The sequence below is a fragment of the Streptomyces sparsogenes subsp. cuspidosporus genome (assembly GCF_039532705.1).
In the GTDB taxonomy this organism is placed as follows: domain Bacteria; phylum Actinomycetota; class Actinomycetes; order Streptomycetales; family Streptomycetaceae; genus Streptomyces; species Streptomyces sparsogenes.
Map to the genome: position 1 here is coordinate 1 of NZ_BAAASD010000015.1, position 55259 is coordinate 55259.

The window sequence follows — 55259 nt, forward strand, 5'->3', positions numbered from 1 at the left end:
GTCGCGGACCCAGTCGGCCCCGCTCTCCCAGCCGACCTTGTCCAGGCCCTCCGCGGTCTTGTTCCCCAGCCACTCGACACCGTCCCCGACGGCCTCCGTGCCCGACTCGACCGCGTCGTCGAGCCAGTCGGGCGTCAGATCCCACCCCATCAGCGTCTGTCTCCCTGCCCCGGGGCCTTGCCCAGACTTACGAACAACATGCGTGCTATGCGATCTTGTGCACCGTACAACACGGTGTACCGCCGCTAACGACGCGGAATGGGCTGGTCCGGGTTCCCTTGGTCACACGCTGATTCGCCAGGCCTCAGCCGTCGGCCGGTGCCGTGCGCTCCGCCCGGATGTCGTGGCCGTCCGCGGTCAGACAGCGGCCGGTGGACAGGTCGTAGCGCCAGCCGTGCAGGGTACAGGTGAGCTGGTCGCCCTCGATCTGCCCGAACCGGCCGAGGTCCGCGCGCAGGTGGGGGCAGCGCCGCTGGATGCGCCAGCCGTCCAGCTCGATCTGCTGGCCGTCGTCGTGGCACGAGTCGTAGTAGTTCTCCACGTACTCGATGCGTTCACTCGACAGGCACTTGAAGAACACGTACAGGAATTCGTTGTACGGCCCGATCCGGCTGGCGGTGAACCGCAGGGACAGCAGCAGGCTGTTGGACCAGTCGACCTCGCGCCGGGCGATGTTGGTGGCCACCAGGTCGCCCGTGGTGGAGATCGTGTAGCGGCAGCGCTCACCGTCCCACCGGCGGACCTGGCGCGCCGGGAAGTCGATCACGATCGGGGTGTCGTCGACATCCAGCCGGGCAGGGCCGCCGACCCCGTCGCAGATCCGGTCGGCGCGCGCCAGCAGCGGTTCCCACCACTGCTTCAGCTCGGCCAGCAGGCGCTCGGGCGGCAGCGCCGGGGCCCGCGAGGCGCGCTCGGCGGCGAGCGCGGGCTGCTGTCTGCGGGCGAACTCGCGCAGGTACTCACGCTTGTTCTCGAAGATGTGGTCGATCTCCTTGGCGGTGTAGCGGTGGGTGAGCTTGCACCCGGCACCCTGCGGTTCGGCGACGGTGCCCGGCAGCAGCAGATGCGCGGAGGTCTCCGGCCGCGCCTCGGCGAGCTCCGCCAGGAACTCCCGCTGGTCGACGAAGATGCTCTCGCCGTCCCGGCCGGTGCCGTTGAACTCGAACAGGTCCTCGTCGAGGAAGCAGGGCGGGCCGGCGTTGGGGAACACGTGCTTGGCATCGACGGCGTCGATGTAGCGCATCGCCCGCTCGGACTGCCCCTCGCGCTTGCGCGCGGCGAACTCCCGCTTCGCGCTGTCCGGCAGCCGGTAGACCATGGGCCACCAGATCGCCCCGGAGAACTGCAGGAAGTGTGCGTCCACCTCGCCGAACGCCCGGATCGAGGGGATGTCCAGGGGGTGGGCGTCGTTCTGGTTGAGCAGCACCGTCGCCCCGTCGTCCAGCGACAGCGCGGAGTCGCCGATGGGGCCGTCGCCGGGGCCGGTGAGGGCGGTGATCATGATGCGCAGCCCGTCCCGCTCGACCGGGACACCGCTGCGGGTGTGCAGGAAGCGGGTGAAGCCGAGCGCGCGCAGCTCGCACTCCAACTCGTCGGTGGCGAAGGCGGGAAGCAGCACGGTGAGGTTCTTGCGCACATTGCGGCGCAGGTTCTCGGCGTCGAAGTGGTCGCGGTGCAGATGCGATACGTACAGGTAGTCCGCCGCTTGTCCGTAGTGGGCCCAGTCCAGGTCCGTGTTGTCGGGGAACGGGAACCACGACCCGAAGAAGGCAGGGTTGACCCAGGGGTCGCACAGCACCGATCCGGCAGCGGTCTCGATGAACAGTCCAGCATGCCCAAGTCCGGTCACACGCATAGCACAGCACCTCAGCCCGGCTCCGTAGGTCACCCGCCCCACCGTCGTGGAGGGGCCGGCGCGTCATGTTTTTCACTGTGTGCGGGTTTCCGGGCGTGTGCACCCGCAGCGCCGGTGCCCCCGGACACCGGGAAACGCGGAGGGCCAGGCCAGGGCGGGTGGCCGGGGCGTGGTTTCGCCTGGTCGCTCGTCGCCCGGTTGCCGTAGCGACGGTGTCCGCGCCCCCGCCACACCGCGTACTCCACGGGGAGTAGCCGCGGCCACCGCCTCCGGCGGACGCCGCCGCGCCGGGGGGCGGGCTAGGGTCTGTCGTCAAAGGGGGCGTCCGGCCGCGAGCGGCGTCTGGCGCGGTCCATCGCAAGGCGGAGCGTCGCCCTCGTACTGGGCGTACTCGGGCGATGCGACAACGCGGCGAGGTGCCGCCCGCCGCGGCAGCGGCTGATGTCACTGCGGCGTCGGGAGCAGGGCGCCCCCTTTGACGACAGGCCCTAGCGTGGCGGGTATGCGTGAATTCCCCCGGGGACGGCACCCCTGGACCGGGCAGGCCGCCGCCTTGCCCTGGCGCTCCTCCCTGGCCCTCGCGGTGGTGCAGCTGGTCGGGACCCAGGCCGCCGCGCACAGCCAGCCCGAGCGGGTCGGCCTCGGCCTCCTCGGCCGAGCCCTGCTGGTGGCCGGGCCCGCGCTGCTGCTGGCGCGCCACCGCCACCCGCGGCTCGCGGTCCTCGGCACGGCGGCGGTCACCGCGCTCTACCTCGGCGCCGGATATCCCTACGGCCCCGTCTTCCTCAGCCTCGTCGTCGCCTGCTTCGCCGCCGTCGCCGCCGGGCGGCGGGTGGCCGCCTGGAGCGCGCTCGCGGGGCTGTGGGCCGTCCATCTGCTCATCGCCCACTGGCTCCACCGATGGCTGCCGCCGGCCGGGGACGGCCCCGCCGCCTGGGGGCCGGAGGCGGCCGTCGCGGCCTGGGCGGTGGCGATCGTCGCCGCGTCCGAGCTGGTGCGCGTACGGCGGGAGCAGTGGGCCCGCGAGCGCGCCGAGCGGGAGGCGGCCGAGCGGCGCCGGGCCGACGAGGAGCGCCTGCGCATCGCCCGCGAGCTGCACGACGTGCTCGCCCACAGCATCTCGGTCATCAACGTCCAGGCGGGTGTCGGCTTCGCCCTCCTCGACCAGGACCCCGAGCAGGCCCGCACCGCCCTGACCACCATCAAGGCGGCAAGCAAGGAGGCGCTGGGCGAGGTCCGCCAGGTGCTGGACACCCTCCGGGCCCCCGGCGCCGCGCCCCGCTCGCCCGCCCCGGGCCTGGACCGGCTGGCCGAGCTGACCGGGCAGGCCCGTGACGCGGGCCTCGCGGTGACCGTCGAGACGGAGGGCGTACGGACCGCCCTGCCACCCGGCGCCGACCTCGCCGCCTTCCGCATCGTCCAGGAGGCCCTGACCAACGTCGTGCGCCACTCCGGCTCCCGCACCGCCCGCGTCCTGCTGCGCTACGCCCCCGGCGCGCTGGAGCTGCGGGTCGACGACGACGGCCCGGCAACCGCCGACGGCATGACCCGGGGCATGACCGGCGGCAACGGCCTGGCCGGCATGCGGGAGCGGGCCGCGGCGCTCGGTGGCACGGTGGCGGCCGGGCCGCGCCCGGACGGCGGCTTCCGGGTTCACGCCCGGCTTCCGCTCGCCGCGGCTACGGTGACGGGAACACCGCCGGGGACGCCCCACCAGCCGCCTCCCGGCGAAGTGACCAGGGAGGCCCCTTGATCCGCGTACTGCTCGCCGACGACCAGGTGCTGGTCCGGGCCGGCTTCCGCGCCCTGCTCGACGCCCAGCCGGACATCGAGGTGGTCGGCGAGGCGGCCGACGGCGAGCAGGCCTCGCGCCAGGTGCGCGAACTGCGCCCCGACGTCGTCCTCATGGACATCCGCATGCCACTGCTCGACGGACTCGCCGCCACCCGCCTGATCACCGAGGACCCCGGGCTCGGCGAGGTGAAGGTGGTCATCCTGACCACCTTCGAGCTCGACGAGTACGTCTTCGAGGCGATCCGCTCCGGCGCCTCCGGCTTCCTGGTCAAGGACACCGAGCCCGAGGAACTGCTGCGCGCCGTACGGGCGGTCGTCGCGGGCGACGCACTGCTGTCGCCCGGCGTCACCCGGCGGCTCATCGCCGAGTTCGCCGCCCGCTCGAAGGAGCCCGCCCCCGCCGCCGCACTCGCGGAGCTGACCGAGCGGGAGCGGGAGGTGATGGCGCTGGTGGGGCTCGGGCTGTCGAACGAGGAGATCGCCCGGAGGCTGGTCGTCAGCCCGCTCACCGCCAAGACCCACGTCAGCCGCACCATGGTCAAACTGGGCGCCCGCGACCGAGCCCAACTCGTCGTCCTCGCCTATGAGTCGGGCCTCGTCCGCCCGGGCTGGCTCGGCCCCGCCGGGTGAGCGCCCGCCGCCCACGGCCGTGCGTGAATCGTCAACAAGCCTGCGCGGACCGACAAGGACGGCCGCTGTCGCACTCAGCATCCTGAATGACGAACACCGAACAGCTCTCACAAGCTGTTTCCGAGTCCGTTCACGAAGGAGCTGAGGAAACATGGACGCGAAGATGCACTACGAGGCCCCCGCGCTGTTCGAGATCGGCGGATTCTCCGAGAAGACCCGTTGGGTGAGCAAGGGATGGCTCCCGGACCTCGTCACCACGTTCGGCGGCTGATGCCCTGACCGCGGTCCGGTCGTCGGCTGCCCTGTTCCGGCCGCCGACGACCGGGCCGCGGCCCTGAACACCGCGCACCGACGCACACCGCGGAACCCCCGGAGGACTGAAAAGGAGCTGAGGGAACATGGACGCGACTCCCTACGAGGCGCCCGCACTGTTCGTGATCGGCGGATTCGCCGACAAGACGCGTTGGGTCCACATCGGATGGCTTCCGGACCTCGTGACCGCCGGATACGCGGGGTGATCCCCTGACCGCTGCCCGGTCGTGATGGCCCTGCCGTGGCCGCCGGCGACCGGGCCGCGGCACCGACCGCCCGGCATCCGACACGGACGCCCCGACCCCGTTGGGAGCCATTCATGAAGTTCGTCGTTCTGCCAGATCACCCCGCCGCGGACGAGGTGAGCGCCCGGCTCCCCGAGGAGTACCGGAAGAACACGCTCTACCACCACTCCGGCCGCCCCTGGCTGATGGGGAGCTGGACCCCGGGCGCCGCCCTCTGCGTTGAGGCCGGTCCGTCGAAGATCGTGCTCTTCGGCGCCGCGCACAGCACGGAACCCGAACTCCTGGTCCAGCTCGAAAAGGTCCGCACGGTCCGGGAGCTGGGAAGGATCGTGGAACGCACCGCGGGCTCCTTTCATCTGGTCGCTTCCATCGACGGATTCGTCAGGGCACAAGGCAGCCTTTCCGGCGCCCGGGAGCTCTTCTCCACGTCGATCGCCGGTATCACGATCGCGGCGAACCGGATATCCGCGCTGGGCGAGCTGCGACGGCTGACCCTGGTCGAGGAGCAGCTCGCGATGCATCTGCTCGCGTTCGCACCGCCGTGGCCTTTGAGCGAGCGCAGCGTGTGGCGGGAGGTCGACTCCCTGCCCTTCGCGCATTACCTGTGCCTTGGGCCCGACGGAACAGCCGAGCAGATCCGGTGGTGGACTCCTCCGGAGCCGGAGCTCCCGGTCGACGTGGCTGCTCCCGAGTTCCGAAGGGCGCTGGTCGCGGCGGTCGCGGCACGGGCGGGCACATCGGCGGCCATCGGTGCCGATCTCTCCGGCGGGATGGACTCGACGAGCCTTTGTTTTCTCGCCGCCGGGCAGGGCGGTCGGCTGGTGACCGTACGACGCCAGATGATGGACCCGGCGAACTGCGACGACCCCGTCGCCGGCCGGGCCGCGGCGGATCTGCCCGGCGCCGAGCACATCGTGCTCGACACCGACACGGCATCGCCGTACTACGACTCGCCGGACCGCGATGATCTCGCGATGGACGAACCACCGCCCTTCATCGCCATGGCGAGCCACATGGAAGACATCGCCCGGATCATGGCTTCGCGCGGTGTCACCATGCACCTTCAGGGCCACGGCAGCGATGAGCTGGCAGCGACCGGAACGACCTATGCCAACGCCATGGCCCAGCGGAGTCCGATCGCAGCCCTGGGCATGGTCCGTGCGATGCGCGCCAGGCGACGCTGGTCCCTCGGCACGACCCTGCGCGTCGTCCGGCCCTTTCCGCCGTACGCCGAGTGGCTGCGCCGATCGGCCGGCGAACTGCTCTCTCCTCCGGACATCGAGTCGGAAGTGGGCTGGGAGCCCGCCCCGCAGCTTCCTCCCTGGGCTTCCCGGGAGGCCGCGGCACTGGTCCAGGACGCGCTGCGCCGTTCGGTGGCGGCGGACCCCCAACCGATGTCGTCGATTGCCACGCAACACGAGATACTGCGTTGTATCCGCGTGAACGGTTGGATCGTTCGCTTCGCGAACACGCTCGGGGCGCGGTTCGGCGTGAGTTTCGAAGCTCCGTTTCTCGATGATGGCGTCGTGGAGACGGCGCTGTCCGTCCGGCTGGCGGACCGGTATGTGGCCGGCCGCCACAAACCCGTCCTGGCGGCCGCCCTGCGGGGGACGGTGCCGGATTACGTCCTCGACCGGACCACCAAGAGCCATTTCACGATGGACACCTATGCCGGCCGGAAGCGCAGCCTCCCGAAGATGCGGGAGATGTGTGAGGAGTCGCGCCTCGCCGATCTGGGGCTGATCGGCCGCGAGGACTTCCGCCGTGTGCTCTCGGGCATCATGCCGGACCCCATGCACATGGGTCCGCTCGAAAAGACATTGGCCTGCGAGGCATGGCTCCGCTCCCTTTCGGCGAAGACCGTCCCGCAGTCGCGCTGACGCGCCGAAGCAGTCGCACTGACGCGCCGAAGCAGTCGCGCTGACGCGACGAACAAACCAGGAGGCACTGGATGGCAGACATAGCCCTTTCCCCCTTCGTCACGATGATCGAGTCCGAGGACGGAATGGTGTTCCTCAACCAGCGGACCGGACGGTACTGGCAGCTGAACGGCACGGGGTCGGAGGTCGTCCGGCTGCTGCTGAGCGGCGAGACCGTGGAATCGGCAGCGAGCCGGCTCCAGGAGAAGTACCCCGACGCGTCCGGTCAGGCCGTGTCGGACGTCCGCACGCTGGTGCGCCAGCTCCAGGCCGCGAAGCTGCTTGCCCGATGAGCACGTCGATGGTCAACGAGCGGGCGGTGTCACCGCCGCCCCTGTGGATCCGCCCGCTCGCGAGATCGGCGGTCCTGCTGGCCCGAGGCGTCGCGAAACTGTCGCCGGAGCGTCAGTTCGCACTGCTCCGGGCCTTGCGCCGCGGCGCACGCGCGAGTAGCGCGGACGAAGCCCACCGGGCCCGCAACGCCGTCCTCTTCGTCAGTGTGATGTGTACGGGCCCGTGGTGTCTGCAGCGGTCCATAGCCACCGCGCTGTTGTGCCGCATCTGCGGCACCTGGCCCGAATGGTGTGTGGGAGTGCGTACGGAGCCCTTCACCGCTCATGCCTGGGTACAGGTGGACGGCATGCCCATAGACGAGGACACGGAGCAGCTCGAGCGCTTCCACAAGATGGTCGTCATCCGGCCGCGATCGTGACAGGAGCCGTCGACATGACGAGAGCACACGGGTTCGACCTGCTCACCGCCGAAAGCGACTCGGTCATCGAAAGGGCGTGGGGGGAACGGACGAGTTCGCTGTCCGTCGCACCGTCCTTTCTCGCCTCCCTCGACCGCATCACGATCGACCGACTGCTGGAGGAGAGGTCGCTCCGGCCGCCGGACATCACCTTCGCCCAGAAGGGACGACAGCTTCCGGACCGTGAGGTGACCGTGGGAAGGACGAGGGCGGCGAACACGGACGCCGGGCTCCTGGACCGGACGAAGGCCCGGTGCCTGCTGGCCGACGGGGCCACTGCGATGGTCTACCACGCCCACCATCTGGTCGGCCCGCTCGGCGAGGTCGCCGCGCACATTTCGTCGGCGCTGCGCGCCTCCTGCGACACGACCGTCTTTCACACTCCGGCCCACAACGCCGGACTCGGCTGGCACCGGGACGGCCAGCACGTGGTCGCCGTGCAGATCACCGGCTCGAAGGAATGGCGGGTGGAGAAGAGGCCCCCGTCGCACTGGTGGACCTCCGGCGCCCTCGTCACCGACGGGCCCGACACCGATGTCCTCCATGTCACCCTCCGCCGCGGAGAGGCGCTCTACATGCCGCCGGGGGTCGCCCACACCGCACGCGCCACGGACGAGTCGAGTACCCATGTGTCGTTCGTCGTCCAGGAGCCGGAGACGAAGGACCTCGCACTCGCCATGTTCGAACGCGCTTCCCGGGGTGTCACAGCCCGGCTCGAGCATGGGCCGGTCACGGAGCGCGCGGCGCGGGCGGCCGCCGTAGCGCGTGAGCTCTCCTCGGCCATCCGCGGACTCGACGTCGACGAGTTGCTCGCAATGGTGGAGGAAGACGCCATGGAGGCCGGGCAGCCGCCTTCCCGCGGGTGACGACATGGAGCATGACGATCACGAAAGCGGCCGAAGTCATTCTGGTCCACATATGCGCTCCATGTCAGGGTTGAGCCATCAGCGGTAAACCGGAAACGGGGGTGGCTGGGTCATGTTGGTGACGGATTTCAACACGGAGGTCGTGTCGGCGCCGGAGCGGTTCGCGTTGTGGGAGGAAACGACGAATCGGTCGCATATACGCAATCGGCAGCGCAGCAAAAACCACGAAGACTTCCGCGCCAGAATGCGCCTCCTGAACTTGGGAGAAGTCCATGTGTCGGCGCTGTCCTTGCCGCATCTGGAGCTCGTGCGGACAGCGAAACTGGTGCAGCAGTCCGACCCTGAGATGTACCAGATCAACTACTTTCTCGACGGGGGCGGGGCGGTCTGTCTGGACGGGAGTTCCACGGCGCTGCGCGCCGGTGACCTCATGGTGGTCGACAGCAGTCGTCCTTACCGCGGTGATGTCCGCGCTGTTCCGGACAGGTGGTCGCACATGACGGTGCAGTGCCCTCGTAGCCTGTTGCCGCTGCCGGAGAAGACGGTGCGGCGACTGCTCGCCGTCCCGATCAGTGGGCGCAGCGGCATGGGCGCGCTGTTCACCCGCTGGCTGACCGACCTCAACGCGCGCGCCGGCGAGTTCACCCCGGCCGACGTCCCCACGCTCGCCTCGGTCACCCTGGACCTCCTGGCGTCCGCACTCGCACGATGCGTGGAGGCTGAGGCGGCGCTGAGTCCGGACGCGCGCCGGCGCGCCCTGCGGGCCCAGATCAACGCGTTCGTCGAGCAGCACCTCGCCGACCCGGACATGACTCCCCGGACGATCGCGGACGCTCACCACATCTCCCTGCGCCATCTCCAGCAGTTGCTCGCCGAGGACGACACGTCGCCGGCGGCCTGGATACGCCACCGCCGTCTGGAACGCTGCCGCCTCGACCTGACCAACCCCCGTCTGCGCGCCCGACCTGTCCAGGCCATCGCCGAACGCTGGGGCTTCACCAACGCGACACACTTCAGCCGCCTGTTCCGGGCCACCTACGGGATACCGCCACGGGACTACCGAAACCTGCCGTACACGGCCCGCGCGGACCACCGACGAGCCTGCGGGTGACGAGAATTACCGGGGACGGCCCGCCGCGGCCGGCCGCCTGTCCGATCCCCGGTGAACCCGCCGGCCACCTCGCCTACGCGTCCGTCGGCGCCGGGATCGCCGAACTGCCGAACAGCGTCTGCGGCTCCACCGCCTCCCGCGCCGGCGCGGCCACCTCGGCCGTGGTGGCGGCGTCCGCGGGGGCCGCGGCCAGGGGCCAGCCCGCGAGGTGGCGGGTGTCCAGCAGGAGGGTGCGGCCGGCCGAGTCGGTCAGATAGACGTCCGGCCCGGCCGCCGCCTCCACGCGGCCCGCCACGGTGCGGCCGGGGCCGAGCCGGATCACCCCGTGCGCCGGGCGCAGGCGGTCCAGGTGGAAGACGGCATCGTGGTGGACGGGCGTACAGGGGCGCAGGGTCAGGGACTCCGGGAGGCCGCCCAGGGCGGCTGCCCGAGCGTGGACCGCGGCGAGCTGTGCCGCGCGCTCCCGCTGGGGCGGCGGGGCCTCGCGGGCGGCCCGCTTGGCGGCGTACGGGAACCGGTCCGGGACGCCGAGCGCGGCGCCCAGCACGGCCTCGGCCCGACGGGCGGCCATCAGAGGGCCGCGGCCGAGCAGGGTGTAGGACAGCGCGGCCTGTTCCAGCAGACGGGCGCCCCCGCGCTCGGCCGCGGTGATCCCGACCTTGATCAGCTCCGGGCCGAACCAGGCGAGATAGACGTCGTACGGGCGCGGGTCGTCGGTGCGGGTGTCGGCGGCGACGGAGTACGAGCGGTCGAGCCGGGCGCAGTCCGGGCACCGCGCGGAGACCGCGGACACGGGCACCTCGGCGCCGGCCGGACACGGCGTGTGCCGGGCGCCCCTGCGCACCCCGACGCAGCCGCGGCCGGTCGCCGCGGCTTCCCGCTCGCCTCTCCGTCCACGCGACGCCGTCGCGGGCACCGCGGCCGTCCGAGGCCCGGCGGCAGCGTCGGCGTCGCTCACCACGGTGAAGGCCAGTGGGTGGCCGGGCGGCAGCGGGGAGACCCGGTCTCCGTGCACGGGGTGGTGCCAGGCAAGCGCGGGGCCCGAGCGGTCCCAGCGCAGCCCCGCGCAGCGCCACCGCGTCATTTCCGGGCCCCTTCCCGATGGTCCTGTGCCGGGGGCGTCAGCCGCGCCGCTTGCGCGGCAGCCACCACAGCACCTGGAGGACCCGGGCCAGGAACCCGGCGCCGGCCACGGTGCCGGCGGCCGTCACCCAGGTCTTCTCCGCCGCCGGATCCAGGTCCCCGAACAGCGCCGGGCTCGCGAAGGCGAAGAACAGCAGCGCGGCCAGCAGCGCGCCGGTGACGACCGCGAACATGATCTCCACGGTGGCGGCGTCGCGCTCGGGCTGGGTGCGGGGACCGGTCATGGCGTGGGAGTCTCTCATTCCGTCAGCTTATGCCGACTCGTCGCGGCCCTCTCGAAGGTCAGGACGCTTGCAGGTCAGGACGCTTGCGGCGGACGTAGAGTTGCTTCCGTACGCGGGCCACCAGGGTGCCGTCCGCGGCCACGACGTCGTACTCGAACCACGGCAGTGCCTTGCCGCCGTCGGCCGTTGCCTCCCGGATCTCCTCCAGCCGGTCCTCGGTCAGCTTGAACTCGGCGAACACATCACCGCGGCCGGGCGAGACGAAGTCGATCTCCCCCGTCTTGTCCCAGACGATGTAGTCACCGCCGAGCCGGTTCATCGTCAGCAGCATCCAGAACGGATCGCCCATCGCGAAGAGCGAACCGCCGAAGTGCGTGCCCACGTAGTTGCTGTTGAAGCGGTGCAGCCGCAGCCGGACGCGCGCGCTCGTCCAGTCGTCGGCGATGTACAGCACCCGCACACCGGAGAACAGGTAGGGCGGCCACCAGTTCATGGCGCGGCGCAGCGCCCTGGGGGACATGGAGCGACGAGACATGAAGCGAAGCTAACATGGATTATTACTCACCGGTAACCCTCTTGGTGGCCGCCCGTCCGCCTCACAGGGCCGAGCGCTCCCGCCACAGCTCGGCCAGAGCGAGGTCGCCCGTGGCCCGCAGCCCCGCGAGCGGAAGACGGTTCCACAGGGTCAGATACAGCTCCTCCACCGACCCGGACAGCTCGCAGTCGGCGTCCCCGGCGTCGTCGGCCTCGGCGCGCGGCACGCCGTCGGACAGCCGCACCGTCCAGACGACCTCGGCGTCCGTGGCCCGCAGCCGCAGGGTGCGCGGCTCCTCGGTGCGCACCTGGCTCCGGTCCTGGCTGTGGAATCCGGCCAGCAGCTCATCGAGGCCGTCGGCCGCGAGGGCCGGGCCGACGGGGGAGAGGTCCTTGCCGAGCGCCGATTCCGCGTCCACCCGGTGGATCGCCGTCTCGTGAGCCTGGCGCCGCGCCCAGAACGCGAGCGGCGAGGGGGCGGGCAGCAGGGTGAAGTACGGCACCTGCGGATCGGCCTCGGTGAGCGCCTTGACCAGCGCGCGGTGGCCGTCGCGGAACCAGGGCGTCAGATCCGCGTCGCCGGGCTCCTGGCCGGTCCGGGGCGGCGCGAACTCGGTCAGTCTCTCACTCACGTTCCGGGTGGCCCAGCGGTGCACCATTCCGATGTGCGCGAGCAGGTCCCGCACGCGCCACTCCGGACACGTGGGCACCTGGGCGTCCGGCCCGGCCTGCTCCGCGGCGTCGGCCAGCAGCCGGCCGTCCCGGTCCAGGGCGTCGATGAACTCGGCGATTTCCATGGCGGGATTCTGCCACCGGCCACCGACATCCGGCGCTCACGGCAGGCGAGACGAGGCTCAGGACGGGCCACCGCCGGCCCGCCCGGCCCCGCGCGTCCCGTACGCGACGACCGCCGCCACCGCCGCCAGCAGGGCGACCGTGGTCAGGGCGATCGGCAGGGAGAGCCCGTCGGCCAGGAAGCCGATGGCGGGCGGCCCGAGCAGCATGCCACCGTAGCCGACGGTGGAGGCCGCGGCGACCCCGCTGGGCCCGGTCAGGGCGCCCGCCCGGGCGATCGCGACCGGGAAGAGGTTGGCCAGACCGAGGCCGGTGACGGCGAAGCCGAGGAGCGCGAGCCAGACGGTGGGGGCGAGTGACCCCAGCAGCATGCCGGCCGCGGCCGTGGCGCCGCCCGCGACCAGCGTGCGGGTCTGGCCGAGCCGTTCGAGCAGCGCGGTGCCGCTCAGCCTGCCGACGGCCATCATCAGGGCGAAGACCGAGTAGCCCGCGGCGGCGACGCCCGGACTCGCGTCCAGGTCCTGGTCCAGGTGGAGCGCGGCCCAGTCGGCCATCGCCCCCTCGCCGTACGCCGTGCACAGCGCGATCAGGCCGAAGACCGCGACGAGCCGCCGCGCCGCGTCGCGGGCCGGGTCCTCGGGCGCCCGCCCGGCCGGTGTCGCGCCCTCCTCGACCGACGCCGAAGTCGACGCCGACCCCGACGCCGACGCCGACGCCGACGCCGACAGGGCCGACTCCGGCACCGGGAGGCGGAGCAGCGCCCGGCCCGCGACCGCGGTGACCAGCAGCCCGACGGCGGTGAGCAGCGCCAGGTGGGGCGTGGGGGCCAGCCGTCCCGCGATCAGCCCGCCCAGGGCCGCGCCGGCCATCCCGCCCAGGCTGAACGCGGCGTGGAAGCCGGGCATGACGGGGCGGCGCAGCGCGGCGATGAGATCGACGGCCGCGCTGTTCATGGCGACGTTGAGCCCGCCGAACCCGGCCCCGAAGACCAGCAGGACCAGCCCGAGGGCGAGCGCGGAGCCGGTCAGCGGCGGCAGCGCGACGCCGAGCGAGAGCAGGACGGCCGCGGCCACCGTCGTGGGATGGCTGCCGAAGCGGCGGCAGAGCCGGCCGGTCACCACCATGGTGGCGACCGCGCCCGCGGACACCCCGAGCAGGGCGAGCCCGAGGGCGCCCTCCGACGCGCCGGTCCGCTCCTTGATCGCGGGGATCCGGACCACCCAGCCGGCGAACACGAATCCGTCGAGAGCGAAGAACGCGGTGATGGCGGTGCGCAGTTGGGTCAGCGAACGGTCCGCCGTGGCGGAGCGCCGCCTGCCCGGAATGGCGCTCCATGTTTTGTTTGGCGTCGGCACAAAGTGAGAATAGGGGTGTGACCCAGACACGGACAAGGCTCGAGCGGGGCCGAAGCGCTCTCGGCCCGGCGCTGGAGCTCGTACACACCGGCCGGGCGCCCACGCGGGCGGTGCTCACGGCCGAACTCGGGGTGACCCGCGCGACCGCGGGCGCCGTCGCCGCCGAACTCGAAGCGCTCGGCCTGATCCAGGTGGACTCGCGCCCGCTCGGGGCCGCCGGGGCGCAGGGCCGCCCCTCGCACCGCCTCTCGATCGCCCCCCGCGGCCCGGTGGCCCTCGCGGCCCAGGTGCACGCCGACGGCTTCCGCGCGGCGCTGGTCGGACTCGGCGGCCGGATCGTGGCCACCGACCCCGGATGCATGACCGTGCCCGCCGATCCGGCGCAGGTCATCGACGCGGTCGTCGAGGCCGGGGCCCGGCTGCTGCGCGAGAGCGGCCGCCGCTGCGTGGGCGCCGGCCTCGCGGTCCCCTCCGCGGTCGCCGAACCGGAGGGCACCGCCCTCAACCCGCTGCACATCGCCTGGCCCGCCGGCGCGCCCGTACGCGAGCTGTTCACCGAGAGCCTCGCCGCGGCGGGCGTCCACGGCCCGTCCGGGGAGCCCCTCACCGGCCTCGTCGGCAACGACGTCAACCTCGCGGCCCTGGCCGAGCACCGCCATGGCGCGGGCCGCGGCGCGCAGCACCTGCTCTGCGTCGCCACCGGCCACCGCGGGGTGGGCGGTGCGCTGGTCCTCGACGGACGGCTGCACACCGGCAGCGCGGGCCTGGCCATGGAGGTCGGCCATCTGACCGTCAACCCCGAGGGGCCGCCCTGCCATTGCGGCAGCCGCGGCTGCCTGGACATCGAGACCGACCCGCTGGCCTTCCTCCTCGCCGCCGGGCGGGACCCGGGCCCCGAGGGTTCCCTCCTGCAACAGGCGCGCGACCTGCTGCGGGAGGAGTACGGCGAACCGTCGGTACGGGCCGCCGCCGACCTCCTCATCGACCGGCTCGGCCTCGGCCTCGCCGGACTGGTCAACATCCTCAACCCCGACCGCATCATCCTCGGCGGGCTGCACCGCGAGCTGCTGGAGGCCGACCCGGAGCGGCTGCGGGCGGTCGTCGCCGAGCGCAGCCTGTGGGGGCGCAGCGGGGGCGTGCCCGTCCTGCCGTGCACCCTCGACCACAACAGTCTTGTCGGGGCGGCGGAGTTGGCCTGGCAGGCGGTGCTCGACGACCCGCTCCAGGCGCTCGCCGCCGGCTGACGCCGCCCCCTGCGCGCCCCGGGGGTGCTCCGGCCGCCCCCGTGCGCGCCTCCGCGCCTGCCGCCCCGGAAACGGCCGCCCCCGGAAACGGCCGCCCCCGCGCCGGCCACCCCCGGAAACGGCCGGCCCCGGGGGGCTACCCCGCGCGCCAGGCCACGGCCAGGGCGCCGGCCGGGTTGGTGGTGAGCATCCGGCGCACCACGTCGGCGCCCACGGCGAGTTCGAGCCGCGGGCGCAGCCGGCGCAGCAGATACGGCATACCCGGGCCGCCGTTCACCGACCGGGCCTGCGCCGTCGTCGTGTCGCCGCCCAGTAGCAGCTGTCCGGCGTACCCGGCGTCCACGAGCGCGGCCAGCGCGTCCGGCAGCCGCCAGTCGGTGGCGTGGTTGGCCCGGGAAGGCCCGTCGAAGGCGAGGAACGCCCCGGCCGCGGCCGCCTCCCGGTGCACGGCCGGGTCCGGAAAGCGGTTCAGATGGCCGAGGATCACGCTCCGCGGCGCCACCCCGTGCTCGCCGCACAGCAGGTCCAGCACGTCCAGCGCGCCCGTCCCCAGCTCCAGGTGGACGGCGATGGGCGCGCCGGTGCGGTGGTGGGCCTCGGCGGCCGCCGCCATGGTGCGGCGGGCATGGGCGTCCAGCCCGTGGAAGCCGCCGGCGACCTTGATCAGCCCCGCCCGCGGCCCCGTGCCGCCGATGCCGCGCGTCAGCTCGTCGACGAAGAGCTCGGCCAGCCCGTCGAGCACCGCCTCCGCCACGCCCGGCGCGTAGTGCTCCGCCTGGTGCAGGCCCGTCGCGGCCACCAGATGGACGCCGGTGGCGCGGGAGAGCCCGGCCAGCTCGCCGGCCGCCCGTCCGAGGCCGTACGGCGTCCACTGCACCACCGTGCGGCCGCCGAGCGCGTGGAAGGCCCGCAACTCCTCCCGCGCCGAGGCCACGTCGGCCAGCTCCTGCCCGGGCAGCCGCGCGCTGCGGATGAACAGGTGGTCGTGGGCGTCGCAGACGCCCAGCGCGTCGCCGGGGACGTCGCCGAGCACGGTCCGTACGGTCGCCGCGCTCACCACTGGCGCCCCTTCGGGAGCCGGGCCAGGCCGGGCGTGGACAGATGGAGCACCTGATAGCGGTCTCCGGGGGCGTCGGGCGGGGCGGCGTCCTCCCAGAGGGTGAAGCGCAGCAGTTCCCAGCGGCGCGGATCGACGGCGAGGGCCGTGGAGTGCACGCCGTCCGTACGGGCCAACTCCAGCAGCTCCTCCAGCGCGCCCTCGACCGCGCCCGCCGGGCCGCCGCCCGACGGGTCGGCGCCCGCCGGGACGGCCACGGCGTGGCGGGTGGCGGTGCGCGGGGCGGCGGCCCGGGACGGGCCGGGCTCGAAGGCGAGCCCCTGCCAGTGCTCGACCACCGGCCGGCCGAAGTCCCGGACGACGCCCTGGAATCCGGGGCCCCACAGGAAGCGGTTCATGGCCTCGGGCGCGGCCCACAGGTAGAACGGCGCGTACTGGTTGACCGGGGAGCCGTCCACCCCGCGCTCGCGGATGCCGTACGCCTTCAGCCCGAGCCCCGGGAAGCCGTCCAGCAGATGGCCCTTCGACTTCACCCGATGTCGGATGATCTCCATGTCGTAGTCGGCGGGCAGGGTGATCCGGTACTGCATCGCGTGCAAGAACAACTCCTGTGGTGTCATGGCGGGCGCGGGCGCGCCGGGAGGGAAGCGGGGGGAGCGCGCGGCTCAGGGGGCGGGCCGGTGGGGCGCGCGGGCGGCGAGCAGGTCCAGCAGGCCCTGGACGGCGCTGTCGAAGGGCGCGGGCGACCCCGCGGCGCGCGCCAGCACATAGCCGCCCTGGACGGCCGCCACGACCGAGGCCGCGGTCCGCTCCGGGGCGAGCCCCGCGTCGAACTCCCCGCGCTCGACGCCCTCGGCGACGACCTCGGCCAGCCGCCCGCGCAGCCAGTCGAGGGTCTCCTCCACCGGACCGCGCAGCACCGGGTCGGCGATGACGTCCGGATCCATGGTCAGCCGGCCGATCGGGCAGCCCCGCAGCACGTCCCGCTCCCGCAGCAGATACCCGCGCACGCGCTCGTACGCCGTCCCGGGCGCGGACAGGCACGCCTCGGCCGTGGCGCGCATCTGCTCGGCGGTGCGGCGGATGGCGGCGAGCGCGAGGTCGGGCTTGCCGCTGAAGTGGTGGTACATGCTGCCCTGGCCGGCGCCCGCGCGCTGCTGGATGGCCTTGGGGCTGGTGCCCACGTAGCCGCGCTCCCACAGCAGGTCCTGAGTGCTCTCGATCAGCCGTTCCGCAGTGCTCATGAGGCTACTGTACATACTAGTAAGTACAGAAGGGGAGATCTTCGCCGCCGGGACGCCGCCGGGACGCCGCCGGGGGAGGGGCGATCGGCGCGGGGCCGGGTCCGGCGCGGCTGCCGGGCCCGGCGGGATGCGGCGGGAGCCGGCTCAGTGGGAGACGGCGGACCGGGCGGCGGGCGCCCGCTCCCGGACCCCGGCCGGGGGCGCGGGACGGGAGAGGTCCGTGCGGTCGGGCGGGGCGGTGCGGCCGGCCCCGTGCGCCGCCAAGGGGGGCTTGGCGGGGGCGGCGGGCTGCGGTACGGCCAGGGTGAACCACACGACCTTCCCGCTGCCGTCGTCCCGGGCGTGCATGCCCCAGCTCTGGCTGACCGAGGCGACCAGCGCGAGCCCGCGGCCGCGGGTGGCCATCGGGTCGCACTCGGGGACGCACGGCAGCCGCGGATCGTGGTCGCGGACGGAGACCGTGAGGCGGTCCAGCATGAGGACGATCTCCACCGTGCACTGCTTGTCCGGCTCGGCGTGCCGGTGGACGTTGGTGAGCAGCTCGGTGACGGCGAGCGCGGCGGGATCGATGAGCGGATCCAGGTGCCAGTAGCGCAGTTGCGCGGAGACGATTCTGCGGACCTGTCCGATCCGCGACGGCAGGGCCTGCAGCTCCACCGTGCAATGTCTGCTTGGACGACTGATCACGGCTGCGACTCCCTGAAGAAGTGGTGGCTAGCCTGATGCAGATGCGGGCGTCGAACGCGCCGGCGGCCACCGTGCAGCAGTGGTGTCTGCCGGGCGCGACCGGTAAGGCCGGTTCTCAGCGTCACCGCCTGTTGACCCTCAGTGATACCGGTACGCGTCCAGGGTCTGCCCCGTCGCCCGCACGCGCAACTCAGGGGATGTCTCCCGGCGGTGGCGGGGGAGGGTGTCAGCCCTTGGGCGAGTGGCCTCGCGCGCTGCGGATCACATCGAGGAAGCGGCTGGCGGCGCCGGGCGCGGCGGCCTTCGCCGCGGCGTCCCGCTCGCCCAGGGTGAGGCGGTAGCGGGTGCCGTTGACCGTCGCGAGGGCCTGGTCGCCGTCGGTGAACCACGGCTTGCTCGCGTGCACCGACTGCACGGGGGCGCTGTCGATCTCGCGGCCGTAACTGGTCAGCAACTGCAGCCTGCCGTCCTTGATCAGGACCTGGCCGGCATGCGTGACCGAGCGCAGGAACTTCTCGATCCGCACCCCACGGGCGTTGAACTCCGTATCGGCCACGGTGACCGCCTCCCCGGTGACTCTCGCCGGCATGCGCGCCGCTCTCCCACATCCATCTTCCCTGCTGCGCAGTGTGCCCGGGACCGGCCCGGGATACCAGGGCGCACAGGTGCCCACTTCCGACCCACAAGGGTCGGAGTGCGCCATCGGGCCGGCGCGAGAAGCACGGGCGGCGCACGGACGGCGCGACAGCGCTCCCGTGCCACGGCGGCGCCGCCCCGTGGTGGACGGCGCGCGGACGAGGTGCGAGAAGCCGCTCGCGCTCACGGCCGGGCCCGGCGTCCCGCACCCGCACCAGGCCGCCTACGCCGAACGGCCGCCGCGCGGGCCGGACTCGGGCCGCCCACGCCGGAGGTCACGCCGACCGCAGGCCGTCAAGGGCGCGCACCGCGTCGCGGAAGGCACGCCGCAGCCCCGGGCGCAGCAGCCACAGGGCGCCCCGCACCGGCGCCACCGCGTCCACCGCGAAGGTGTACCGCACCAGCGAGCCGGTGCCGGAGACCGACGGCACCAGCCGCCACTCCTCCAGCAGCGCCCGCAGCCCGGGCGCGTTCGTCTCGTCGACGCGGTAGGCGTAGCGCTCCCCGGGATCCGCCGCCATGACCGTCTCGGCGAAGCGGACGCCGCCCCGCAAACGGATCTCGCGGCCCGCGCCGTCCCCGGTGGACCGCGCCGCGGCGACCTGGCGGTACCACCGCGGCCAGCCCTCGACGTCGGCCAGCGCCTTGAACACCACCTCGGGCGGGGCGGCGGCCTCGGCGACGAACACCAGCCGCAGCGGGGCCGTACGGACGAACTCCGGACCCACGGGACGCAGACGATGTCTCATGCACCCCACGGTAACTGGCGGGCCGTCAGATGTCTGCGGCGACAGCGGCCTCGCCCGCCACCACCAGCTCACCCGGCAGATGCTCCAGGATCTCCGCCCGCGCCTCCTCCGGCAGCCCCGGGTCCGTCACCAGCGCGTCCACATCGTCCAGCGAGGCGAACGAACTCAGGCCCACCGTGCCCCACTTGGTGTGGTCGGCGACCACCACCACCCGCCGCGCCGACCGGACGAACTGCCGGTTGGTCTCCGCCTCGGCCAGGTTCGGGGTCGACAGCCCCGCCTCCACCGATATCCCGTGCACCCCCAGGAACAGCACGTCGAAGTGGAGCGAGCGCACCGCGGCGTCCGCGACCGGGCCCACCAGCGTGTCCGAGGGCGTGCGGACCCCACCGGTGAGCACCACCGTCGCCGCCCCCGGGCGCGGCCCCGCCCCACCGCCGGCGGCCGACCGCTGCGCGTTGTAGAAGACGTCCGCCACCCGCACCGAGTTCGTCACCACGGTCAGGTCCGGCACCTCCAGCAACTGCTGCGCCAGCGCGAACGCCGTCGTCCCGCCGGCCAGCGCGATGGCGGTGCCCGGCGCCGCCATCGCCGCCGCCGCCTTCGCGATGTCCTCCTTGGCGCTCAGCTCCAGCCCCGACTTGGCCTCGAACCCCGGCTCGTACGTGCTCGCCTCGGCGACCGGCACCGCGCCGCCGTGCACCTTCTCCACCATGCCCAGCCGGGCCAGCGCGTCCAGATCGCGACGGACCGTCATGTCCGACACGTTCAGCTTGCGGGTCAGCTCGTTGACCCGCACCCCGCCGCGCCGTCTGACCTCGTCGAGGATCAGGGCACGCCGCTGCTCCGCGAGGAGATTCTGGTTGTCGCTCACCGCGGCCCGTCCCTTCCCATCGGTCCTCGCCTCCACCCGCGGGCTCATCTTCGCATGCCGCCGGGCCCCACGATCGCCCCGAACCCGTGTGATTACGATTTCGCCACGCCCGGCGCCGCCGCGTCGGGCCCGCGCGCCGCGGGCACGATCCTGGAGGGACAACCACACCGGGATCGGGGGGCACGGTGGCAGCGGCGACACACACCGGTACGGGCACGGCGGCGGGGGACGGCGGCCAGCCCCCGCCCGACCTGGAGCTGCTGGTCCACGGCGTCGGCGGAACCACCCCGCAGGAGATGCTCACCGACCCACGGACCGTGCTGGTCACCGGCGACGAGACCGCGGGGGTCTACCGGCGCGTCGACGACGCCGACGCCGAGGAGCGCCCGCAGGACTACCGCGAGACCCCGGTCCGCGAGGCCTACTGCTGGTCCAACCTCACCTCCGGCAACGGTGCCCGCGCCCTGTGGTTGCTCCTGCTGCCCTTCATGGTGGTCAACCTCGCCCACTGGATGCGGCCCGCCGCCGACCGGCGCGAGCGCACCGTACGCACCTACGGCCTCGTGGTGCGGCTGATCGCCCTCAGCCTCACCGTCCTGCTGATCGCCGGGGCCTGCGAGGTGGCGCTCGACCTGGTGGCCTGGCAGTGCGCCGGCGCGCGATCCTGCGGCGACCACAGGTCCTGGCTCGCCTTCATGTCGCCGCGCGACCACGGCTGGTGGAGCCAGCCCGGCCGCCGCCTCGCCCTGGCCTCACTCGTGCCCACCGCCCTCGGCGGACTGCTGTGGTACCTGTCCAACCGCACCTGGAGCGCGTACGAGTCACAGCCCCCGCTGCGCCGGCCGGTGGACGAGTGCGACCCCGCCTCCGGCAACCGCGCAGCCCTCTGCCTGCCCGGCTTCTGGTACGGGCGCCGGATCGTCGCCCGGCTGCGCGCCGCGCACACCGCCGCGAGCTTCCTGACCGTCGCGGCGGGCCTCACCGCGGCCACCGCCGCCTACGACCGCGAGCCGGGCGGCAGCGCCCTCCTCGACGTCTTCGGGTGGCTGCTGCTGGCACTGCTGGCCGCGGCCGGGCTGCTCGTGGTGTACGTGGTGTGCCGCCGGGGCCGCAGCGAGAGCAGGCTCGACGACGAACTGGACCGGGTCACCACCGCAGCCCTCCCCGGGACCGCCCTCGGCCTGCTCGCCCTGGCGATGCTGTACGCCGGCTGGTCCCGGCCCGGCTGGGCCTCCCACGGGCGACTGCCGGGCGACGCGACGTTCGGAAACCTCACGCTCGTCCAGGGCGCCCTCGTCGTCGCCCTGGCCGGCTGCGCCGTGGTGCTGCACCGCACCGCGCCCGTCGGGCGCACCCCGCTGCGCGGCCTCGCCGGCCCGGCCGTCGCCATGCTGGCCTGCGGGCTGGGCGCGGTGCTCTCCGGCGGGGTCGCCCAGCGCGTCGCGGACTGGCTCGACGGCGGCGCCACGCCCGGCATGGAGCACGGCCCGATCGCCGGACCCCCGGTGCTGCTGTCCTGGCAGGCCGCGGTCATCCCCGCCGTGCTGCTCATGGTGCTGCTGGTGGCCCTGTTCTTCGCCGTCCGGGTGTGGCGGGTGCGGCGGCGGCTGGAGCGCACCGTGCCCGACGGCTACCCCGGGGAGCGGCCCGACGCGGTGCGCACCCGCAAGATCGCGGGCGCGATCGCCCGTGCCGGGCTGACCGACTCCGCCCCCGGCATCGTCGGCCCCGTCGCCCTGTTCACCCTCCTCCTCGGCGCCGCCGCGGTCGCCGGGGCCTGGGCCACCGAGCAGGTGCCAGGACGGGCCGCCGACGGCACGCCCGCCGTCGTCGAGGCCGCCGCCCAGACCGCGCAGGCGCTCGGCTCCTGGCTGATGGGCCTGGCGTTCCTGCTGCTGGTCACCTGGGCCCGCCGCGCCTACCGCAGCCCCTCCGCCCGCCGCACCATCGGCATCCTGTGGGACGTCGGCACCTTCTGGCCGCGCGCCGCCCACCCCTTCGCGCCCCCCTGCTACGCCGAGCGGGCCGTCCCCGACCTGACCTGGCGGATGGAGACCTGGACCCGGCGCCACGGCGGGCGGCTGGTGATCTCCGGCCACTCCCAGGGCAGCGTGCTGGCCGCCGCCGCGGTCTGGCAGGTGGACCGGCACACCCGAGGCCGGGTCGCGCTGCTGACCTACGGCTCACCCCTGGAGCGGCTGTACGGGCGCTGGTTCCCCGCCTACTTCGGCATGGCCGAACTGTGCTCCCTGCACGACGAGGTGCGCTGCTGGCGCAACCTCTGGCGGTACACCGACCCCATAGGCGGCCCCATCCGGCTGCCGGACGGCACCGGCCCCGAGGTCGACCACGAAGGGCTCAAGGATCCGCTCGCCTACGGCCGCACCCCGGATCACCCGCTGCCCGCCCCGATCCTCGGCCACTCGGACTACCAGGCCGACCCCGCCTTCTGCCAGGAGCGGGCCGGGCTGCTGGCCCGCCTCCCGGAACAGCACACACCGCCTCAGAAGAGCTCCGGCAGGTCCTCCGGGTAGAGCAGCGTCAGCTCGTCCGTACTCGGATCGGGGAGCTGCGCCACCCGGCCCGCGTGCCGCTCCACCATGGCCTCGAAGGTCTGCCGGGCGGTGCGGCCGTTGCCGAACGCCGGGCCCTTCGGGAGCGCCGTGAAGTACTTCAGCAGCGCCTCGGCCGCCCCCTCGCCGAGCCGGTACTCCTGCTCCTCCGCCTGCTGCTCCACGATCCGCAGCAGCTCCTCCGGGGCGTAGTCGCCGAAGGTGATGGTGCGTGAGAATCGGGAGGCCACACCCGGGTTGACCGACAGGAAGCGCTGCATCTCCTCCGTGTAGCCGGCCACGATGACCACCACCGCGTCCCGGTGGTCCTCCATCAGCTTGACCAGCGTGTCGATCGCCTCACGGCCGAAGTCCCGCCCCGAGTCCTCCGGCGACAGCGCGTACGCCTCGTCGATGAACAGCACCCCGCCGCGCGCCCGGTCGAACGCCTCCTGGGTGCGGATCGCCGTCGAGCCGATGTGCTCGCCGACCAGGTCCACCCGGGAGACCTCCACCAGGTGGCCTCGTTCCAGCACCCCGAGCGAGGCCAGGATCTCCCCGTACAGCCGGGCCACCGTCGTCTTGCCGGTGCCGGGGGAGCCGGTGAAGACCAGATGGCGGCGCACCGACGCGGCCTTGAGCCCCGCCTGCTGCCGGCGCCGGCCCACCTCGATCATGTCGGTGAGGGCCCGCACCTCGCGCTTGACGCTCTCCAGGCCCACCAGCGCGTCCAGTTCGCCCAGCACCGCCTTGGACGGGCGCACCGACACCGGCGGCTTCGCCTCGGCCGGCGCGGCCTGGGCGCCGCCGTCGCCGGTGCGCTGCGCCGGAATGCTGCCCAGCAGCCCGCCCGTCGAGGTGGCCGTCTCCACCGCGGGCTTCCCCGCGGCCGGGACCACCGCCCGCGCGGCGGGCGTGGCCGCGCTCTCGTCGCTCGTGCAGTCCTCGACGATCGGCCCGGCCTCGGAGAACTCGTAACCCCCGCGCGAGCACCGCTCCGTACGGCACCGGGTCAAGGTGGTCCGGCAGCCGTCGATGATGTGGAAGCCGTAGCCGCCGCTGCCGGTCACCCGGCAGTTGTCGAAGGTGCCGCGCCCCTCGGCGGACACATAGAAACCGGCCTCGGCGGGGGAGGTGACCGTGGTGCGCTCGACCGTCGGGTCGGCGCCCTTGGTGACGATCACCCCCGTCGCGGCCCCGTCGATGGTGCAGCCCGCCAGCGTGCCGCCGCTGCCGTGGTCGCGGAACCACGCACCCGTGGCCGCCTCCCGGATCCGGCAGTCGTCCAACTGCGCGGTCGCCCCGTCGCTCACCGACACCGCCGTGTTGCGCACCTGCGACAGGTCGCTGTCGACGACATCCACCCGCGACCCCCGGTCCAGCACGAACAGCGCGTCCGGCACGTCGTGCACCCGGCACGAGTCCAGCACCGCCGTCGCCCCGTCGCTGACCCACACCGCCGGATAGTCGCCCGTACTCTCGTGCATCTCGCACTGGTTGGCGTCCACCCGCGTGCCCGGGTCCCACACCGACAGCCCGTTGCGCCCGAACCGGCGCACCTTGGACCGGGTCAGGGTGAGCACCGACCGGGACCGCAGGTCGATCGCGTTCTCCGGGACGTCGTGGATGTCGCAGTCCGCGAGCGTGAGCACCGCGTCCGTGTCCAGATTGACGCCGTCCGCGCTCGTGCGGTGCACCCGGCAGTCCGTCAGATGCCCTGTGGCGCGCGCCGAGACCTGCACCCCCGCGCCCCTGACCTCGTACACCTCGCAGCCCACCGCCTCCAGTGCGCTGCCCTCGCCGGTCAGCGAGAGACCGGCCCCCGAGGCGTGGTGGATCCGGCAGCGCTCCAGCCGCGGATGCCCGCCACCGCGCACATCGACGCCCGACTGGCCGGCCGCCATCACCTCACAGTCCTCGAACACCCCGCCGGCCCCGTCCAGCACGCTGAACCCCACGCCCGCCGGGTTGTCCACGGTGCAGCGCCGCACCGTGGGGCGGGCGCTGCCGCGCACCTCGATCCCCACCGCCGAGCGTGTCGCGACCCGCACATCCGCCAACTCCGGTGCCCCGTCCTCGACGAGCAGCGCGGGCGAGGCCGAGTCCTGCCCCTCGATGTGCAGATCCTGGATGACCGCGGACGCGCGTATGGTCAGGGCGACGCCGTCCACCGGGGCGATCCGCACCGAGCCGCGCCCCGAGCCCTCGGGGCCGCGCAGCGTGACGGCCCGGCCCACCACCAGATTCTCGCGGTAGGTGCCGGGGGAGATGGAGAGCACATCACCGTCCCCCGCGGCCTCCAGGGCCGCCGAGAGGGAGGCGTACTCTCCTGTGCGGCGCCGCCACCGCGACGTTCCGCTGTGCGTCACCTGGACGACCGAGCCCTGTGCCATGGCGCTGTTGTGCCCCCACCTCGTGCGTATGCCGGCTGCGCGCGACTGTGCCGCTGTGTTGTGAAGGCCCCACCGTAGCGTGCGCGGGACCAGCCACTGAACGCCCGGCTCCGCCTCCGCGCCTCACCTCGCGACCACGCGGTGGCACAGGGCCGTCAGCTGTCGGCACCCGCCCGGCCCCAGTCCTGGCCCGCCCGCTCCCACGCGGTGTCCCATTGGGCGAAACGCCGGCGCATCAGCCGCCATACGACCAGCCGCCGGGCGCCCTCGAACAGTCCCGCCGTGCCCGCCGCGGCCGCCGTCCCCGCCAGCACGGCATGGGTGGCGGCGGTCGCCTCGTCCAGCGGGCGGCCCGTCGGCCGGCCCCGGTCGTCGGTCCAGATGCGGAACCGCTCGCCGGCGTCGGCGCCGGGGTGGGTGCCGAGCGCGCCGGTGTGCTCACTGCCGTCCGGGCCGGTCCACTTGGCGAACACCCGGCGGTGCGCGTCACGCGTGGAGGCGGTCTCCGGGTCCGAGTCGATACGGGGGTGCGGCAGGACCTTCACCACGGTCGCGGAGACCAGATGGCGCTGCGCCCGCTGCTCGCGCACGGTCTCCCGCAGCGCCCCGTGCGTGAGCGCGCCCGTCGCCCAGCCGACGCCGGGGGCCACGAGGACGATGAGCAGCGCGGCCACGAGCGCCGCCCAGGCCTCGGCGAGGTCGGTCGGACGGCGCAGCGGGTTGCGCCGCCAGCGCCACAGTCCGCGGATCGTCCGCATGCTCACGCACCCCCTTCCCCATTCGTGGATACCGCATGACGGGCCGGAAATACGTGGATTCGTCGAAGAGAGAGCAATATCACGAGGTCGGGCCTTCCGTCGCGTAAGGTCAGCCGGTTGCCAGGGGTACCCGCCACACGAGCCGGGTACCCCCGTCCCCGGCGCTTCGATGTGCAGCGTGCCGCCGCGCAGTTCGGCCCTGGACCGCATGCTGACCAGGCCCCCGTTGGGCGTGCCGCCGGCACGTCCGTGCCGACCGGGCCCTCCACCACCGGCGACGGAACGAAGCCCGGCACGTCGGACGCCGACCGGACCGCCTTGGTCGCATCACCCAAGGATGCCCCAGTACGAGGGCGACGCCCCGCCTTGCGATGTTCCCCCCAGCTACCGCTGGGAGGTGCCCCCTGCGCCAGACGCCGCTCGCGGGCGGACGCCCCCTTTGACGACAGACCCTAGCCGCGCCGCGGGCCGAACGGGGCGCAACTGCCCAAGTCGCCGGATCCAGCCCCGCGCGCCCCGCTCAACCCTGCCGGGCGCCGGGCGCGTTCAGCCCTGCGGGACCACCGCCACCGGGCACTGCGCGTGGTGCAGCACCGCGTGGTTGACCAGACCCAGCTGCATGCCGAAGTGGCCCTGCCGCCGCCGCGCCCCCACCACCAGCAGGTCGGAGTGGGCCGAGGCGTCGAGCAGCGCCTTGCGCGGGGAGGCCTCGACCACGCGGTGCGCCACCGGTACGGGCGCCAGGGCCGCCGCCGAGGCGCCGCCCAGCGCCTCCTCCAGCAGCTCGCCGGCGCGCCGGGCCCGTTCCTCCGGGGTGCCGTGCTCCTCGCCCGCGTAGCGCCAGGCGTGCACCGCCTCCAGCTCGCAGCCGCGCAGCCGCGCCTCGCGGAGCGCGAAGGCGGTCGCGGCCGCGCCGCAGGCGGGCTCGTGCCCGGCGGGGCGCTCGCGCTCGGCGATGCCCACCGTCACCCGGCCCATCCGGCCCCGCACGTTCTCCGGGCGGCCGCGGACCACCACCACCGGACAGTGCGCACGGGCCGCGATGCCCAGCCCCACCGAGCCCAGCAGCAGGGACGCGAACTCCCCGCGCCCCCGGGAGCCCACGACCACCGCGTCCGCGCTCTGCCCGGCGCGCAGCAGGGCCGTCACCGGGTCGTCGGGGGCCACGTCCGTCATCACCTTGAGCGCCGAGGCGCGCCGCCCCGCACGCTCGGCGGCCATGGCCAGCACGGTCTCGCTGCGGATCCGCTCGGCCGGGCGGTCCGGCGAGGTCGAGGGGATGTACCCCTCGTAGCGCTCCCACAGCGAGGCGTGGACGATGCGCAGCGGCAGCCCGCGCCGGGTGGCCAGGTCGGCCGCCCAGTCCAGTGCGTCGAAGGCGGCGTCCGAACCGTCGACCCCCACCACGACGGGTAGCTCCACCGTGCCCACCGCCTCTCATATCAGCACATGGATGTGTTCCTTCCCATTGTCCTGCCGGGCGCCCGCGCGGGGCGTCGTGGCCGGTCGGCGCGCGTGGCGGGCGATGGACCGGCTCACGGCAGCCGCATGGCGAGGGTCACGACGGCCCCGACGGCGCCCGCGCTGACCGCCAGCCGGTCGGTGACCAGTCGGGTCAGCCACAGCCCGCGCCCACTGGTCGCCCCGTCCAGGCCGGGCAGGATCCGGGGGATGACATCCTCGGAGAAGCCGGGGCCCGAGTCGCTGATCCGGCACTCCAGCTCGTCCCCGACCCGCCGCAGCAGGAGAGTCCCCGCCCCGCCCGCGTGCTCCACCGCGTTGGTGGCGATCGCGTCCACGGCCAGCACGAAGTCGCCCCGGCGGGCCTCGGCCAGCCCGGCCCCGGCCGCGCACTCCTCGACCTGCACCCGCAGCAAGGGCAGTTCGCGCGCGGTGAAACGGCGCTGCAGCAGACGCTCCACGGCTCGATCGGCGGACCACAGGCGGGGTTGCGCCGGCACCGGTGCCTCCCGTTGACGAGTTCGAGTGACAGCAGGGTCGATGAAGGAGCCGAGGGTACGAGCCATCCGCCGCCCGCGCACGCCAAGACCGAGAATGGCGACCCGGATACTCAATGTGACCGAAAGTGGTCGGTCAATATCCGCAACCTGCTCGGCCGCGCACCGCTTCTTGCCTTATCCCGGCCAGCTCCACTCCGCCACCTCCGGCAGGTCCACGCCGTGCCGCCGGATCCAGTCGTGGTGCCGGTGGCGCATGTCCGCCATCTCCTGGCGCAGCCCGGCGGCGCGGACCGCGAGCCCCGGCACCCGGTCCAGCACATCCATGACCAGCCGGTAGCGGTCCAGGTCGTTGCGCACCACCATGTCGAAGGGCGTGGTCGTGGTGCCCATCTCCTTGTAGCCGCGCACATGCATCCCCGGATGGACGGCCCGCCGGTAGGTCAGCCGGTGGATCAGCCACGGGTAGCCGTGATAGGCGAAGATCACCGGCCGGTCGCGGGTGAACACCGCGTCGAACTCGTGGTCCGACAGCCCGTGCGGATGCTCCTCACGCGGCGCCAGCCTGGTCATGTCGACGACGTTCACCACCCGCACGGCCAGCTCCGGCAGGCGCGTGCGCAGCAGCGACGCAGCCGCCAGCGTCTCCTGGGTGGGCACGTCCCCCGCGCAGGCGAGCACCACCTCCGGCTCCCCGCCCGGGCGCTCCGTCCCCGCCCACTCCCAGATGCCGAGGCCGCGCGCGCAGTGGTCGCGCGCCTGCTCCAGGCCGAGCCAGTCGAAGCAGGGCTGCTTGCCCGCCACCACCACGTTGACCACGTCCCGGGTGCGCAGCACATGGTCGGCCACGCACAGCAGGGTGTTGGTGTCCGGCGGGAGGTAGACGCGCACCGTGTGCGGGTCCTTGTTGAGGATGTGATCGATGAAGCCGGGGTCCTGGTGCGAGAAGCCGTTGTGGTCCTGCCGCCAGGCGTGCGAGGTCAGCAGGTAGTTCAGGGCGGCGATCGGGGCCCGCCACGGGACGGTGCGGGCCGTCTGGACCCACTTGACGTGCTGCGAGGCCATGCTGGCGACGATGTGGGTGAACGCCTCGTACGAGGAGAACAGACCGTGCCGCCCGGTCAGCAGATACCCCTCCAGCCAGCCCTGGCACAGATGCTCCGACAGCACCTCCATGACCCGCCCGTGCGGCCCCAGATGCTCGTCCGTCGCCACCGTCTCGGCCTGCCAGGCCTTGTCCGTGACCGCGTACACGTCCTGCAGCCGGTTGGACGCCGTCTCGTCCGGCCCCACCAGGCGGAAGTCGCGGCGCTCGGCCGTGTCGGCCATCACCTGGCGCAGCATCCCGCCCAGCACCCGCGTCGGCTCGTGCAGCCGCGTGCCGGGCTTGTCCACGGCGACGGAGTGGTCGGTCAGGTCCGGCAGCGGCAGCTCGCGCAGCAGCCGGCCGCCGTTGGCGTGCGGATTGGAGCCCAGCCTGCGGTCGCCGGACGGCACACAGGCCAGCACCTCGGGGCTGGGCCGGCCGTCGGCGCCGAACAGCTCCTCCGGCCGGTACGAGCGCAGCCACTCCTCCAGCTGCCGCAGCCGCCCGGGATCCTCCCGCACCCCGGCCAGCGGCACCTGGTGGGCCCGCCAGGTGCCCTCCACGGGCACCCCGTCCACCTCCGCCGGGCCCGTCCAGCCCTTGGGCGTGCGCAACACGATCATCGGCCAGTGCGGCCGCCGCCGCGCCCCGTCGCCCTCGCGCGCCGCCCGCTGGAAGGCGGCGATCCGGTCCAGCGCGAGGTCCAGCGCCGCCGCCATGTCCTGGTGCGCCCGGGCCGGGTCCTCGCCCGCGACCGCGGTGACGTACAGCGGCTCGTGGCCGTAGCCGCGCAGCAGGTCGTCCAGCTCCCCCTTGGGCAGCCGGGCCAGCACCGTCGGATTGGCGATCTTGTAGCCGTTGAGGTGCAGCACCGGCAGCACCGCGCCGTCGTGCACCGGATCCAGGAACTTGTTGGAGTGCCACGAGGTGGCCAGCGGCCCGGTCTCCGCCTCCCCGTCGCCGACCACACAGGTGACCACCAGATCGGGGTTGTCCAGCGCCGCCCCGTAGGCGTGCGCGAGCGAGTAGCCGAGCTCCCCGCCCTCGTGAAACGAGCCGGGCGCCTGCGGCGCGGCATGGCTCGGCACCCCGCCGGGCGTGGAGAACCGGCGGAACAGCCGCGTCATCCCCGCCAGGTCCCGCCCCATGTCCGGGCACAGCTCCCCGTACGTGCCCTCCAGCCAGGCCCCGGCGAACACGGCCGGCCCGCCGTGGCCCGGGCCCCACACGCACACCGCGTCCAGGTCCCGCGCCGAGATCACCCGGTTCATGTGCGTGTAGACGAGATTCAGCCCCGGGCAGGTACCCCAGTGGCCCAGCAGCCGCGGTTTGATGTGCTCGGGCCGCAGCGGCTCGGCCAGCAGCGGATTGCCGGTCAGATAGATCTGGGCCGCCGCCAGGTAGTTCAGCGCGCGCCAGTGGCGGTCCAGGGTGCTCAGGTCGTGGTCGGTGAGGGTGGCTTGCGGTCCCATGACGTGCCTCCGTGAGAGCGGGCGGCCTCCAGGGAGCGGCTTCCCTCCGGGCGCCCGGACACACAGCCGCCCCGGAGATCGGCCGGAAGCCGCTCCGGCTCCACTCTCGGGCCGCCGCCCGGACACCGTGAGGGGCCACCCGGTACCCGCGCCCGGGCTGTTCGGCCCGTAGTCATGGGCGGGCCCCTGGGACGACCATGCCACACGAGGGGTACCGCCGCCCGGCGGCCCGCCCACACGGTCCGCTCCGAAGGGCGTGGCGGAGCGGAAGACGGCACAGTGAGGTCATGATGGGACTTCTCAGCTCACTGAAGGCGGAACACCGCGAACGGCTGATGACGCTCGCCCGCGAGGTGTCCTTCCCCTCCGGCGCCCGCATCTTCGAGGAGGGCCGCAAGGCCGACCGCTTCTGGATCATCCGCACCGGCGCGGTCACCCTCGATCTGCACGTTCCCGGCCGGCGCGCCGCCGTGATCGAGACGCTCGGCCCCGGTGAGCTGATCGGGTGGTCCTGGCTCTTCCCGCCGGACACCTGGCACCTGGGCGCCGAGGCGCTCAGCCCGGTGCGCGCCCATGAATTCAACGCCGAGGCGGTGCGCCGGCTGTGCGACGAGGACACCGAGCTCGGATACGCGCTCGCCCTCGCCTGCGCCCAGGTGATCGGACGCCGGCTCCAGGCCGCCCGCACCCGGCTGCTCGACCTGTACGGGCCGTACGCCGGCGGCATATCGCCCTGACCGGCTCCCGGGCCGGCGCGGACCGCGGCGGACCGCGGGCCCGGCCGTCCCGGCGCCCGTGCGACCTGCGAAGCTGATCACATGAACACCCGTCATGTCTCCTCCGGGGCGGCCGCCGCGCTGGCCGCCGCCCTCCTCCTGTCGGCCTGCGGGACGGAGGCGGGCTTCGATGACACCTCCAAGTCCGGCGGTGGCAACGAAGTGATCAGCAGGTTCTCCCCGGACGAGCGCGAGCCCCTGCGGGGCATCTCCGGCACCACCCTCGAGGGCAAGCCCCTGGACCTCGCCGACTACAAGGGCAAGGTCCTCGTGGTCAACATCTGGGGCTCCAACTGCGGGCCGTGCCGGGCCGAGGCGCCCAATCTGGTGAAGGTGGCGAAGGACACCGAGGCCGAGGGCGTACGGTTCGTCGGGATCAACACCCGGGACCCGAGCCGGGAGGCGGCCCGCAGGTTCGAGGAGGAGTACGGCGTCCCGTACCCCAGCCTCTACGACCAGATGGGCCGGATCGTGCTCAGGTTCCCCCGGGGCAGCGTCAACCCGCAGGCCATCCCCTCGACGGTCTTCCTCGACCGCAGCGGACGGCTGGCCGCCCGCGCCCTGGCCCCGCTGAGCGAGCGGGACCTGCGCGCGGTCCTGCGGCCCCTCGTCGCGGAGAAGAAGACGGCTTGAGGCTGGAGGACGGACGGCCTGAAGACACCTCATGCGGCCTGAGGAGGGCCTGGAACACGGCCTGAAGACCTCCTGAGGGCCGAACGGCCCCTTACCCCGCGCGCCATGGAGGGAGAGCCAGTGGCGCAGGCAGCCGAGCCCGCGGGGCCGGCGGAACGCATCGGGGTCTTCCTGCTCGACGACCACGAAGTGGTGCGCCGCGGCCTGCGCGACCTGCTCGACGCGGAGCCCGACCTGTGCGTGGTGGGCGAGGCGGCCACCACGCGCGAGGCCATCAACCGCGCCCCCGCCGTCCGGCCCAGGGTCGCGGTGCTCGATGCGCGGCTCGGCTCCTCGGACGACGGCGGTGGCCACGAGGGCATCGAGGCGTGCCGCGCGCTGCGGGCCCGGCTGCCGCGGCTGGCCTGCCTGATGCTCACCTCCTTCGACGACGACGAGGCGCTCCTCGATGCCGTCATGGCGGGCGCGGCCGGCTATGTGCTCAAGCAGATCAACGGCTCCGCCGTGGTCTCGGCCGTACGCACGGTGGCCTGCGGCGGCTCCATGCTGGACCCGGGCGCGACCGCGCGCGTGATGGCCCGGCTGCGCGGGCCGCGGCCCAGCGGGCCGGCGGAGCTGGAGCGGCTGTCGCCGCGCGAGCGGGAGATCCTGGAACTCATCGGCGAAGGGCTGACCAACCGCCAGATCGCCGAGCGGCTGTTCCTCGCCGAGAAGACGGTCGAGCACCGCATCTCGGCGATCCTGTCCAAGCTGGGCGTGGGACGGCGCGTCCAGGCCGCGGTCATCGCCGAGCGCATCAGGGACCGCCGCACCGGCGAGTGACCAGCCGGGCCCGGCGAGTGAACGCGGGCCGGCGGACGGCGAGGCAGCAGACGGCGGGGGGAGCGGGTGGCGGGGGAGTGGACGCCCGGGCCGGACGCCCGGGCGGCGCGCGCCGCGGAAGAGCGGGCGCCGGGGTGACGTCGCGTGGGGCGCGGGCCGGACTCCCCTTCCGGCCTCGCGCCCCACGCCACACAGGGGCCGCCCGTCCGAGGTGCTCGTCACCGCAGTGGAGTGAGAGCCCGGCGTGCCCCTGTGGTGAGGATGGTCCCAGGTGCCGCTGATCAGCATCGGCCTGCCGACCACGCGCCGGAAAGGGCCGAACGGCCCTGATCCCACCCCTAGTCGAGGATCTCCACCGGATCGCCGACGCGCAGCCTGGCCACCGGGCCCGCACCCCGGGACGCCCCGGAGGGCCCGGGGAGCTCCGGGACCAGGTTCTGGCCGAAGAGCAGCTGATCGCCGGCGCGCCGGTGGCGGGCCAGCGTGCGCAGCGGCTCCTTGCCGCGCTCGGCGGTCTCCTGGTCGGTGGTGGTGATCACGCATCGGGCACAGGGCTTGGTGACCCGGAAGACGACCTCGCCGATCCGTATCCGCCGCCAGTCGTCCTCGGCCCAGGGCGCCGTGCCCTCCACGACGACATTCGGCCGGAAGCGGTTCATCGGCAGCGGCCCCTCGTCCGGGTGATCCCCTTGGGCGATGAGCGAGTTGAGCGCGTCCAGCGACGCGGTCGTGGTGAGCAGCAGCGGGAACTCGTCGGCGAGGCTCACGGTCTCGCCCCCGCGCGCGTACTCCGCGTTCAGCGGCCGGCGGAGCGCAGGGTCGTCCAGATGGACCAGGCGGACCGCGGAGCCCAGGAAGCCGCTGAACCACGCGTCGGCCGCGGCGCCGGCCGAGACCACCTCGACCGCCTCCCGGTGCAGCCGCACGGTCGTCAGCGCCCCCGCGTCGTCCCCCGGCCCGGGCGGGGCCGGGACGGTCAGCGGCTCACGTCCGGGCGCGCCGAGCCGGATGCCCCCACCGGGCAGCGGCTCGGCGGAGACCAGGGCCAGGCTCGCCTGCTGGCGCTGCGTCACATACCGTCCGCCCGCGGCCTCGACGACCATCCACCTCCGGTCGCCGACGAGCCCCCACGGCTCGACGACCGCCTCGCGGGCGGCGACCCCCGAGGCCGACTTGACCGGGTACACGTGGATGGCGCTCAGCGCTGGAATGACCATGGGGCCATCCTGCCAGCGGCCTCCGACAGCACCATCCCCACGCGACATGACACCGTGGCACCGACGCCGTCACGCCCACGCCGTCACACCGACCGCGGCTCCGGCTCCCCCGGGGGCCGGGGGCCGCCCGGCCCGCTCCCGCGGGCGCCGGAGCCGACCGGCGCGGCGCCTGCGGGAGCCGGGCACCGTCAGGCCGGGAAGCCCCGTTACACGCGCCGGGAGGCTCAGTAGCCGCCCCCCGGCTGCTGCGGCCGCCCCTGGTACTGCTGACGGCCGTACGGGTCCTCGTACGGCGACGGCGCGGGGGCGGCCGGACGGGGCGCGGCGGGGCGCGGCATGGCCGGCCGCATCGCCTCGTACCCGGCGGGCGCCGCCGGACGCTGCTGCTGCGGGGGCTGCTGCGCCCCCGGGTAGCCGCGCGGGCCCGTCGACTGCGGCGGGATGTACGGCGAGGGTGCCTGCTGCAGCCCGCCGGGCTGCGGCTGCCCACCACCCGCCTGGTACCCCTGCGCGGGCGGGTACGAGGAGGGCGACGGGGAGGGCGCGGCCGGCAGGGCCGGCAGCGCGGAGGGCAGCGCCGGGAGATGGCTGCCGGTGTCATACGGCGGGGCCACCCGGATGGGCGCGATCTGCGGTGTCCCCCGCTCGGCGACGAGACTGTCGTAGATGGGGGTGTCCGCGAAGGACGACGAGGAGTAGTAGCCGCTGCCGTAGCTACCGCGGGGGGAGGTCATAGTCCATAAGTTAAGCCCACGATGTGCCGATTGGGGAGTCCGGTAAGAGGGTTGTTTCACCGGCTGGGAGCGGTCGGGGTTCCCCAATCCGAGCGAACCCGGGAAAAACGGTCGCCAGGGTACGTTGAGATCCTGTAAAGAGCACGTTTTCCAGGGGTTACCGGGGTGCGATCCGCTGAGCGGACGGAACCTCAGGCAGGATCGTCTTCTGCCGGGTGCCACCCCGGTGGTCCGACGAACAGAAAGGCAGGGGGACAGCATGGCGATGCGCAAAGGCAGCAACGTTCCGGTTCCGGCGTCGGCGGTGCGGGTCGAACTGGGCTGGCGCACCGGCCCGGGGGTGCCGGACGTCGACGCCTCGGCGCTGCTGCTGGCATCCGGAAAGGTCCGCTCCGACGCGGACTTCGTCTTCTACAACCAACCGGCGCACTCCTCGGGCGCCGTGCGCCACGAAGGCAAGCGGACCGCCGGTGACACCGTGACCGACACCCTTGCGGTGGACCTCGCCCGGGTCGAGCCCGCCATCGAGACCGTGGTGCTCGCCGCCTCGGCGGACGGCGGCGGCTTCGGCCGGGTCCCGGGCCTGTGCATCCGGGTGCTGGACGCCTCGGGCGGCGCGGAGATCGCCCGGTTCGACAGCGAGGACGCCACCGTCGAGACCGCGTTCGTGCTCGGCGAGCTCTACCGCAGACAGGGCGCGTGGAAATTCCGCGCGGTCGGCCAGGGCTACAGCAGCGGACTCGAGGGCCTCGCCACGGACTTCGGCATCAGCGTCGACGAGCCCCAGCACACCTCCGCCGCCCCGGCAGCGCCCGTACCGCACTCCGTGCCGCTCCCGCCCCCGCCGCCCGCCGGAGCCGCCGCGCCGCTCCCGCCGCCCCCGGCCACCGCACCCCCGGCCCCCGCGCACACGCCCCCCGGCGCCGCTCCCGCCCCGGTCAGCCTGTCCAAGGTCACCCTGACCAAGGAGGCCCCCTCCGTCTCGCTCGCCAAGCAGGGCGGCACCTCCGGTGCCATGCGGGTGAACCTCAACTGGCAGGTGCGCAAACAGTTCAAGGGCTGGGGCCACAAGCTCGGCAAGGCCATCGCCATGCACGGAGACCTCGACCTCGACCTGGGCGCGCTGTTCGAACTCGCCGACGGCAGCAAGGGCGTGGTCCAGGCGCTCGGCAACACCTTCGGCTCGCTGCACCAGCCGCCGTTCATCCACCTCGACGCGGACGACCGCACCGGCGCCCGGGCGTCCGGCGAGAACCTCACCATCAACCTCGACCACATCAGCGCGTTCCGCCGCATCCTGGTCTTCGTCACGATCTACGAGGGCGCCCGCAGCTTCGCCAACCTCAACGCCACGGTGACCCTGCAGCCGCAGCACGGCGCGCCCATCGACTTCTCGCTCGACGAGTGCACCGTCCCCTCCCCGGTCTGCGCCCTCGCGCTGATCACCAACACCGGAGGAGACCTCGTGGTCCAGCGCGAAGCCCGCTACCTGGTGCCCGAGCGCGGTGTCAGCCCGCAGCGCACCCTCGACCACGCGTACGGCTGGGGCATGAACTGGACACCCGGCCGCAAGTGAGACGGCCCGTCAGGGCGCGGCGCCGGGGCGGGCGTAGGTACGCCCCTTCCACGCCGCGCCGCGCCCCTGACAGTGCCGCACCGCCGAATCCACGGTCATCAGCAGATAGAGCAGCGCCGTGACCGGCAGCAGCGGGGCCAGCCACAGCGTCTGCCGGTAGTAGCGCAGCATCGGCACGTACGTCGCGGCCATCAGCGCCCACGCGCCGCCGCCCGCCGCCCACAGTCCCGGGCGGCCCTCGACCAGCCCCGCGCCCAGCGCCGCCGGGGGCACCAGATACACCAGCGCCAGCCCCGCCACCGCGGCCACCAGCAGCAGCGGCTGGTGCCGCAGCTGCGCATAGGCGCTGCGCGACACCATCCGCCACAGCTCACCCAGCCGCGGATACGGCCGCACGCTGTCCACCCGGTCCGCCAGCCCCAGCCAGATCCGCCCGCCGCTCCGCTTCACCGCGCGGGCCAGCGCCACGTCGTCGATGACCGCGTGCCGGATCGCCTCGGGCACCCGGGCGCGCTCGGCCGCCTCCCGCCGCAGCAGCACACACCCACCCGCGGCCGCCGCCGTCCGCGCCCCCGCCCGGTTGACCCACCGGAACGGATACAGCTGCGCGAAGAAGTACACGAACGCGGGCACGATCAGCCGCTCCCACACCGTCACCACCCGCAGCCGCGCCATCTGCGACACCACATCCAGCCCGGAGCCGCGCGCCGCCCGCACCAACTCGCGCAGGGAGTCCGGCTCATGCGCGATGTCCGCGTCGGTCAGCAGCAGATACTCCGTGTCCGGGCGGGCCGCGGCGAGCGTCATGCCATGGCGCACCGCCCACAGCTTGCCCGTCCAGCCCGGCGGCGGCTCACCGGGCGAGTCCACGGTCAGCGGCGGCCCGCCGTGTTCCTCGGCCAGGGCACGCGCCAGCTTGCCCGTGCCGTCCGTGCTGCCGTCGTCCACGAGGAAGATCTCCACCGGCCCCGGATAGTCCTGCGCCAGCAACGACGGCAGGCTCATCGGGAGGACTGCGGCCTCGTCCCGGGCCGGCACGACGACGGCGACCGACGGCCAGCACTCCTCACCGCCGGGGGCGCCCCCGGCGGTCCCGGCCGCGTCGCCGGAACCGGCGGGGGCGCCGCCGCCGGGGCCGGGCGCGTCGCCGCGGGGCAGCCGTACGTCCGTACGCCAGAAGAAGCCCTGGCCCAGCAGCAGCCACAGCCACGCGGCAAGGGATCCCACGGCCGTCCACATCAGCGCGTCCACCGTGGCAGTCTGCCCGAACGGGGGCCCGGTCGCAGGGAGCATCGGACCGATCCATTAAAGTGACCGGGTGAAGATCGCGCTCATGGACTCCGGAATCGGCCTGCTCCCGGCAGCGGCCGCGGTGCACCGGCTCCGGCCGGACGCCGATCTCGTGCTCTCCTCCGACCCGGACAGCATGCCCTGGGGCCCCCGCACCCCCGAAGACGTCACCCAGCGCGCGCTGGCCTGCGTCCGCGCCGCCGCCGCGCACCGCCCCGACGCCGTGATCATCGCCTGCAACACCGCTTCCGTGCACGCCCTGCCCGCCCTGCGGGCCGAGTTCGAGCCGGGGCTGCCGGTCATCGGGACCGTACCGGCGATCAAGCCCGCGGCGGCCGGTGGCGGACCCGTCGCGATCTGGGCCACCCCCGCCACCACGGGCAGCCCCTACCAGCGCCGACTCATCCGCGACTTCGCCGACGGGGTCCAGGTGACCGAGGTGGCCTGCCCGGGGCTCGCCGAGGCCGTCCAGTGGGCCGACTCGGCGGCGATCGACGCCGCCGTGGCCGACGCCGCGGCCCGCACCCCCCGCGACATCCGGGCCCTGGTCCTGGGCTGCACCCACTACGAGCTGGTCGCCGACCGGATCCGGGCCGCCGTCCAGCCGGCCGGCGCCCCGCCGATCGCCCTCCACGGCTCCGCCGGGGCCGTCGCCGCCCAGGCCCTGCGCCGGATCGGCACCACCCCCGCCTCCCCGGCCCCGACGCCCCTCCCCGAGGGACGGCTCACCGTGATCCTCAGCGGCCGCGAGGCCGCCCTCCCGGATGTCGCCCTCGCCTACACCGAGGGCCGCCTGCTGGCGCGCGAACCCCTGGCCCGCGGCTGACCCGGCCCGGCGGGGGGGGCGACCGAACCCTCGCAGTCCCCTGCCGGGGTAGCGGAACGTGAGTACGCTGCCAGCTATGAGGCACCACCGTGAGGGCGACGAGCACGACGAGCGGGCCGCGGCCCATCGGCCACCCGCGGTCTGGACCGGGCGCGCGCACAATCGCGCCCAGTGGCTGCTGGCCGCGGGGGGCGCCGCCTGTGTGGCGCTCGGGATCGACCTGGCCGTCGACTCCCCCTGGACCTCGGGCCTGGCCCCGCTCCTGATGTCCGTGATCGGCTGCCTCGCGGCCGGCCTGCTGATGCTCTTCGGCACCCTGGCCTTCGTGCACGTGGCCGTGCGGGTCGACGAGGAGGCCCTGGAGGTGCGCTGCGGCCACATGGGCCTGCCCCGGCGCCGCATCCCCCTCAACGACGTGGTCCACGCGGACTTCGCCCCCCGGGTCACCCCACGCCAGTGGGGCGGCTGGGGCTACCGCTGGCGCCCGGAGAAGGGCACCGCGGTGATCGTGCGCCGCGGCGAGGGCCTGGTGGTCCGGCTCGGCGACGGCCGGATCTTCACCGTCACGGTGGACGACGCCGAGGCCGCGGTCCGGGTGATCCGCGACCGCCTGCGCGGCATCACGGCCGGGGCCTCCCAGGCCTAAGCCGAAACCCATCAGCGGCCCGGAAGGTACGACCTTCCGGGCCGTTCCCCCGTTCGGCCCCGTACCACCCGGCCCCATGTGGTCCGGATACGAACGAAACCGTTACGAGAGAGGTCGGCAGATGAGCGCACTCACACCGGAAGCAGTGCTCGCGGACTACCTGGCCCTGGCGGACGACAGCTGTGTGGCCGTGCTGCCGCACGTACTGCGCATCACGGCCGAACTCGGGATCGCCGAGGTTCTCGCGGCCGACACCATGACCGTCGAGGACATAGCCACCGCCACCGACGCGGACACCGAGGCCCTTTACCGCCTGCTGCGCGCCCTGGTCTCGGTCGGCGTGCTCCTGGAGGACCCGGCCCGCTCCTTCCGGCTGACCGAGACCGGACACCGCCTCCGCGCGGACGCCCCCGACAGCGTCCGCGAATCCGTGCTGAACGCCGACTCCCAGCGGGCCTGGCTCCACGGCATCGAAACCATCCGCAGCGGGCGCTCGGTCTTCGACAGCGTCCACGGCGGGGATTTCTTCGGCCACAAGAATTCCGACGGCGACGCCGACCGGGCCTTCCTGCGCCGCATGAGGGAGCGGACCGGACGGCTGTACGGACAATTCTCCGCGACGCCCGACTGGCGGCAGTCGGACGTGGTCATGGACATCGGAGGCGGCGACGGCTTCATGCTGGAACGCATTCTGCGCGAAGCCGATCACGTCAAGGGAATTCTCTTCGACCGGCCCTCGGTCATCGATATGGTCGGGAACGCCGAGCACATCCGCTCGCTGGGAGAGCGCTGCCGGCTGGAGAAAGGCGACTTCTTCGAAGCACTGCCGTCAGGGGCCGACACCCACATGCTGTGCAGCGTGCTGCACGACTGGACGGACAGCCAAGTGATCACCATTCTGCGCAACAGCAGGAAAGCGCTGCGGGACGGCGGACGGCTGCTGATCGTGGAAATGCTCGTGCCGGAGAACCACGAATGGCACCCCAGCCGCTGGAGCGACATCGGTATGATGGTGCTCACCGGCGGTCGTGAACGAACGGCGAAGGAATTCACGACCCTGCTCGGCGAGTCCGGTTTCACCCTCTCCGGCGTGACCCCGATTCCGAATTCATACTTCTCGGTGCTCGAAGCACAATAGACCGCGGGCGATCCGGGAGAGCCGGTCAGGAGAGATCGAGGCTCTCCGCCGTCCGGCTCGACCGGCTGGGCCAGGCCGTGGCTCACTCACCGCCTGGCCCCCTCGGCGGGTGGGACTCCGCCGGATTCCCGATCGGCCCGCGAAGCCGAGACGTGTTACGAGGACGCACCATTCATGGCGTCGACCAGGCTTCGGGGACGCATGTCGGTCCAGTGCTCGTTGATGTAGTCGAGGCACGCCTGCCGGCTGTCCTTGCCGTGCACGGGTACCCAGCCGGCGGGCACCTCCACGAAGGCCGGCCACAGGGAGTGCTGGCCTTCGTCGTTGACGAGTACCAGGTACTTGCCGTCGGGGTCTTCGAACGGGTTGGTCATGGGTTTCCTCCACTCGAGCGAGGATCAGGCACTGGATGAGCCCCTCTTGCCGGTCCGGACTCGTCCTCCACGGGATTCTCTCTCCAGGACAAGGAAACGCCGATTATGGCGTCGACCGCTCCCGGAACCCCACGTGGGCGCAGTGTATGCACCAAGTCTGCCGGGACGTCCACGGTTTGCCGGATCCTGCCGCTCAAACTGCCTTATTTGCCTGGTGCTTCGGCAAGAGGTCCAGCCACGCCGTGTCAGGCCCGCTCGGGGTCGGCGAAGCGCCCGTACGGATGGGGCGGCGGCCACGTCGAGAGGAACGTACGGTTCCCAGCTCCGAGTCGCGGCCCCGGGAACCGACTCCGGGCAGCGGGAATGTGTCCGCGAACCCGGCGGGGCCGACATCGTCGCCCACCGGCTCTCGACCATTCGGGACGTGGATGCCATCGTGGTGACGGAGGAGGGCTCGAACGCCGAGCCGGCATCCGTGGTGGCCTTGTTCTCTGTCGACCTCCGAACTTCCTGATACTTTCCGGAACCGAGACCAGCGCGAGACCAGTCGGAGCAACTCCAAGGAATCCTGCAGGAATCAAGGAGCGCATTTCACCATGTCTGACGGCGCCACCCTCGACACTCCCGACATATCCTCCACCTCCACCTCCGCCACCCCCGCCGCCGATCCCGTCCTGGACCACATCGAGTTCTTCGTGGCCGATCTCGAGGCGACGGTCGGTCAACTGTCCTTGGGCTACGGACTCCAGGTCCTCGTACCGCCGACCCGCGGCAGCCGCCGGGGCGACCACCGCTCCGCGCTGCTGGGGCGCGGCCGGATCCGACTGCTGCTGACGCAGGCGCTCTCCGGTGACCACCCCGCGCGGAGCTATGTCGAGCGCCACGGCGACGGGGTCGCCGACATCGCTCTGCGCGTGGCCGACGCGCGCGCCGCGCACGCCGAACTGCTGTCCCGCGGGGCCGTGGAGGTGTCGCCGCCGCGGGACGAGGACGGCTGTGTGACCGCGGCGGTCGCCGGCTTCGGGGATGTGGTCCACACGTTGGTGGAGCGGCGCCCCGGCGGGGCGGCGGACCGACTTCCCGGCCTGCCCGCGCCACGCCCGCTGACGGCCGGGGATCCGGTCGGGCTGTTGAACGTCGACCACTTCGCGGTGTGTCTCCCGCTGGGCGAGCTGACCTCGACCGCGAGCTTCTACACCGATGTCTTCGCCATGCCGGTGGTCTTCAAGGAACGCATCGAAGTCGGCCCGATGGGGATGGACTCGGCCGTGGTGCAGAGCCGCGGCGGCGAGCTGACCTTCACGCTGATCGAGCCGATGCCGGGGGCGCGCGCGGGGCAGATCGAGAGCTTCCTCGCCGACCACGGCGGGGCGGGGGTGCAGCACGTCGCCTTCGCGACGGAGGACATCGCGCACAGCGTCGGCGCGATGGGCGGCCTCGGCGTGCCCTTCTTGAGCACCCCGTCGACGTACTACGATCTGCTCACCGCTCGGCTGACGCCGCTGCGCCACTCGGTGGACCGACTCAGGGAGTTGAGTGTGCTGGTGGACGAGGACCACGACGGTCAGCTCTTCCAGATATTCACCCGCTCCGTACACCCTCGCGGGACGTTCTTCTTCGAGGTCATCGAGCGCATCCGGGCCCGTACGTTCGGCAGCAACAACATCCGGGCGCTCTACGAGGCGATCGAGCTGCAGCGCGCCGCGAAGGGGCAGGCGGAGTGACGACGCTCCCCGGCGGCCAGGGATCGGACGACCACGTGGGCACCGGCGGCCAGGGATCGGACGACCACGTGGGCACCGTCGGCCAGGGATCGGACGACCATGTGGGCACGGAGTCCCCCCACATGGGCGCGGAGTCCTCCGATCCGCTCGCCGCCGCCCTCTCCGTGGCCGACTTCGCGGATCTCGCGCGGACGGCGCTCGGCGAGGAGCTCTGGGACTGGCTGGAGGGCGGTGCCGAGCGGGAGCGGACGCTGGCCGGCAACCGCGACGCCTTCGCGAGCGTCGCGGTGTTGCCCCGGGTGCTCACCGATGTGTCCTCCTGCGACCCGGCCTGCTCCCTGGTGCGCAGCCCGGCCGCGCTGCCGGTGGCCGTGGCGCCGATCGCGTATCAGCGCCTGTTCCACGCCGAGGGGGAGCTCGCGGTCGCGCGGGCGGCGGCGGACAGCGGGCTGCCCTACACGGTGTCCACGCTGAGCAGCGTCCCCATGGAGGAGATCGCGGCCACCGGCGCCACCACCTGGTTCCAGCTCTACTGGCTGCGGGACAAGGGCGCCGTCCTCGACCTGGTCCAGCGGGCCGAGGCGATCGGGAGCGAGGCGCTGGTGCTGACCGTGGACGTGCCGGTCATGGGCCGGAGGCTGCGCGACATGAGGCACGGCTTCGCGCTTCCCCCGACGATCCGGGCGGCCAACCTGGACGGCGGTGGCATGAGCCGTGCCCACGAGCGAGTCGACGGCGGCTCGGCCGTGGCGGCCCACACCGCTTCCGCGTTCGCGCCCTCGCTCACCTGGCATGACGTCGAGTGGCTGCGGGAGCGGACCCGGCTGCCCCTGGTGCTCAAGGGGCTGTCGCACCCGGCCGACGCCCTGCGCGCGGCCGAGCTCGGGGCGGCGGCGGTGGTGGTGTCCAACCACGGAGGGCGGCAGCTGGACGGGGCCGCGCCCTCGGCCGTGGCGCTGCCCGCTGTCGTGGAGGCGGTCGAGGGCGCCTTCGGGGAGAGCTGCCAGGTGCTGGTCGACAGCGGGATACGCGGCGGGGCGGACGTGTTGCGCGCGCTGGCGCTGGGCGCCTCCGGAGTGCTGCTGGGCCGGCCGGTCCTGTGGGGACTGGCGGCCGGCGGCCAGGCGGGGTGCGCGCGGGTGCTGTCGCTGCTGGGGGAGGAGTTCCGGCACGCCATGGCGCTGTCGGGCTGCCCCGACCTGGCCGCCGCTGCCCGACTGCGGACGACGACCATGCCATGCCACTGTGGGGGTGAGCACCAATGACCGATTCCGGCGTCCCCGAGCTTGATGTCCCCGAGCCTGATGTCCACAAGCCAGATGTCCACGAGCCCGGCGTCCGCGGGGCCGATGTCCACGACATGCGGCTGTCGCGGCTGCACGGCTCGCTCGCCGATCCCGCGATGGCCTCGATGAACTTCCTCAACGAGGTCGCCATCCGGTTTCCGAACGCCATCTCGTTCGCGGCCGGGCGGCCGAGCGAGGAGTTCCTGGACTTCGCCGAAGTGCACCGCTACGTGGACGTCTTCATCGACCACCTCCGCCGCGACCGGGGCATGACCGAGGCGGAGGCGAAGCGGACGGTCCTTCAGTACGGCCGGACCAAGGGCATCATCCACGAGCTGGTCGGCAGGCATCTGGAGGTCGACGAGGGGATCTCGGTCTCCAGCGATTCGCTCGTCATCACGGTCGGCTGCCAGGAGGCGATGTTCCTGGTGCTGCGCGCCCTGCGGACCGGCCCGCGGGACGTCGTCCTCGCGGTCTCGCCCACGTACGTCGGGCTGACGGGCGCGGCGCGCCTGGTCGACCTGCCCGTGCGCCCGGTGCGCGGGGGCGACCGGGGGATCGACTTCGAGGACCTCGGCGTGCGGATCGCCGAGGCCCGCGCCGCGGGCCTGCGGCCACGCGCCCTGTACATCGTGCCGGATGTGGCCAACCCGACCGGCATCAGCCTGGATCTCGAGGCGCGGCGGGAGCTGCTGCGGGTGGCCGAGGCGGAGGATCTGCTCCTGCTGGAGGACAACGCGTACGGGGTGTTCGCCGGGGAGGGCAGGCTGCCGTCGCTGAAGGCGCTGGACACCGGGCGGCGGGTGGTCCGGCTCGGCTCGTTCGCCAAGACGGTGCTGCCGGGGGCCCGCGTGGGCTACGCGGTCGCCGATCAGCGCGTGGTGGACGAGGACGGCGGCACCTCGCTCCTGGCCGACCACCTCTCCACCATCAAGAGCATGCTCACGGTGAACACCTCGCCCTGGTCCCAGGCCGTGGTCGGCGGGGCGCTGGTGGCCCACGACTACAGCCTGCCGGCCGCGAACCGCCGGGAGATCGAGGTCTACCAGCGCAATCTGCGCCTCGTCCTCGCGGGGCTGGCCCGCCGCTTCCCCAGGGATGCGGAGCGGGGGCCCCGGATCTCCTGGAACACCCCCACCGGCGGGTTCTTCCTCACCCTGACGGTGCCTTTCCGGGCGGACGACGCGCTGCTGGAGTACTCCGCCAAGGAGCACGGGGTGCTGTGGACCCCCATGTCCCACTTCTACGGGGGCGACGGCGGGTACGAGCAGATCCGGCTGTCCCTGAGCCAGCTCACCCCGGAGACCATCGAGGCCGGTCTCGACCGGCTGGCGGCCCTGATACGGGAGTGTTCCGCGACGAGGTGAGTGTCAGTGGGCCGCCGGGATCGGGCCCAGGGCCGGGGGTTCGCCCGCGAGAGGGCCCGGGACCGCCTCCGGCAGCCGCGCCGTGGCCAGCCCCGCGATCAGGCCGGCCCCGGCGGTCACCTCGGGGAAGCTGAGCGCGTCGCCGAGGACCGACTCCACGGCGAGCGCCGTCAGGGCGGCGGCCGCCGTCAGCACAGCCGGGGCAGGGCGTGGGGAGCGCCACAACGCGTACAGCAGCCAGCCGAAGGCCGCGCCCAGCAGGGCCGGCCCCGGCAGGCCCTGACCGGCGGCCTGTTGCAGCGGGGCCGACCGCGGTGTGTCGCCCACGGCGGCCGACTCCTGGACGGTCGGGCTCAGCTCGCCGAACCGGTCGGGCCCGGCTCCGCGCAGCGGGTCCTGTTCGGCGATCCGGGCGGCGTCGTGCCACAGCCCCACCCGGTGGTCGCCCAGCCGGTCGCGCACGGGGGCCGAGAGCCCGCCGGGGAGGGCGTCCACGGCCACGGCCCAGCAGCCGGCGACGGCCACCGCCGCGACCAGTGCCATCGCGGCGAGTCCCGGCAGCCGGTGGCGGGCCCGGGCCGCGGCGAGCGAGCACAGCAACACCAGGGCACCGGCCACGCACCCCGCGGTGGATCCGGCCGCCATCGCCATCGCCGTGATCGTCACGGCCAGCAGGCGCAGGGCCAGTCGGACGACGGGCGACCGGGCGGCCCAGGCGGCGCCGCAGGCCGCCCCGACGGCGAGCGTGAACTGCGCCGCGTGGGCCCCGCCCGGGCCGCCCGCGCCGCCGGGACCGCCCGGGACCGTGCAGGCCAGGCCGAGGCCGGCGAGCGCGGCGGCCGTGGCGGACGCGACCGGCAGCAGCGATCCGGCGATCCTGCCGCACGCGTAGCCGGCGGCCACGGCCAGCACGGCGAGCAGCACGCCCTCGGGCCGGGCGGTGCGGCCCGCGGCGCAGACCAGGGCCCAGACGGCGCAGCAGCCGAGGATCGCGGCGCCCGCGATGTCGGGCGCGCTGTGGTGTTCCCGTACGACAGGCTGTGCCGCTGAAGACGCCATCCCGTTCGACCCCCCGAGTCGTGACGGGCACCGCGTGCCGGGCCGGCCGTCGACGGGGCCCGGGAGGCCCGCGGAGCGGCCGGAGGCCGCATGCGGGCCAGGACGGATACGGTAGCGACCGGGACCGGATATGTGTATATGTTGCGCAGAAACGATGCGGCAGATGTGTGGCGGCTGTGCGGGGGGCATGCGGCTGTGAAGGAAAGGGTGTTCTGGGCCGCTTGCCCGGCCCGATAGCCTCGGCGCATGGCCATTCCCGACTTCATCCGAGAGCTGCGGGCCACCGCGGGTCATCAACTGCTCTTTCTCCCCGGCACCAGCGCCGTCGTCCTCGACGACGAGGGCAGGGTGCTGCTCGGGCGCCGGGCCGACACCGGCCGCTGGGCGCTCGTCTGCGGCATCCCCGAGCCCGGCGAGCAGCCCGCGGCGGCGGTGGTGCGCGAGGTGTACGAGGAGACGGCGGTGCGCTGTGTGCCCGAGCGCATCCTGCTCGTCCAGAGCATGGAGCCGGTCACCTACCCAAACCAGGACGTGTGCCAGTTCGTGGACATCTGCTTCCGCTGCCGCGTGGTGGGCGGCGAGGCGCGGGTCAACGACGACGAGTCGCTGGACGTGGGCTGGTTCTCGCTCGACGCGCTCCCGGAGTTGGACGAGTTCGCGCTGACGCGGATCAAACTGGCGCTCGCCGAGGGCCCGACATGGTTCGACCCCACCCTTCCGGAGTGAAGTGTGTGCCGCCCACACATCGGTCGGGCCCCCGCCGGCGCCTAGCCTGCCCCTCATGAGCGCGTCCACCACACCGGGCCCCGCCGCCGGGGCCGCCCCCGCCCTCAGCGGCCGTACCGCACTCGTCACCGGGGCCGCCGGCGGCATCGGCCGGGCCTGCACGCTGCGGCTGGCCGCCGCCGGGGCCACGGTCCTGGCGTCCGACCAGGACGCGGAGGGGCTCGCCGCGCTGGCGGCCCGGGCCGAGAAGGAGCCGGGGCTGCCCGGGCGGGTGGAGCCGCGGGTGCTCGACCTGACCGACCTCGACGCCGCCGAGCGGGCCGCCGCGGGCATCGACATCCTGGTCAACAACGCCGGGCTGCAACTCGTCCGTCCCATCGAGGAGTTCCCGCCCGAGGTGTTCTCGCGGGTCCTGACGGTGATGCTGGAGGCACCCTTCCGGCTGGTGCGCGGCGCGCTGCCGCACATGTACGCCCAGGGCTGGGGCCGGATCGTCAACATCTCCTCCGTGCACGGACTGCGCGCCTCGGCCTACAAGGCGGCGTACGTCACCGCCAAGCACGGGCTGGAAGGGCTCTCCAAGGTCGTGGCCCTGGAGGGCGCCGCCCACGGGGTCACCTCCAACTGCGTCAACCCCGCCTATGTGCGCACCCCACTGGTGGAGCGGCAGATCGCCGACCAGGCCGCCGCCCACGGCATCTCCCCGGAGCGGGTCGTCTCCGAGATCATGCTGGCCGACTCCGCGGTCAAGCGGCTCATCGAGCCCGAGGAGGTCGCCGAGGCCGTCGCCTACCTCTGTGGCCCGGACGCCTCCTTCATCACCGGCGCCTCGCTCGCCATGGACGGCGGATGGACCGCTCACTGAGCGGACGGCTCCCCGGGCGCCCGCTCGCGCACCCGGCCCAGCGGGCACCGGGGCCGCGCCCGGCGACTGGCGAGGTCGAGCCCGGCGAGGGTATCCCTGTGACCATGCCCGATGATCAGCCGGAGACCCCGTACCTGGAACTGCTCGCCCGCGGCGCGCCCGCCGAGGCGTACGAGCGTCCGGTGCTGCGCGCCCGCGCCGAGGGGGCGTCGGCCGCCCGGCTCGCCGCCCTGGAGCGCGCCAAGCTGCTGGCCCTGCGCGTACGCGGCGAGCTGGAGGGGCGCCGGCGCCGCGAGGCCGAGCTGTCCGCGCTCTTCGAGACCGCCCACGACCTGGCGGGGCTGCGCGACCTGGACGCGGTGCTGCAGGCCATCGTGCAGCGCGCCCGCTCGCTGCTCGGCACCGAGGTGGCGTATCTGACCCTCAACGACCCCCAGGCCGGGGACACCTACATGCGGGTCACCGACGGATCGGTGTCGGCCCGCTTCCAGCAGCTGCGGCTCGGCATGGGGGAGGGCCTCGGCGGGCTGGTCGCCCAGACCGCGCGCCCGTACGTGACCGAGAGCTACTTCGACGACGAGCGGTTCCAGCACACCCGGACCATCGACTCCGGCGTCAAGGACGAGGGCCTCGCGGCCATCCTCGGCGTTCCCCTGATGCTGGGCAGCGGCGTCATCGGCGTGCTGTTCGCCGCCGACCGCCGCCCCCGGGTCTTCGAGCGCGAACAGGTCGCCCTGCTCGGCTCCTTCGCCGCCCACGCCGCCGTCGCCATCGACACGGCCAACCTGCTGGCCGAGACCCGCTCGGCGCTCGCCGAGCTGGAAGCCGCCAACGAGATCATCCGCGACCGCAGCGAGGTCATCGAACGCGCCTCGGAGGTGCACGACCGGCTGACCGAACTGGTGCTGCGCGGCGGCGGGGTGCACGACGTGGCGGCCGCCGTGGCCGAGGTGCTCAGCGGGACGGTGGAGTTCACCGAGGCTCACACGGCGCCCGCGGCGGCCGTGGACCGCTCCCGGGCCGGCGGCCACGCGGTACGCCACGGCGAGGACTGGATCGCCGCCGTCTCCGCGGGCGGCGAGCTGCTCGGCGCCCTCGTGCTGCGCGGCCACCCCCGCCTCGACCCGGTGGACCAGCGCACCCTGGAGCGGGCCGCCATGGTGACCTCGCTGCTGCTGCTGGCCCGGCGCTCGGCGGACGAGGCCGAACAGCGCGTACGGGGCGAGCTGCTGGACGACCTGCTGGACGCCCCCGACCGCGAGCCGCGCCTGCTGCGCGAGCGGGCCGCCCGGCTGCGGGCGGACCTGGACGCCCCCCACGTGGTGCTCGACGCCGGGATCGACCCGCGCGGCGCGGCTTCCGGCGGGGCGCCCGGCCCGGCCGCCGGGCCGCCGCCGGAGGAGACGGACGAGCCCGACCGGACGGGCCGCGCGCACCGGGCGGAGGGGGCGGACGAGGCGGCCGGCCGGCAGCGCCTGTGGGCCGCCGCCTCCCATCTGGCGGCCACCCGCCACGGCCTGGCCGCCGCCCGCGACGGCGGCACCGTCCTGCTGCTGCCCCTGGCCGACGGCGAGGGGGCCGACTCCCTCGCCCGCCGGACCGCCTGCCAGCTCGGCACCGCCGTGCGGGCGGCGGTCACCGTCGGCGCCTCCGCGCCGGTGTCCGCGCCCGCCGCCCGCCCCGGCGAGGTGGCCTCGGCGTACGCGGAGGCGCGGCGCTGTCTGGAGGCGCTGCGGGTGCTGGGCCGCGGCGGCCAGGGCGCCGCGGCCGAGGACTTCGGCTTCCTCGGCCTGCTGCTGGGCGGCGCCCGCGACGGCGCGGGGGACGCCGCCCGGGTGGAGGGGTTCATAGCGCGCACCATCGGCGCGGTGGTCGACTACGACGCACGGCGCGGTACGGATCTGGTGCGCACCCTCGACGCGTACTTCGCGAGCGGCATGAGCCCGGCCCGCACCAAGGACGAACTGCACGTCCACGTCAACACGGTGGCGCAGCGGCTGGAGCGGGTGGGGCGGCTGCTCGGCCCCGACTGGCAGTCGCCGTCCCGCGCCCTGGAGGTGCAGCTGGCGCTGCGGCTGCACCGGCTGGCGTCGGCGATCGCCCGCTAGAAGGCGCTGGAAGGGCACGAGGAGAGGGGTCGGCAGAAGGATGAGATGACAGGGGCCGGGTGGATCTCCCACCCGGCCCCTCCCTCGCGCCGCTGGGCCTAGACCGACCGGGGGGCCGTGCCCGGCTCGCTCGCGTTCTGCGGGGTCGCCTCGGGCAGCGGAGCCGATGACGGGTCGATCCCGGCCAGGTCCCGGTCCCGGGTCTCCTTGGCGGCGCCGACCGCCACCAGGGTGAGCAGCGCCGCCGCGATGACGTACAGCGCGATCGGCGCCGAGCTGTCGTAGTCGGCCAGCAGCGCGGTGGCGATCAGCGGGGCGGGGGCGCCGGCCGCGACCGACGCGAACTGGGCGCCGATCGAGGCGCCCGAGTAGCGCATGCGGGTCGCGAACATCTCCGAGAAGAAGGCCGCCTGCGGGGCGTACATCGCGCCGTGGAAGACCAGTCCGACCGTGACCGCCAGCACCAGCGCGCCGAAGTCCCGGGTGTCGATGAGGGCGAAGAAGGGGAAGGCCCACGCGCCCACGCCGGCGGCGCCCAGCAGATACACCGGGCGCCGTCCGATACGGTCCGACAGCGCGCCCCAGGCGGGGATGACGGCGAAGTGCACGGCGGAGGCGATCAGCACCGCGTTGAGCGCGGTCTGCTTGCCCAGGCCCACATGGTCGGAGGTCGCGTACACCAGGACGAAGGCCGTGATCACGTAGTAGCTGATGTTCTCCGCCATCCGGGCGCCCATCGCGACCAGCACATCCCGCCAATGGTGGCGCAGCACGGCCACCAACGGCAGCTTCTCCGCCAGGTCGGCCGACGACGCGGCCTCCGCCTTGCGGGCCTCGGCCCGCGCCAGGGCGTCCTTGAAGACCGGTGACTCGTCGACGGACAGCCGGATCCACAGGCCGATCAGCACCAGCAGACCCGAGAGCAGGAACGGCACCCGCCAGCCCCAGGACTGGAAGGCGTCGTCGGACAGCCAGGCGGTCAGCGCCGACAGCACGCCGGTGGCCAGCAGCTGGCCGGCCGGGGCGCCGGTCTGCGGCCACGAGGCCCAGAAGCCGCGCCGCCGCGCGTCCCCGTGCTCCGACACCAGCAACACCGCCCCGCCCCACTCGCCGCCGAGCGCGAAGCCCTGCACCAGGCGCAGCAGGGTCAGCAGTACGGGCGCCGCCGAGCCGACCGTGGCATGGGTCGGCAGCAGCCCGATCGCGCAGGTCGCGCCGCCCATCAGCAGCAGGCTGAGCACCAGCAGCTTCTTGCGGCCCAGCCGGTCGCCGTAGTGCCCGAACACCAGGGCGCCGATGGGTCGCGCGGCGAAGCCGACCGCGTACGTCAGGAAGGACAGCAGCGTGCCGACCAGCGGATCGGAGTCCGGGAAGAAGAGCTTGTTGAAGACCAGCGCGGCGGCCGATCCGTACAGGAAGAAGTCGTACCACTCGATGGTGGTCCCGATGAGGCTCGCGGCGACGATGCGCGGGAGATTGGCCGGGGGTGCTGGAGCGGTGGTTCCGGATGCCATGTGCGCCACTTCCTCGTGGACCGGTGGGGACGGGTAGGTGTCGGCACACCGTAGAAACACGCAGGTCAGGAGCCCATGTGGCGGGACACCACAGTTCGGGGCCCGGGTGTGCGCGCGGCCCCCATGCACGTGCCCCGGCCAGCGGCCGGCCGGGGCGGGGCCGGCGGACCGGGGGCGTCCGGCGGCCGGGCGTTGGCCGGGCGGCGGTGCGCGATCCTTGATCGTATGAAGTCGGACCGGTTGCTCTCCATCCTGTTGTTGCTCCAGACCCATGGGCAGGTGCCCGCGAGCGAGCTGGCGCAGCGCCTGGAGGTGTCGGTACGGACGATCTTCCGGGATGTGGAGGCGCTGTCGGCGGCCGGGGTGCCGGTGTACGCGGAGCGGGGGCGCAACGGCGGGATCAGGCTGTTGCCGGGATACCGCACGGATGTGTCCGGCCTGACCGCCGACGAGGCTCGGGCGCTGTTCGTCCTGGTCACCGAGCAGGCGCATGCGGATCTGGGGCTGGGGCGGGCGATCGGTTCGGCGCTGCGCAAGGTGATGGCCGCGGTGCCCGCGCCGTTCCGCGGGGACGCCGACCTGGCCAGCCGGCGGATCCTGATCGATCCGGTGCGCTGGCGCGGCACCCCGCGTCCTTCGGCCGTGGACCTCGGGGTGCTCCAGGCGGCGGTGTTCAACGACCGGCGGCTGCGGCTGCGCTATCGGCACGGCCGGGACCGCCAGGTGCGCTCGTACACGCTCGATCCGTACGGGCTGGTGAGCAAGGCCGGGGCCTGGTACCTGGTGGCGGACCACCGGGGGCGGCCGATGATGTTCCGCTCGGACCGGATGCTGTCGGCGTCGGTGGTCGAGGAGCCGGTGCGCCGCCGGGGCGCGGTGGAGCTGGCGGACGTGTGGGAGGTGCTGCGGGAGGGCATCGACCGGATTCCGGCTTCGGTGCGGGTGGTCGTGCGGGTGCGGCGGTCGGCGCTGGCCCGGTTCCTGCGCTACCACGAGGCGAATCTCGCCGTCCCCGCGCCCGCGCTCGAGGAGGCCGTGGCGCCGGAGGAGGCCGAAGCGGGGGCGGGGGACGAAGGGGCGCCGGTGGAGCTGGAGTTGGGCTTCCCCGCGCTGCGTGCGGCCGAACAACTGCTGGCCTTCGGACCGGCGGTGGAGGTGGTGGAGCCCGCGGAACTGCGGGAGGCCCTGGTGCGCCGGGCCCGGGAGACCATCTCCCTCTACGCCCCGCCCGATGACGCCGCCCGATGAGAATTAATACATGACGCCAGGTGTCATGTATCGCTGTTCATGATGGGGCACGAACCAGCCGGGCCGTGATTCCGGCGGCCCGGATTCCCGAAAGGAAGACTCCCCATGACTGCCACCAGCGGCTCCGCCCAGAAGATCGCCGACGAGTTCCTCCGCGCCTGGCTCGGCCGCGACGTCGAGAAGGCTCTGGGCTTCCTGGCCGACGACATCGTGTGCGAGGCCCCGAGCGGCCGCTTCGAGGGGCTGGACCGCTACCGCCGGTTCCTGGAGCCGTTCGCGTCCAGCCTCATCAGCGGCAGCGTCATCGACGTGCTGGGTGACGACAGCCACGCGGCGACCGTCTACACCACCGAGACGCCCTTCGCGAAGGACTTCCGGGGCATGGACTACATCACCGTCGAGGACGGCAGGATCAGCCATGTGATCAGCGTCTTCGACCTCTCGCCGGCGATCAGGGCCCGGGGCAACCCCCAGCAGTGACGGCTCGCGAGGTGTCCGGACGGCGGGGCGCCCGCTCCGGGTCAGCGCCCGCGCAGCGTCGCCGTGAAGCTGCGGCCGTAGGCGTGGCGGGTGGTGACGCGCAGCCGGGTGCCGCCGGGGACGCGGTCGACGCGCACGGCCTCGTCCGCCGTCTCGGCGCGCAGGGCGCGGCCCCGGATCACGACCGAGACCGTGTCGCGCTCGGTCGTCGGGTCGGACACCGCGAGGGACACGGCGCCGCCCGGCGTCTCGCGGAGGATCACCGAGGCGGGGCCGTCGATCCACAGGGGGCCGGCGCGATGGGTGCCGGGGGCGAAGGTGTTCACGGCGGTGAGGCCGAGCCCCCGGTGCCGCACCGCCTGGACCCGCGCGGTGTTGGCCAGGACGGACACCGGCCCGTGGGCGTACGTCGTCAGCTGCCGCTCGGAGGCGTGGGGGACGAGGGCGTAGGCCATCGAATCGGGCGGCGCGCCGGCCGGTTGCTCGACGGACACGGAGAAGACCTGTCTGGTCACCGGGGTGTCGGGGTTGGACAGGCGGACGGCGCGGCGGCTGCGGGTGACCGTGTCGAGCGCGACGGTGGGCCGCCGTCCGGCCAGGAACACATAGCCGACCGCGGTGCCCTGGGTCGCGTCGTCGTAGCGCAGCCAGGCCAGCGGGGCGGTCCCGGTGCCGGACCACGGGGTGCCGTCGCGCAGCCGCCCGGTGAGGGCGATGGCGTTCGAGGGCGGGGCGACGCGGCTGTCGACGGTCGTCGTCACCGCGCGTCCCGCCGGGTCGCCCACCCCCGCCGCGAGCACGACGATCTCGTCGTCGAGCATGAACCAGGACTTGGTGGCGCGGGCGTTGCGGTAGGCGACGAAGTCGTCCGGCAGGGCGCCGGCCCGCTTGGCGGCGTACGCGGCGTCGTCGGCCTGCACCAGCCCGGCCGTGCCGTACGCGCCGAGGCGGGCGCCGCCGGAGAGTCCGCCCGCACCGCGGGGGAAGTAGACGTAGGTGTTCTGCGACTCGGAGGAGGAGGTGAAGCCGCGCTCCGGGTTGTCGTACCACAGGCCGCCGTACAGCTCGGGGACCGTGCGGCGGGTCTCCACGGGGGCGGTGACTCCGGCGAGGCGGTAGGGCGGGACGGTGGCGAAGTAGTCGACGCCGTAGGCCTGGGTCTGGTCCTGGCCGGAGAGATAGAGGTAGTGCGCGCCGTCGCCCTGGAACCACGGCATCAGGTTCTCGCCGTTCATGTACTCGTACTTGCTGATCCTCGGCGAGCTGCGGGCCAGGGCGAAGGCGAAGCCGGGGCGCCGGTGGACGGTCTTGTCCATCGCGTTGAACGCGACGTGCCGCTCCGGCGGATTGAGGTCCTCGGCCGGGATCCGGGTGTCGGCGAGGATGTCGGCGTAGCGGGCCACGCTCAGGGGGGAGACGAAGCGCGCCGGGTCGGGGGCGGCCCTGGAGGTCTCTCGTACGAACTTGACGTAGCCCTGGAGAGCGGTGGCGTCGGCCTCGGCCATGTGTGCGGAGAGGTCGACGACGGCCTCGACCAGCTCCGCGACATCGGCGTAGCCCGTGGTGGTCCGGGACACCCCGCGGCCCTTGACGATCTCCATCATCCACCCCTCGAAGACGAGCGGGGCGAAGCCGCGCACCACCCAGTCCCGCGCGGTGCCGACGAGGTCCCCGCCTTGCGGGTAGGCCGTGCCCTGAAGGAGCTTGACGGTCTGGACGACGCGGGTGAGCAGGCCCTTGCCGTAGGAGCCGGTGTACGCCACGGAGGCGTGCTGGATGAACGAGCCGTCGGCGTAGAAGCCGTCGGTGACGTGGTGCCGTGGCTGGTACGGGTCGATGGTGGCGAGGACGGTCAGCTGGTCGGCGACGGCCTTGCCGATGCGGGCCTCGTCACCCAGTACGGCGCCCTGGAGGACGCGGTTGGTCGTGATGTCGGCGAGGTTGGCGCCGGTGTGGAAGCGGGAGTCGAGGTCGACGTCGCCGTCCTTGCCGTTGCGGAGGTAGGCGTCCATCGAGGCGACGCAGGTGGCGGTCAGGTCGGGGCGGTACGCGGCGAGTTCGTCCTTCAGCAGCACCAGGGTGCGGGTCAGGTGGGTGGAGATGCCGATCTCCCAGTTGAACCAGTTGCCGTAGTAGCCCTTCTCCTGGTCGCCGTAGTAGTCGTCGTGGAGCCGCACCAGGCCGTCGATGACCCGTCGCCGCACGGCCGTGTCGTCGCCCGGGCCCGGGGCCGCGCCACCGGGGGCGCGGGTGGCGAGGGCGATCTCGTAGAGGTACTGGAAGGACGTCGTCAGGTTCGCGTCGCTGGTGCCGAGGGGGACGCCGCTGAACAACTCACCCGGCCCGGCGCTGTCCAGGGCGGCCAGCCGGGTGCGGGCGGTCCGGCCGATGGCCGTGAGCTTGGCGGCGACCTCGGGCCGGGCGTTGGACTCGGCGGTGCCGGCCAGGACCGCCACGGCGTTGTCGATCACCGTCGCGTGGTCCGCCGCGGTCCCGGGGGCCACCGCGTCCCGCCGGCCCGCGGCCCGGGCCCGCCACGGCCCGGCCACCGCCGACAGGGACGCCGCCGGGACGATCGACAACAGGGCACGACGCGACATCTGCA

The 55259-nt window shown here is 73.6% G+C and carries 52 protein-coding genes (1 of these 52 running past the window's edge); 26 read left to right on the forward strand and 26 right to left on the reverse strand.

Annotated features, from left to right (window positions below):
- Both ABFY07_RS43170 and ABFY07_RS19225 read right to left on the reverse strand, forming a co-directional pair.
- Positions 1-150, reverse strand: a 150-nt coding sequence (locus ABFY07_RS43170) for a putative T7SS-secreted protein (protein WP_428836964.1), incomplete at its 3' end; no start/stop codon positions are given.
- 154 nt (positions 151-304) lie between these two features.
- Positions 305-1855, reverse strand: coding sequence for a Rieske 2Fe-2S domain-containing protein (locus tag ABFY07_RS19225; protein ID WP_065967570.1), 1551 nt, complete (start codon positions 1853-1855; stop codon positions 305-307).
- A gap of 502 nt (positions 1856-2357) precedes the next feature.
- Here ABFY07_RS19225 and ABFY07_RS19230 point away from each other — a divergent pair.
- From ABFY07_RS19230 to ABFY07_RS19270, 9 genes are all read left to right on the forward strand, one after another.
- Positions 2358-3608 carry a sensor histidine kinase gene (locus ABFY07_RS19230; RefSeq protein ID WP_346175663.1) on the forward strand — a complete coding sequence of 417 codons (1251 nt, stop codon included), beginning with the start codon at positions 2358-2360 and terminating at the stop codon, positions 3606-3608.
- Positions 3605-4279, forward strand: a complete 675-nt coding sequence (locus ABFY07_RS19235) for a response regulator transcription factor (RefSeq protein ID WP_346175664.1) — start codon at positions 3605-3607, stop codon at positions 4277-4279. Before ABFY07_RS19230 ends, ABFY07_RS19235 begins: the two co-directional genes overlap by 4 nt.
- 151 nt (positions 4280-4430) lie before the next feature.
- Complete coding sequence (locus tag ABFY07_RS19240) at positions 4431-4550, forward strand: lasso RiPP family leader peptide-containing protein (protein ID WP_346175665.1); 120 nt, start codon at positions 4431-4433, stop codon at positions 4548-4550.
- Positions 4551-4677: 127 nt separating this feature from the next.
- On the forward strand, positions 4678-4797 hold the full coding sequence (locus ABFY07_RS19245; protein WP_346175666.1) for a lasso RiPP family leader peptide-containing protein: 120 nt from the start codon (positions 4678-4680) through the stop codon (positions 4795-4797).
- A gap of 113 nt (positions 4798-4910) precedes the next feature.
- Positions 4911-6716, forward strand: a complete 1806-nt coding sequence (locus tag ABFY07_RS19250) for an asparagine synthase-related protein (RefSeq protein ID WP_346175667.1) — start codon at positions 4911-4913, stop codon at positions 6714-6716.
- Between the two features lie 71 nt (positions 6717-6787).
- Entirely contained in the window at positions 6788-7048 is a 261-nt protein-coding gene (locus tag ABFY07_RS19255) for a lasso peptide biosynthesis PqqD family chaperone (RefSeq protein ID WP_346175668.1), read from the forward strand.
- On the forward strand, positions 7045-7467 hold the full coding sequence (locus ABFY07_RS19260) for a lasso peptide biosynthesis B2 protein (protein ID WP_346175669.1): 423 nt from the start codon (positions 7045-7047) through the stop codon (positions 7465-7467). The genes ABFY07_RS19255 and ABFY07_RS19260 overlap by 4 nt, the downstream gene beginning before the upstream one ends.
- Positions 7468-7481: 14 nt before the next feature.
- Positions 7482-8372 (forward strand): JmjC domain-containing protein, encoded by an 891-nt coding sequence (locus ABFY07_RS19265; RefSeq protein WP_346175670.1) that lies wholly within the window; start codon positions 7482-7484, stop codon positions 8370-8372.
- A gap of 112 nt (positions 8373-8484) precedes the next feature.
- The gene (locus ABFY07_RS19270; RefSeq protein WP_346175671.1) at positions 8485-9483 is read left to right on the forward strand and encodes an AraC-like ligand-binding domain-containing protein; all 999 of its coding nucleotides are present in this window, start codon (positions 8485-8487) and stop codon (positions 9481-9483) included.
- Between the two features lie 73 nt (positions 9484-9556).
- Here ABFY07_RS19270 and ABFY07_RS19275 read toward each other — a convergent pair whose 3' ends face one another.
- The 5 genes from ABFY07_RS19275 to ABFY07_RS19295 all read right to left on the reverse strand — a co-directional run bounded on the left by ABFY07_RS19275 (position 9557) and on the right by ABFY07_RS19295 (position 13534).
- A complete protein-coding gene (locus ABFY07_RS19275; RefSeq protein WP_346175672.1) occupies positions 9557-10567 on the reverse strand; it encodes a DUF2797 domain-containing protein in 1011 nt (336 codons plus the stop codon).
- A 37-nt stretch (positions 10568-10604) separates the two neighbouring features.
- Positions 10605-10868: a DUF6332 family protein gene (locus ABFY07_RS19280; RefSeq protein WP_346175673.1), complete on the reverse strand. Its 264-nt coding sequence runs from the start codon at positions 10866-10868 to the stop codon at positions 10605-10607.
- A gap of 40 nt (positions 10869-10908) precedes the next feature.
- Positions 10909-11385: a DUF4442 domain-containing protein gene (locus tag ABFY07_RS19285; protein ID WP_346175674.1), complete on the reverse strand. Its 477-nt coding sequence runs from the start codon at positions 11383-11385 to the stop codon at positions 10909-10911.
- 61 nt (positions 11386-11446) lie between these two features.
- Positions 11447-12181, reverse strand: a complete 735-nt coding sequence (locus tag ABFY07_RS19290) for a maleylpyruvate isomerase family mycothiol-dependent enzyme (RefSeq protein WP_346175675.1) — start codon at positions 12179-12181, stop codon at positions 11447-11449.
- Positions 12182-12238: 57 nt separating this feature from the next.
- Positions 12239-13534 (reverse strand): MFS transporter, encoded by a 1296-nt coding sequence (locus tag ABFY07_RS19295; protein ID WP_346175676.1) that lies wholly within the window; start codon positions 13532-13534, stop codon positions 12239-12241.
- Between ABFY07_RS19295 and ABFY07_RS19300 the strand changes: the two genes are divergently transcribed.
- The gene (locus tag ABFY07_RS19300; protein WP_346175677.1) at positions 13513-14778 is read left to right on the forward strand and encodes an ROK family protein; all 1266 of its coding nucleotides are present in this window, start codon (positions 13513-13515) and stop codon (positions 14776-14778) included. The genes ABFY07_RS19295 and ABFY07_RS19300 overlap by 22 nt on opposite strands.
- A 136-nt stretch (positions 14779-14914) precedes the next feature.
- Here the strand turns inward: ABFY07_RS19300 and ABFY07_RS19305 are convergent, their stop codons facing one another.
- The 7 genes from ABFY07_RS19305 to ABFY07_RS19335 form a co-directional block, all read right to left on the reverse strand.
- Positions 14915-15838, reverse strand: a complete 924-nt coding sequence (locus tag ABFY07_RS19305) for a phosphotriesterase family protein (RefSeq protein ID WP_346175678.1) — start codon at positions 15836-15838, stop codon at positions 14915-14917.
- A complete protein-coding gene (locus ABFY07_RS19310) occupies positions 15832-16434 on the reverse strand; it encodes a DUF4865 family protein (RefSeq protein ID WP_346175679.1) in 603 nt (200 codons plus the stop codon). The genes ABFY07_RS19305 and ABFY07_RS19310 overlap by 7 nt, the downstream gene beginning before the upstream one ends.
- Before the next feature lie 66 nt (positions 16435-16500).
- Positions 16501-17094, reverse strand: coding sequence for a TetR/AcrR family transcriptional regulator (locus ABFY07_RS19315; RefSeq protein WP_346175680.1), 594 nt, complete (start codon positions 17092-17094; stop codon positions 16501-16503).
- Positions 17095-17223: 129 nt separating this feature from the next.
- On the reverse strand, positions 17224-17766 hold the full coding sequence (locus ABFY07_RS19320) for an ATP-binding protein (RefSeq protein ID WP_079151378.1): 543 nt from the start codon (positions 17764-17766) through the stop codon (positions 17224-17226).
- Positions 17767-17992: 226 nt separating this feature from the next.
- On the reverse strand, positions 17993-18322 hold the full coding sequence (locus tag ABFY07_RS19325; RefSeq protein WP_065967566.1) for a hypothetical protein: 330 nt from the start codon (positions 18320-18322) through the stop codon (positions 17993-17995).
- Between the two features lie 355 nt (positions 18323-18677).
- A complete protein-coding gene (locus ABFY07_RS19330) occupies positions 18678-19151 on the reverse strand; it encodes an SRPBCC family protein (protein ID WP_346175681.1) in 474 nt (157 codons plus the stop codon).
- Positions 19152-19176: 25 nt separating this feature from the next.
- On the reverse strand, positions 19177-20025 hold the full coding sequence (locus tag ABFY07_RS19335) for a DeoR/GlpR family DNA-binding transcription regulator (RefSeq protein ID WP_346175682.1): 849 nt from the start codon (positions 20023-20025) through the stop codon (positions 19177-19179).
- Between the two features lie 296 nt (positions 20026-20321).
- Here ABFY07_RS19335 and ABFY07_RS19340 point away from each other — a divergent pair, with 296 nt between their 5' ends.
- Complete coding sequence (locus ABFY07_RS19340; protein ID WP_346175794.1) at positions 20322-22559, forward strand: alpha/beta hydrolase family protein; 2238 nt, start codon at positions 20322-20324, stop codon at positions 22557-22559.
- Here the strand turns inward: ABFY07_RS19340 and ABFY07_RS19345 are convergent.
- The 5 genes from ABFY07_RS19345 to ABFY07_RS19365 all read right to left on the reverse strand — a co-directional run bounded on the left by ABFY07_RS19345 (position 22529) and on the right by ABFY07_RS19365 (position 30245).
- The gene (locus ABFY07_RS19345; protein WP_346175683.1) at positions 22529-24970 is read right to left on the reverse strand and encodes a right-handed parallel beta-helix repeat-containing protein; all 2442 of its coding nucleotides are present in this window, start codon (positions 24968-24970) and stop codon (positions 22529-22531) included. The genes ABFY07_RS19340 and ABFY07_RS19345 overlap by 31 nt on opposite strands.
- A gap of 155 nt (positions 24971-25125) precedes the next feature.
- Complete coding sequence (locus ABFY07_RS19350; RefSeq protein ID WP_346175684.1) at positions 25126-25728, reverse strand: Rv1733c family protein; 603 nt, start codon at positions 25726-25728, stop codon at positions 25126-25128.
- A gap of 546 nt (positions 25729-26274) precedes the next feature.
- Positions 26275-27159 (reverse strand): universal stress protein, encoded by an 885-nt coding sequence (locus tag ABFY07_RS19355; protein WP_346175685.1) that lies wholly within the window; start codon positions 27157-27159, stop codon positions 26275-26277.
- 104 nt (positions 27160-27263) lie between these two features.
- Entirely contained in the window at positions 27264-27689 is a 426-nt protein-coding gene (locus ABFY07_RS19360; RefSeq protein ID WP_346175686.1) for an ATP-binding protein, read from the reverse strand.
- A gap of 174 nt (positions 27690-27863) precedes the next feature.
- A complete protein-coding gene (locus ABFY07_RS19365) occupies positions 27864-30245 on the reverse strand; it encodes a phosphoketolase family protein (RefSeq protein ID WP_346175687.1) in 2382 nt (793 codons plus the stop codon).
- A 287-nt stretch (positions 30246-30532) separates the two neighbouring features.
- Here ABFY07_RS19365 and ABFY07_RS19370 point away from each other — a divergent pair, with 287 nt between their 5' ends.
- The 3 genes from ABFY07_RS19370 (at position 30533) to ABFY07_RS19380 (ending at position 32476) form a co-directional block, all read left to right on the forward strand.
- Entirely contained in the window at positions 30533-30982 is a 450-nt protein-coding gene (locus ABFY07_RS19370; protein ID WP_346175688.1) for a cyclic nucleotide-binding domain-containing protein, read from the forward strand.
- 81 nt (positions 30983-31063) lie between these two features.
- Positions 31064-31654, forward strand: coding sequence for a TlpA family protein disulfide reductase (locus ABFY07_RS19375; RefSeq protein WP_346175689.1), 591 nt, complete (start codon positions 31064-31066; stop codon positions 31652-31654).
- Between the two features lie 105 nt (positions 31655-31759).
- The gene (locus tag ABFY07_RS19380; protein ID WP_346175690.1) at positions 31760-32476 is read left to right on the forward strand and encodes a LuxR C-terminal-related transcriptional regulator; all 717 of its coding nucleotides are present in this window, start codon (positions 31760-31762) and stop codon (positions 32474-32476) included.
- Positions 32477-32814: 338 nt separating this feature from the next.
- Here ABFY07_RS19380 and ABFY07_RS19385 read toward each other — a convergent pair whose 3' ends face one another.
- Both ABFY07_RS19385 and ABFY07_RS19390 read right to left on the reverse strand, forming a co-directional pair.
- Positions 32815-33693: an MOSC domain-containing protein gene (locus ABFY07_RS19385; RefSeq protein ID WP_346175691.1), complete on the reverse strand. Its 879-nt coding sequence runs from the start codon at positions 33691-33693 to the stop codon at positions 32815-32817.
- A 224-nt stretch (positions 33694-33917) separates the two neighbouring features.
- Positions 33918-34427 carry a DUF6643 family protein gene (locus ABFY07_RS19390; RefSeq protein ID WP_346175692.1) on the reverse strand — a complete coding sequence of 170 codons (510 nt, stop codon included), beginning with the start codon at positions 34425-34427 and terminating at the stop codon, positions 33918-33920.
- 259 nt (positions 34428-34686) lie between these two features.
- Here ABFY07_RS19390 and ABFY07_RS19395 point away from each other — a divergent pair, with 259 nt between their 5' ends.
- Complete coding sequence (locus ABFY07_RS19395) at positions 34687-36003, forward strand: TerD family protein (RefSeq protein ID WP_346175693.1); 1317 nt, start codon at positions 34687-34689, stop codon at positions 36001-36003.
- Between the two features lie 9 nt (positions 36004-36012).
- Here ABFY07_RS19395 and ABFY07_RS19400 read toward each other — a convergent pair whose 3' ends face one another.
- On the reverse strand, positions 36013-37242 hold the full coding sequence (locus ABFY07_RS19400) for a glycosyltransferase (RefSeq protein WP_346175795.1): 1230 nt from the start codon (positions 37240-37242) through the stop codon (positions 36013-36015).
- A 79-nt stretch (positions 37243-37321) separates the two neighbouring features.
- Between ABFY07_RS19400 and ABFY07_RS19405 the strand changes: the two genes are divergently transcribed.
- The 3 genes from ABFY07_RS19405 (at position 37322) to ABFY07_RS19415 (ending at position 39903) form a co-directional block, all read left to right on the forward strand.
- On the forward strand, positions 37322-38119 hold the full coding sequence (locus ABFY07_RS19405) for a glutamate racemase (RefSeq protein ID WP_346175694.1): 798 nt from the start codon (positions 37322-37324) through the stop codon (positions 38117-38119).
- Between the two features lie 76 nt (positions 38120-38195).
- A complete protein-coding gene (locus ABFY07_RS19410; protein WP_346175695.1) occupies positions 38196-38765 on the forward strand; it encodes a hypothetical protein in 570 nt (189 codons plus the stop codon).
- A 121-nt stretch (positions 38766-38886) separates the two neighbouring features.
- Complete coding sequence (locus tag ABFY07_RS19415; RefSeq protein WP_346175696.1) at positions 38887-39903, forward strand: methyltransferase; 1017 nt, start codon at positions 38887-38889, stop codon at positions 39901-39903.
- 155 nt (positions 39904-40058) lie between these two features.
- On the opposite strand, the gene ABFY07_RS19420 is transcribed toward ABFY07_RS19415, so the two are convergent.
- On the reverse strand, positions 40059-40277 hold the full coding sequence (locus tag ABFY07_RS19420; RefSeq protein WP_346175697.1) for an MbtH family protein: 219 nt from the start codon (positions 40275-40277) through the stop codon (positions 40059-40061).
- 596 nt (positions 40278-40873) lie between these two features.
- Between ABFY07_RS19420 and hppD the strand changes: the two genes are divergently transcribed.
- The 3 genes from hppD (at position 40874) to ABFY07_RS19435 (ending at position 44654) form a co-directional block, all read left to right on the forward strand.
- Positions 40874-42001 carry a 4-hydroxyphenylpyruvate dioxygenase gene (hppD, locus tag ABFY07_RS19425; protein ID WP_346175698.1) on the forward strand — a complete coding sequence of 376 codons (1128 nt, stop codon included), beginning with the start codon at positions 40874-40876 and terminating at the stop codon, positions 41999-42001.
- Positions 42002-42123: 122 nt separating this feature from the next.
- Entirely contained in the window at positions 42124-43266 is a 1143-nt protein-coding gene (locus ABFY07_RS19430; RefSeq protein WP_346175796.1) for an alpha-hydroxy acid oxidase, read from the forward strand.
- The gene (locus ABFY07_RS19435; RefSeq protein ID WP_346175699.1) at positions 43263-44654 is read left to right on the forward strand and encodes an aminotransferase-like domain-containing protein; all 1392 of its coding nucleotides are present in this window, start codon (positions 43263-43265) and stop codon (positions 44652-44654) included. The genes ABFY07_RS19430 and ABFY07_RS19435 overlap by 4 nt, the downstream gene beginning before the upstream one ends.
- 3 nt (positions 44655-44657) lie before the next feature.
- Here ABFY07_RS19435 and ABFY07_RS19440 read toward each other — a convergent pair whose 3' ends face one another.
- Entirely contained in the window at positions 44658-45713 is a 1056-nt protein-coding gene (locus ABFY07_RS19440) for an O-antigen ligase family protein (protein ID WP_346175700.1), read from the reverse strand.
- Positions 45714-45959: 246 nt separating this feature from the next.
- Here ABFY07_RS19440 and ABFY07_RS19445 point away from each other — a divergent pair, with 246 nt between their 5' ends.
- The 3 genes from ABFY07_RS19445 to ABFY07_RS19455 all read left to right on the forward strand — a co-directional run bounded on the left by ABFY07_RS19445 (position 45960) and on the right by ABFY07_RS19455 (position 49412).
- Complete coding sequence (locus ABFY07_RS19445) at positions 45960-46439, forward strand: NUDIX hydrolase (protein WP_346175701.1); 480 nt, start codon at positions 45960-45962, stop codon at positions 46437-46439.
- Positions 46440-46494: 55 nt separating this feature from the next.
- On the forward strand, positions 46495-47304 hold the full coding sequence (locus ABFY07_RS19450) for a 3-hydroxybutyrate dehydrogenase (protein ID WP_346175702.1): 810 nt from the start codon (positions 46495-46497) through the stop codon (positions 47302-47304).
- A 104-nt stretch (positions 47305-47408) separates the two neighbouring features.
- Positions 47409-49412: a helix-turn-helix domain-containing protein gene (locus ABFY07_RS19455; protein WP_346175703.1), complete on the forward strand. Its 2004-nt coding sequence runs from the start codon at positions 47409-47411 to the stop codon at positions 49410-49412.
- A 98-nt stretch (positions 49413-49510) separates the two neighbouring features.
- Here ABFY07_RS19455 and ABFY07_RS19460 read toward each other — a convergent pair whose 3' ends face one another.
- Complete coding sequence (locus ABFY07_RS19460) at positions 49511-50926, reverse strand: MFS transporter (protein WP_346175704.1); 1416 nt, start codon at positions 50924-50926, stop codon at positions 49511-49513.
- 225 nt (positions 50927-51151) lie between these two features.
- On the opposite strand from ABFY07_RS19460, the gene ABFY07_RS19465 reads away from it, so the two are divergent.
- Entirely contained in the window at positions 51152-52174 is a 1023-nt protein-coding gene (locus tag ABFY07_RS19465) for a helix-turn-helix transcriptional regulator (RefSeq protein ID WP_346175705.1), read from the forward strand.
- 105 nt (positions 52175-52279) lie between these two features.
- Positions 52280-52654: a nuclear transport factor 2 family protein gene (locus ABFY07_RS19470; protein WP_346175706.1), complete on the forward strand. Its 375-nt coding sequence runs from the start codon at positions 52280-52282 to the stop codon at positions 52652-52654.
- 41 nt (positions 52655-52695) lie between these two features.
- Here ABFY07_RS19470 and ABFY07_RS19475 read toward each other — a convergent pair whose 3' ends face one another.
- Positions 52696-55259 carry the 3' portion of a polysaccharide lyase family 8 super-sandwich domain-containing protein gene (locus ABFY07_RS19475; protein ID WP_346175707.1) on the reverse strand. It continues 1 nt past the right edge of the window, so the window shows 2564 of its 2565 coding nt (coding positions 2-2565); its start codon straddles the right edge of the window (only 2 of its three bases are visible, at positions 55258-55259); its stop codon occupies positions 52696-52698.

Excerpts from the sequence above, each read along its gene's own strand:
- ABFY07_RS19225 (WP_065967570.1), bottom strand. The coding sequence starts at position 1,855 with ATGCGTGTGACCGGACTTGGGCATGCTGGACTGTTCATCGAGACCGCT.
- ABFY07_RS19230 (WP_346175663.1), top strand. The coding sequence starts at position 2,358 with ATGCGTGAATTCCCCCGGGGACGGCACCCCTGGACCGGGCAGGCCGCC.
- ABFY07_RS19240 (WP_346175665.1), top strand. The coding sequence starts at position 4,431 with ATGGACGCGAAGATGCACTACGAGGCCCCCGCGCTGTTCGAGATCGGC.
- ABFY07_RS19245 (WP_346175666.1), top strand. The coding sequence starts at position 4,678 with ATGGACGCGACTCCCTACGAGGCGCCCGCACTGTTCGTGATCGGCGGA.
- ABFY07_RS19250 (WP_346175667.1), top strand. The coding sequence starts at position 4,911 with ATGAAGTTCGTCGTTCTGCCAGATCACCCCGCCGCGGACGAGGTGAGC.
- ABFY07_RS19255 (WP_346175668.1), top strand. The coding sequence starts at position 6,788 with ATGGCAGACATAGCCCTTTCCCCCTTCGTCACGATGATCGAGTCCGAG.
- ABFY07_RS19260 (WP_346175669.1), top strand. The coding sequence starts at position 7,045 with ATGAGCACGTCGATGGTCAACGAGCGGGCGGTGTCACCGCCGCCCCTG.
- ABFY07_RS19265 (WP_346175670.1), top strand. The coding sequence starts at position 7,482 with ATGACGAGAGCACACGGGTTCGACCTGCTCACCGCCGAAAGCGACTCG.
- ABFY07_RS19270 (WP_346175671.1), top strand. The coding sequence starts at position 8,485 with ATGTTGGTGACGGATTTCAACACGGAGGTCGTGTCGGCGCCGGAGCGG.
- ABFY07_RS19275 (WP_346175672.1), bottom strand. The coding sequence starts at position 10,567 with ATGACGCGGTGGCGCTGCGCGGGGCTGCGCTGGGACCGCTCGGGCCCC.
- ABFY07_RS19280 (WP_346175673.1), bottom strand. The coding sequence starts at position 10,868 with ATGAGAGACTCCCACGCCATGACCGGTCCCCGCACCCAGCCCGAGCGC.
- ABFY07_RS19285 (WP_346175674.1), bottom strand. The coding sequence starts at position 11,385 with ATGTCTCGTCGCTCCATGTCCCCCAGGGCGCTGCGCCGCGCCATGAAC.
- ABFY07_RS19290 (WP_346175675.1), bottom strand. The coding sequence starts at position 12,181 with ATGGAAATCGCCGAGTTCATCGACGCCCTGGACCGGGACGGCCGGCTG.
- ABFY07_RS19300 (WP_346175677.1), top strand. The coding sequence starts at position 13,513 with ATGTTTTGTTTGGCGTCGGCACAAAGTGAGAATAGGGGTGTGACCCAG.
- ABFY07_RS19315 (WP_346175680.1), bottom strand. The coding sequence starts at position 17,094 with ATGTACAGTAGCCTCATGAGCACTGCGGAACGGCTGATCGAGAGCACT.
- ABFY07_RS19330 (WP_346175681.1), bottom strand. The coding sequence starts at position 19,151 with ATGAGACATCGTCTGCGTCCCGTGGGTCCGGAGTTCGTCCGTACGGCC.
- ABFY07_RS19340 (WP_346175794.1), top strand. The coding sequence starts at position 20,322 with ATGCTCACCGACCCACGGACCGTGCTGGTCACCGGCGACGAGACCGCG.
- ABFY07_RS19345 (WP_346175683.1), bottom strand. The coding sequence starts at position 24,970 with ATGGCACAGGGCTCGGTCGTCCAGGTGACGCACAGCGGAACGTCGCGG.
- ABFY07_RS19350 (WP_346175684.1), bottom strand. The coding sequence starts at position 25,728 with ATGCGGACGATCCGCGGACTGTGGCGCTGGCGGCGCAACCCGCTGCGC.
- ABFY07_RS19365 (WP_346175687.1), bottom strand. The coding sequence starts at position 30,245 with ATGGGACCGCAAGCCACCCTCACCGACCACGACCTGAGCACCCTGGAC.
- ABFY07_RS19370 (WP_346175688.1), top strand. The coding sequence starts at position 30,533 with ATGATGGGACTTCTCAGCTCACTGAAGGCGGAACACCGCGAACGGCTG.
- ABFY07_RS19375 (WP_346175689.1), top strand. The coding sequence starts at position 31,064 with ATGAACACCCGTCATGTCTCCTCCGGGGCGGCCGCCGCGCTGGCCGCC.
- ABFY07_RS19380 (WP_346175690.1), top strand. The coding sequence starts at position 31,760 with ATGGAGGGAGAGCCAGTGGCGCAGGCAGCCGAGCCCGCGGGGCCGGCG.
- ABFY07_RS19385 (WP_346175691.1), bottom strand. The coding sequence starts at position 33,693 with ATGGTCATTCCAGCGCTGAGCGCCATCCACGTGTACCCGGTCAAGTCG.
- ABFY07_RS19390 (WP_346175692.1), bottom strand. The coding sequence starts at position 34,427 with ATGACCTCCCCCCGCGGTAGCTACGGCAGCGGCTACTACTCCTCGTCG.
- ABFY07_RS19395 (WP_346175693.1), top strand. The coding sequence starts at position 34,687 with ATGGCGATGCGCAAAGGCAGCAACGTTCCGGTTCCGGCGTCGGCGGTG.
- ABFY07_RS19400 (WP_346175795.1), bottom strand. The coding sequence starts at position 37,242 with ATGTGGACGGCCGTGGGATCCCTTGCCGCGTGGCTGTGGCTGCTGCTG.
- ABFY07_RS19410 (WP_346175695.1), top strand. The coding sequence starts at position 38,196 with ATGAGGCACCACCGTGAGGGCGACGAGCACGACGAGCGGGCCGCGGCC.
- ABFY07_RS19415 (WP_346175696.1), top strand. The coding sequence starts at position 38,887 with ATGAGCGCACTCACACCGGAAGCAGTGCTCGCGGACTACCTGGCCCTG.
- ABFY07_RS19420 (WP_346175697.1), bottom strand. The coding sequence starts at position 40,277 with ATGACCAACCCGTTCGAAGACCCCGACGGCAAGTACCTGGTACTCGTC.
- hppD (WP_346175698.1), top strand. The coding sequence starts at position 40,874 with ATGTCTGACGGCGCCACCCTCGACACTCCCGACATATCCTCCACCTCC.
- ABFY07_RS19430 (WP_346175796.1), top strand. The coding sequence starts at position 42,124 with ATGGGCGCGGAGTCCTCCGATCCGCTCGCCGCCGCCCTCTCCGTGGCC.
- ABFY07_RS19435 (WP_346175699.1), top strand. The coding sequence starts at position 43,263 with ATGACCGATTCCGGCGTCCCCGAGCTTGATGTCCCCGAGCCTGATGTC.
- ABFY07_RS19440 (WP_346175700.1), bottom strand. The coding sequence starts at position 45,713 with ATGGCGTCTTCAGCGGCACAGCCTGTCGTACGGGAACACCACAGCGCG.
- ABFY07_RS19445 (WP_346175701.1), top strand. The coding sequence starts at position 45,960 with ATGGCCATTCCCGACTTCATCCGAGAGCTGCGGGCCACCGCGGGTCAT.
- ABFY07_RS19450 (WP_346175702.1), top strand. The coding sequence starts at position 46,495 with ATGAGCGCGTCCACCACACCGGGCCCCGCCGCCGGGGCCGCCCCCGCC.
- ABFY07_RS19455 (WP_346175703.1), top strand. The coding sequence starts at position 47,409 with ATGCCCGATGATCAGCCGGAGACCCCGTACCTGGAACTGCTCGCCCGC.
- ABFY07_RS19460 (WP_346175704.1), bottom strand. The coding sequence starts at position 50,926 with ATGGCATCCGGAACCACCGCTCCAGCACCCCCGGCCAATCTCCCGCGC.
- ABFY07_RS19465 (WP_346175705.1), top strand. The coding sequence starts at position 51,152 with ATGAAGTCGGACCGGTTGCTCTCCATCCTGTTGTTGCTCCAGACCCAT.
- ABFY07_RS19470 (WP_346175706.1), top strand. The coding sequence starts at position 52,280 with ATGACTGCCACCAGCGGCTCCGCCCAGAAGATCGCCGACGAGTTCCTC.